General features: G+C 62.4%; 54 protein-coding genes and 1 pseudogene (1 of these 55 running past the window's edge). 13 read left to right on the forward strand and 42 right to left on the reverse strand.

The genetic code is table 11. From position 1 onward, the window contains the following. Window positions 1–135: 135 nt before the first annotated feature. Both aspS and hisS read right to left on the reverse strand, forming a co-directional pair. A complete protein-coding gene (aspS, locus tag SHEL_RS10125) occupies window positions 136–1917 on the reverse strand; it encodes an aspartate--tRNA ligase (protein WP_012799179.1) in 1782 nt (593 codons plus the stop codon). Between the two features lie 3 nt (window positions 1918–1920). Beyond that, a complete protein-coding gene (gene hisS / locus SHEL_RS10130) occupies window positions 1921–3315 on the reverse strand; it encodes a histidine--tRNA ligase (RefSeq protein ID WP_012799180.1) in 1395 nt (464 codons plus the stop codon). A 226-nt stretch (window positions 3316–3541) separates the two neighbouring features. Here hisS and SHEL_RS14515 point away from each other — a divergent pair, with 226 nt between their 5' ends. Next, window positions 3542–4201 (forward strand): hypothetical protein, encoded by a 660-nt coding sequence (locus SHEL_RS14515; protein WP_012799181.1) that lies wholly within the window; start codon window positions 3542–3544, stop codon window positions 4199–4201. A gap of 79 nt (window positions 4202–4280) precedes the next feature. Here the strand turns inward: SHEL_RS14515 and SHEL_RS10140 are convergent, their stop codons facing one another. Then, entirely contained in the window at window positions 4281–7199 is a 2919-nt protein-coding gene (locus tag SHEL_RS10140; protein WP_012799182.1) for an insulinase family protein, read from the reverse strand. Window positions 7200–7241: 42 nt separating this feature from the next. After that, the gene (locus SHEL_RS10145; protein WP_012797493.1) at window positions 7242–8240 is read right to left on the reverse strand and encodes an IS1595 family transposase; all 999 of its coding nucleotides are present in this window, start codon (window positions 8238–8240) and stop codon (window positions 7242–7244) included. 334 nt (window positions 8241–8574) lie between these two features. Here SHEL_RS10145 and SHEL_RS10150 point away from each other — a divergent pair, with 334 nt between their 5' ends. Then, a complete protein-coding gene (locus SHEL_RS10150; RefSeq protein ID WP_012799183.1) occupies window positions 8575–9405 on the forward strand; it encodes a hypothetical protein in 831 nt (276 codons plus the stop codon). Here SHEL_RS10150 and SHEL_RS10155 read toward each other — a convergent pair. Beyond that, window positions 9384–10094, reverse strand: coding sequence for an AAA family ATPase (locus SHEL_RS10155; RefSeq protein ID WP_012799184.1), 711 nt, complete (start codon window positions 10092–10094; stop codon window positions 9384–9386). The genes SHEL_RS10150 and SHEL_RS10155 overlap by 22 nt on opposite strands. A 207-nt stretch (window positions 10095–10301) precedes the next feature. On the opposite strand from SHEL_RS10155, the gene SHEL_RS10160 reads away from it, so the two are divergent. Next, window positions 10302–11783 carry a DUF1846 domain-containing protein gene (locus tag SHEL_RS10160; RefSeq protein WP_012799185.1) on the forward strand — a complete coding sequence of 494 codons (1482 nt, stop codon included), beginning with the start codon at window positions 10302–10304 and terminating at the stop codon, window positions 11781–11783. A 76-nt stretch (window positions 11784–11859) separates the two neighbouring features. On the opposite strand, the gene SHEL_RS10165 is transcribed toward SHEL_RS10160, so the two are convergent. The 10 genes from SHEL_RS10165 to SHEL_RS10210 form a co-directional block, all read right to left on the reverse strand. Then, a complete protein-coding gene (locus SHEL_RS10165; protein WP_050749573.1) occupies window positions 11860–12408 on the reverse strand; it encodes a flavin reductase family protein in 549 nt (182 codons plus the stop codon). A 33-nt stretch (window positions 12409–12441) separates the two neighbouring features. Continuing rightward, the gene (locus tag SHEL_RS10170; RefSeq protein ID WP_012799187.1) at window positions 12442–12945 is read right to left on the reverse strand and encodes a pyridoxamine 5'-phosphate oxidase family protein; all 504 of its coding nucleotides are present in this window, start codon (window positions 12943–12945) and stop codon (window positions 12442–12444) included. 95 nt (window positions 12946–13040) lie between these two features. After that, on the reverse strand, window positions 13041–14183 hold the full coding sequence (locus SHEL_RS10175; protein WP_012799188.1) for a cation diffusion facilitator family transporter: 1143 nt from the start codon (window positions 14181–14183) through the stop codon (window positions 13041–13043). A gap of 3 nt (window positions 14184–14186) precedes the next feature. Further along, window positions 14187–14645, reverse strand: coding sequence for a MarR family winged helix-turn-helix transcriptional regulator (locus SHEL_RS10180; protein WP_012799189.1), 459 nt, complete (start codon window positions 14643–14645; stop codon window positions 14187–14189). A gap of 35 nt (window positions 14646–14680) precedes the next feature. Next, window positions 14681–15223 carry a glutathione peroxidase gene (locus SHEL_RS10185; protein WP_012799190.1) on the reverse strand — a complete coding sequence of 181 codons (543 nt, stop codon included), beginning with the start codon at window positions 15221–15223 and terminating at the stop codon, window positions 14681–14683. A gap of 189 nt (window positions 15224–15412) precedes the next feature. Then, window positions 15413–16720, reverse strand: coding sequence for a GIDE domain-containing protein (locus SHEL_RS10190; protein ID WP_012799191.1), 1308 nt, complete (start codon window positions 16718–16720; stop codon window positions 15413–15415). A gap of 102 nt (window positions 16721–16822) precedes the next feature. Next, complete coding sequence (locus SHEL_RS10195; RefSeq protein ID WP_012799192.1) at window positions 16823–17488, reverse strand: PspA/IM30 family protein; 666 nt, start codon at window positions 17486–17488, stop codon at window positions 16823–16825. A gap of 169 nt (window positions 17489–17657) precedes the next feature. Next, entirely contained in the window at window positions 17658–18977 is a 1320-nt protein-coding gene (locus SHEL_RS10200; protein WP_126513811.1) for a cytidylate kinase family protein, read from the reverse strand. A gap of 119 nt (window positions 18978–19096) precedes the next feature. Next, window positions 19097–19939, reverse strand: coding sequence for a helix-turn-helix domain-containing protein (locus SHEL_RS15130; protein ID WP_126513812.1), 843 nt, complete (start codon window positions 19937–19939; stop codon window positions 19097–19099). Window positions 19940–20035: 96 nt separating this feature from the next. Next, window positions 20036–21610: a helix-turn-helix domain-containing protein gene (locus tag SHEL_RS10210; RefSeq protein ID WP_012799195.1), complete on the reverse strand. Its 1575-nt coding sequence runs from the start codon at window positions 21608–21610 to the stop codon at window positions 20036–20038. Window positions 21611–21829: 219 nt separating this feature from the next. Here SHEL_RS10210 and SHEL_RS10215 point away from each other — a divergent pair, with 219 nt between their 5' ends. The 5 genes from SHEL_RS10215 (at window position 21830) to SHEL_RS10235 (ending at window position 27468) form a co-directional block, all read left to right on the forward strand. After that, window positions 21830–22453: a hypothetical protein gene (locus SHEL_RS10215; protein ID WP_012799196.1), complete on the forward strand. Its 624-nt coding sequence runs from the start codon at window positions 21830–21832 to the stop codon at window positions 22451–22453. Between the two features lie 66 nt (window positions 22454–22519). Next, a complete protein-coding gene (locus tag SHEL_RS10220) occupies window positions 22520–25285 on the forward strand; it encodes a molybdopterin-containing oxidoreductase family protein (RefSeq protein ID WP_041422864.1) in 2766 nt (921 codons plus the stop codon). Beyond that, on the forward strand, window positions 25275–25889 hold the full coding sequence (locus SHEL_RS10225; protein WP_012799198.1) for a 4Fe-4S dicluster domain-containing protein: 615 nt from the start codon (window positions 25275–25277) through the stop codon (window positions 25887–25889). The genes SHEL_RS10220 and SHEL_RS10225 overlap by 11 nt, the downstream gene beginning before the upstream one ends. A gap of 150 nt (window positions 25890–26039) precedes the next feature. Next, window positions 26040–26735, forward strand: a complete 696-nt coding sequence (locus tag SHEL_RS10230) for a TorD/DmsD family molecular chaperone (protein WP_012799199.1) — start codon at window positions 26040–26042, stop codon at window positions 26733–26735. A gap of 16 nt (window positions 26736–26751) precedes the next feature. Next, entirely contained in the window at window positions 26752–27468 is a 717-nt protein-coding gene (locus tag SHEL_RS10235) for a ferric reductase-like transmembrane domain-containing protein (protein WP_012799200.1), read from the forward strand. 62 nt (window positions 27469–27530) lie between these two features. On the opposite strand, the gene SHEL_RS10240 is transcribed toward SHEL_RS10235, so the two are convergent. From SHEL_RS10240 to SHEL_RS10260, 5 genes are all read right to left on the reverse strand, one after another. Beyond that, window positions 27531–28181, reverse strand: a complete 651-nt coding sequence (locus tag SHEL_RS10240) for a vWA domain-containing protein (RefSeq protein WP_012799201.1) — start codon at window positions 28179–28181, stop codon at window positions 27531–27533. Between the two features lie 174 nt (window positions 28182–28355). Then, window positions 28356–29441: a DUF4190 domain-containing protein gene (locus SHEL_RS10245; protein WP_012799202.1), complete on the reverse strand. Its 1086-nt coding sequence runs from the start codon at window positions 29439–29441 to the stop codon at window positions 28356–28358. A 177-nt stretch (window positions 29442–29618) separates the two neighbouring features. After that, window positions 29619–30206, reverse strand: a complete 588-nt coding sequence (gene folE, locus SHEL_RS10250) for a GTP cyclohydrolase I FolE (protein ID WP_012799203.1) — start codon at window positions 30204–30206, stop codon at window positions 29619–29621. Window position 30207: 1 nt separating this feature from the next. Further along, window positions 30208–31062 carry a bifunctional 5,10-methylenetetrahydrofolate dehydrogenase/5,10-methenyltetrahydrofolate cyclohydrolase gene (locus tag SHEL_RS10255; RefSeq protein ID WP_012799204.1) on the reverse strand — a complete coding sequence of 285 codons (855 nt, stop codon included), beginning with the start codon at window positions 31060–31062 and terminating at the stop codon, window positions 30208–30210. Between the two features lie 3 nt (window positions 31063–31065). Further along, window positions 31066–31695 carry a cyclodeaminase/cyclohydrolase family protein gene (locus tag SHEL_RS10260; protein WP_012799205.1) on the reverse strand — a complete coding sequence of 210 codons (630 nt, stop codon included), beginning with the start codon at window positions 31693–31695 and terminating at the stop codon, window positions 31066–31068. A 187-nt stretch (window positions 31696–31882) separates the two neighbouring features. On the opposite strand from SHEL_RS10260, the gene SHEL_RS10265 reads away from it, so the two are divergent. Further along, complete coding sequence (locus tag SHEL_RS10265) at window positions 31883–32533, forward strand: HAD family hydrolase (protein ID WP_012799206.1); 651 nt, start codon at window positions 31883–31885, stop codon at window positions 32531–32533. Here the strand turns inward: SHEL_RS10265 and SHEL_RS10270 are convergent. The 4 genes from SHEL_RS10270 to SHEL_RS10285 all read right to left on the reverse strand — a co-directional run bounded on the left by SHEL_RS10270 (window position 32530) and on the right by SHEL_RS10285 (window position 36563). Further along, window positions 32530–33339 (reverse strand): alpha/beta fold hydrolase, encoded by an 810-nt coding sequence (locus SHEL_RS10270; RefSeq protein WP_012799207.1) that lies wholly within the window; start codon window positions 33337–33339, stop codon window positions 32530–32532. The genes SHEL_RS10265 and SHEL_RS10270 overlap by 4 nt on opposite strands. Before the next feature lie 26 nt (window positions 33340–33365). Then, entirely contained in the window at window positions 33366–33920 is a 555-nt protein-coding gene (locus SHEL_RS10275; RefSeq protein WP_012799208.1) for a methyltransferase family protein, read from the reverse strand. Between the two features lie 202 nt (window positions 33921–34122). Continuing rightward, on the reverse strand, window positions 34123–34596 hold the full coding sequence (locus SHEL_RS10280; RefSeq protein ID WP_012799209.1) for a YkvA family protein: 474 nt from the start codon (window positions 34594–34596) through the stop codon (window positions 34123–34125). Between the two features lie 296 nt (window positions 34597–34892). After that, entirely contained in the window at window positions 34893–36563 is a 1671-nt protein-coding gene (locus tag SHEL_RS10285) for a formate--tetrahydrofolate ligase (RefSeq protein ID WP_012799210.1), read from the reverse strand. Window positions 36564–36775: 212 nt separating this feature from the next. Between SHEL_RS10285 and SHEL_RS10290 the strand changes: the two genes are divergently transcribed. Beyond that, the gene (locus SHEL_RS10290) at window positions 36776–37759 is read left to right on the forward strand and encodes a LysO family transporter (protein WP_012799211.1); all 984 of its coding nucleotides are present in this window, start codon (window positions 36776–36778) and stop codon (window positions 37757–37759) included. A 104-nt stretch (window positions 37760–37863) separates the two neighbouring features. Here the strand turns inward: SHEL_RS10290 and SHEL_RS10295 are convergent, their stop codons facing one another. Further along, entirely contained in the window at window positions 37864–39006 is a 1143-nt protein-coding gene (locus tag SHEL_RS10295) for a DUF6273 domain-containing protein (protein ID WP_050749574.1), read from the reverse strand. A 347-nt stretch (window positions 39007–39353) separates the two neighbouring features. Between SHEL_RS10295 and SHEL_RS10300 the strand changes: the two genes are divergently transcribed. Further along, the gene (locus SHEL_RS10300; protein WP_012799213.1) at window positions 39354–39782 is read left to right on the forward strand and encodes a PaaI family thioesterase; all 429 of its coding nucleotides are present in this window, start codon (window positions 39354–39356) and stop codon (window positions 39780–39782) included. An 18-nt stretch (window positions 39783–39800) separates the two neighbouring features. Here SHEL_RS10300 and SHEL_RS10305 read toward each other — a convergent pair whose 3' ends face one another. Together SHEL_RS10305 and SHEL_RS15850 are read right to left on the reverse strand one after the other, a co-directional pair. Beyond that, window positions 39801–41351: an RHS repeat domain-containing protein gene (locus SHEL_RS10305; RefSeq protein WP_012799214.1), complete on the reverse strand. Its 1551-nt coding sequence runs from the start codon at window positions 41349–41351 to the stop codon at window positions 39801–39803. A 45-nt stretch (window positions 41352–41396) separates the two neighbouring features. Beyond that, window positions 41397–41462: pseudogene (locus SHEL_RS15850) on the reverse strand (zinc-ribbon domain-containing protein); the annotation flags it as partial. Window positions 41463–41670: 208 nt separating this feature from the next. Between SHEL_RS15850 and SHEL_RS10310 the strand changes: the two are divergent. Both SHEL_RS10310 and SHEL_RS10315 read left to right on the forward strand, forming a co-directional pair. Continuing rightward, window positions 41671–42462: a protein-ADP-ribose hydrolase gene (locus SHEL_RS10310; protein ID WP_012799215.1), complete on the forward strand. Its 792-nt coding sequence runs from the start codon at window positions 41671–41673 to the stop codon at window positions 42460–42462. Between the two features lie 22 nt (window positions 42463–42484). Then, window positions 42485–43420 (forward strand): SIR2 family NAD-dependent protein deacylase, encoded by a 936-nt coding sequence (locus SHEL_RS10315; protein ID WP_012799216.1) that lies wholly within the window; start codon window positions 42485–42487, stop codon window positions 43418–43420. A gap of 76 nt (window positions 43421–43496) precedes the next feature. Here SHEL_RS10315 and SHEL_RS10320 read toward each other — a convergent pair whose 3' ends face one another. The 15 genes from SHEL_RS10320 to cobK all read right to left on the reverse strand — a co-directional run. Continuing rightward, a complete protein-coding gene (locus SHEL_RS10320; RefSeq protein WP_012799217.1) occupies window positions 43497–44459 on the reverse strand; it encodes an FAD:protein FMN transferase in 963 nt (320 codons plus the stop codon). Between the two features lie 180 nt (window positions 44460–44639). Beyond that, entirely contained in the window at window positions 44640–44942 is a 303-nt protein-coding gene (locus SHEL_RS10325) for a GIY-YIG nuclease family protein (RefSeq protein WP_012799218.1), read from the reverse strand. Window positions 44943–44944: 2 nt separating this feature from the next. Then, window positions 44945–45538, reverse strand: a complete 594-nt coding sequence (locus SHEL_RS10330) for a histidine phosphatase family protein (RefSeq protein ID WP_012799219.1) — start codon at window positions 45536–45538, stop codon at window positions 44945–44947. Continuing rightward, window positions 45526–45879 carry a bifunctional adenosylcobinamide kinase/adenosylcobinamide-phosphate guanylyltransferase gene (locus tag SHEL_RS10335; protein ID WP_012799220.1) on the reverse strand — a complete coding sequence of 118 codons (354 nt, stop codon included), beginning with the start codon at window positions 45877–45879 and terminating at the stop codon, window positions 45526–45528. Before SHEL_RS10335 ends, SHEL_RS10330 begins: the two co-directional genes overlap by 13 nt. Further along, a complete protein-coding gene (locus SHEL_RS10340; protein WP_012799221.1) occupies window positions 45876–46649 on the reverse strand; it encodes an adenosylcobinamide-GDP ribazoletransferase in 774 nt (257 codons plus the stop codon). The genes SHEL_RS10335 and SHEL_RS10340 overlap by 4 nt, the downstream gene beginning before the upstream one ends. Next, on the reverse strand, window positions 46646–47179 hold the full coding sequence (locus tag SHEL_RS10345; protein WP_012799222.1) for a bifunctional adenosylcobinamide kinase/adenosylcobinamide-phosphate guanylyltransferase: 534 nt from the start codon (window positions 47177–47179) through the stop codon (window positions 46646–46648). Before SHEL_RS10345 ends, SHEL_RS10340 begins: the two co-directional genes overlap by 4 nt. Then, window positions 47179–48243 carry a nicotinate-nucleotide--dimethylbenzimidazole phosphoribosyltransferase gene (gene cobT, locus SHEL_RS10350; protein ID WP_012799223.1) on the reverse strand — a complete coding sequence of 355 codons (1065 nt, stop codon included), beginning with the start codon at window positions 48241–48243 and terminating at the stop codon, window positions 47179–47181. The genes SHEL_RS10345 and cobT overlap by 1 nt, the downstream gene beginning before the upstream one ends. 48 nt (window positions 48244–48291) lie before the next feature. Then, window positions 48292–48951 (reverse strand): precorrin-8X methylmutase, encoded by a 660-nt coding sequence (locus SHEL_RS10355; RefSeq protein ID WP_012799224.1) that lies wholly within the window; start codon window positions 48949–48951, stop codon window positions 48292–48294. Further along, on the reverse strand, window positions 48948–50474 hold the full coding sequence (locus SHEL_RS10360) for a cobyric acid synthase (RefSeq protein WP_012799225.1): 1527 nt from the start codon (window positions 50472–50474) through the stop codon (window positions 48948–48950). The genes SHEL_RS10355 and SHEL_RS10360 overlap by 4 nt, the downstream gene beginning before the upstream one ends. Then, a complete protein-coding gene (locus tag SHEL_RS10365) occupies window positions 50459–51511 on the reverse strand; it encodes a pyridoxal phosphate-dependent aminotransferase (RefSeq protein ID WP_012799226.1) in 1053 nt (350 codons plus the stop codon). Before SHEL_RS10365 ends, SHEL_RS10360 begins: the two co-directional genes overlap by 16 nt. A gap of 8 nt (window positions 51512–51519) precedes the next feature. After that, window positions 51520–52284, reverse strand: a complete 765-nt coding sequence (locus SHEL_RS10370) for a Rossmann-like domain-containing protein (RefSeq protein WP_012799227.1) — start codon at window positions 52282–52284, stop codon at window positions 51520–51522. A 99-nt stretch (window positions 52285–52383) separates the two neighbouring features. Beyond that, window positions 52384–53355 carry an adenosylcobinamide-phosphate synthase CbiB gene (gene cbiB, locus SHEL_RS10375; RefSeq protein ID WP_012799228.1) on the reverse strand — a complete coding sequence of 324 codons (972 nt, stop codon included), beginning with the start codon at window positions 53353–53355 and terminating at the stop codon, window positions 52384–52386. Next, a complete protein-coding gene (locus SHEL_RS10380) occupies window positions 53355–54755 on the reverse strand; it encodes a cobyrinic acid a,c-diamide synthase CobB (RefSeq protein ID WP_012799229.1) in 1401 nt (466 codons plus the stop codon). The genes cbiB and SHEL_RS10380 overlap by 1 nt, the downstream gene beginning before the upstream one ends. Further along, window positions 54752–56107, reverse strand: coding sequence for a precorrin-6Y C5,15-methyltransferase (decarboxylating) subunit CbiT (gene cbiT / locus SHEL_RS10385; RefSeq protein ID WP_012799230.1), 1356 nt, complete (start codon window positions 56105–56107; stop codon window positions 54752–54754). The genes SHEL_RS10380 and cbiT overlap by 4 nt, the downstream gene beginning before the upstream one ends. Then, window positions 56097–56852, reverse strand: the 3' portion of a protein-coding gene (gene cobK, locus SHEL_RS10390) for a precorrin-6A reductase (RefSeq protein WP_012799231.1). Its footprint extends 54 nt past the window's final position; 756 of the gene's 810 nt are visible here — the last part of the coding sequence; its start codon lies off the right edge, out of view; the stop codon is at window positions 56097–56099. Before cobK ends, cbiT begins: the two co-directional genes overlap by 11 nt.

Raw genomic sequence — 56852 nt, forward strand, 5'->3', positions numbered from 1 at the left:
CTACACTGTATAAAAATGAAGATGCGATTCGGAGCCTGGATTTTTTCCTGCAAAACGAATATTCGGACCCCGCATGCGCCATCGCACGAAAAAAGCCGCCCCGAAGGGCGGCTATCGACATGTAGGCTTGTATCGTTACATCAAACGCAAATTGACTTCCGTCAGCTGACGCTCGGTGACCTCGCTGGGGGCGTTGGTCATGGGGTCGGATGCCGACGTCGTCTTCGGGAATGCGATGACGTCGCGGATGGACTGCTTGCCAGCCAGCAGCATGACCAGACGGTCCAGGCCCAGGGCGATGCCGCCGTGGGGCGGAGCGCCCAGCTCGAGAGCGCGCAGCAGATGGCCGAACTTCTCGTCAATCTCCTCGTCGGTCAGGCCGCAACGGCGCAGCACGCGGCGCTGCAGGTCGGCGTTGTGCACGCGGATGGTGCCGCCGCCGGCCTCGAAGCCATCCATGACCAGGTCGTACGAATAGCTGCCGCAAGCCAGGGGATCGTCCTCGATAAGATGCTGCTGATCAGGCGGAACCATGGTAAAGGGATGGTGCTCGGCGCTGTACTTGCCCTCTTCGGGGTCGTATCCGAACATGGGGAAGTTCACCACCCAGAGCAGCGCATGGCCTTCGCGCGGAATATTCAGGGCATCCGCCATGTGCAAACGGATGGCGGACAGCACGGCATTGGCCACGGGCGCCTTGTCGGCTGCGAAGCACACCAGGTCGCCGGGCTCTGCGTCCACGGCCTCCTTGATGGCGGCGAAGGTCTCCTCGCCCAGGAACTTGATGAAGGAACCCTTCTCCTTGCCTTCGCTGGTGATGGCAAACCAGGCCATGCCCTTCGCGCCGTTGGGACGGGCCACGTTTGCTTCCAGCTTCTCGATCTCGCCACGGCTCCAATCGCCTGCGCCCTTGCAGTTAACGGCCTTGACCACGCCGCCGGATTCCACGGTCTTGGCGAACACGCCGAATCCGCAGTCGCGGACGATTTCGCTCAGGTTGACGAGTTTCATGTCAAAACGGATGTCGGGGCGGTCGCACCCGTAGTACTCCATGGCGTCGGCGTACTGCATGCGCTGCAGCGGGAACTCGTGCTCGACGTTGACGGCTTCGAGCACCTCCTGCATGACGCTTTCCATCATGTCCATGACGTCCTCGCCCTCGACGAAGGACATCTCGACGTCCACCTGGGTGAATTCGGGCTGGCGGTCAGCGCGCAGGTCCTCATCGCGGAAGCAGCGGGCGATTTGGTAATAGCGCTCGATGCCGCCGCACATGAGCATCTGTTTGAACTGCTGGGGGCTCTGCGGCAGAGCATAGAACTTGCCCGGGTTCGGACGGCTGGGCACGAGGAAGTCACGGGCGCCTTCGGGCGTGGAGTTGGCCAGGATGGGCGTCTCCACCTCGATGAACCCGCGCTTGTTCAGGGCGCCGCGCATGGCTTGCGCCACCGTATGGCGCAGCTTGATGGTCTGGAACATCTCGGGACGGCGCAGATCCATGTAGCGCCACTTCATGCGCATGATCTCGTCGGTTTCGCTACCGTCTTCGATATGGAACGGAGGGGTGACGGAGGTGTTCAGAATCTCGATGGCCGAGGCGAGCACCTCGATTTCACCGGTGGCCATGTCGTGGTTGAAGGCGGCCTCGCCGCGGGAGCGGACCTTGCCGACCACCTTGATCACGTATTCGCGACCCAGGCTCTCGGCCTTTTTGAAGTCCTCGGCGCTCACGCAGTCGGGGTCGACGATGACCTGGGTGTATCCCTCGCGGTCACGCAGGTCGATAAAGATGAGCGCTCCAAGGTCGCGGGTGCGCCACACCCAACCGGTCAGGACCACTTCGGTGTCGACGTCCTTAAGACGCAGCTCACCGCAGGTGTGGTCGTGCATGCAGTATTCGTTCAGATAATCCGTCATTGTTTAAAGCTCCTTATCGCCATCTGCAGCGGACGCCATTCCGCTGAGATTTGAAAACGTGTCGTCGTCGACCTCAAGCCCGTTGAACTGGAGGAGAATCTTCTTCACGGAGTCCAGGTCGACCAGGGATTCAGCATGCGTGCCCATGTCGCGAACACGGGCCTTGCCCTCGGCGAGCTCGTCTGGACCAAGGATGACCACCGTGCTGGCACCCAGACGGTCAGCAATCTTGAACTGGGCTTTCAAGCTCTTGCCCTGATGGTCCATGTCGACCGTGAGCCCTGCGTCGCGCGCGGCGCACAGAAGCTCGAAGGCGGCTCCGCGAACGCTGTCGTTCACGCAGGCGATGTAGCCGTCGATGCGCCTGCCCGTGTTCCCCAACGCTCCGGCGGCCTCCAGGGCCAGAACCATGCGTTCGAAGCCCAAGGCGAAGCCCAGGCCCGGCGTGGGGCGACCGCCCACGGTCTCGGCCAGCTTGTCATAACGCCCGCCGCCGCCGATGGCGCTCTGAGCTGCATCGATGGCAGTAGATTGAATTTCGAACACAGTTCGCGTGTAGTAATCCAAGCCGCGGACCAGCGTGGGGTCCTCGATGTATTCGATGCCCGCCGCATCCAGATGCTTCTTTACGGCCTCGTAATGGCTACGGCAATCGTCGCACAGGTGGTCGGTGATGATAGGCGCGCTTTCCATAACGTGCTTGCAGGCGTCCTTCTTGCAGTCGAACGCGCGCAGCGGGTTGGTTTCCGCGCGGCGCTGGCAGTCTTCGCACATCTCGTCGGCATGATCCAGGATGTGCCGGCGCACCATTTCGCGGTATGCCGGGCGGCATTCGTCGTCGCCCATGGAGTTGATGAGCAAACGCATATCGGAACGGGGCACGCCCATCTTCTCGTAGAAACGCATAAGCATGATGATCATCTCGGCGTCGGCCGACGGCTCGGTGGAACCCAGGCACTCGGCACCGATCTGGTGGAACTCGCGCAAACGGCCCTTCTGGGGACGCTCGGCGCGGAACATGGGGCCGTAGTAGAACAGCTTCGCCGGAGCGGAACCCTGTTCGACCAGGTTGTGCTGCACCACAGCACGCACCGTTCCTGCGGTGCCTTCGGGACGAAGGGCCAGGCGCTGCTTCGATTTGAGGCCGTCGTCGTTTCCGGCGGCCAAGGCGCGCTTGTAGTTTTCGCCGCTGCGGACGACGAACATCTCCTTGTTGACCACGTCAGTCGCCTCGCCGATGCCGCGAGTAAACACCTCGGTCAGCTCGAACAACGGCGTTTCAATGGGCTCGTACCCATAAGAGGAGAACAGTTTGGTAGCCGTGCTGACAGCACGCTGCCAAAGGCGTGCGGAGGCAGGCAGCAAATCGGCGGTACCTTCTGGACAGTTGTAAGGCATGCGAATCCTTCTTCATGTGGCTTTTTACGTAACGCTGTATTCTAGCACCTCGGCTCGTACAGGCGTCGCCGCACGTGAAAAGCATCAAAACATGACACTTGCGGGGGACTGCGGGGCACGCCGTCCGCATGCGGAAAACACGGGCGGCAAATCCGGCCCCGTGATGCGCATCCGGCCAAACAGGGATAGAATTGGTTCATGCACAGGCACGTGGAAGAGGTTCATCATGGCTGAAACAGACGTTCAAAGGCAACGGCGAAGCTCCAAATCCGTCGCGTGGAGCGTACGAATCATCGCGACCATCACGTTCTTCGTGATTTTGTATTTCGCCATCGTGTTCATTTCGGAGCCGGCGGGGCACCTCAAGATGTTCCAGTTGAGCGGAGTTCCAGGCCAGGCAGCGGTCCGCGCCCTGGGCGTAGCCATGGTCGTTTGGCTATGCACCTATCCTCTGGTCATCTTCAATCCACGGACCAACATAAAGATGTTCTTCATCGTCCTGCTCCAGCAGGTCGTAACGCTTGCCGGCGCCCTCATCATTCGTATGGGCATGCCCGCAGGCTACGCAACGCTGGCAGGCACACTCAACATATTCATCTTGGCGGATGCTATCTGCACCGCGCTTCTGCTTGTCACCTTCATCTGGATGATCGTCCTCATGATGCTGGAACGCCACGACGACAAGAAGCGTGCGAAGGCCGAGGCCAGGGCGGCCGAAGCGGCCGAACGCAACGCGGAGGAAGCCGCAGATGCCGAACCGCTTGAAGGCGAATACGAGACGGCTCCCGTCGGCGAGCTGCCCGCAGGCGACGATTCGGCGTCAGCTCCGCCCGAAACCAAACGGAAGCCCGAGACAGATCCACTGGACCCCTTCCGCCTTCCATAAGATCCCGATTCCGAACCCCAAAGAAAAACGCCCGCCCGGGATTGCTCCCCCGCGGGCGTTTCCGTATGCAGCCTCGAACCTATTCGTTCAGCAGGTCAATCACATTCAACGGCGTGGTCGCCGAACGAATCATGTTTTCGTTTCCGAACACGCACCACGCACCCTCATCGGCGATCTTCCGCAGCACCGCCGAGCAGTCGCGAATGGACTGCGGCGTGGCAGAGAGCTCCTCTTCGCGGCGACGCTCGCGCAGGTCCATCGGGTCGTCCCTGAAATAGGCCGTATCCTGCCGGCGGGCGATATGCTTGGGCTTGACCGGCGAGTCATGGGTGGCCACGGTGCTCACGATGTAGCCCTCCATCTCGTCTTGCGTAGGCTCAAAGGCGGCCAGCCATGCGGCAGCCTCGTCGAAGCGGCGCAGGCTCTCGTCGATGTTCGGGTCCCTATAGGTGTGGAATCGTGCGAAACCGGCGGTCGTGCGGCGGAATCCGACACCGTAGGCGCCGCCCTTCACACGGACTTCGCTCCACAGGTAGTTGTAAGAAAGAGCAGCCGATGCCACCGGCCACAAGCCCGAATAGGAACCCACTGAAGATGCAATCGTTCCCTTGGATACATAGCACACGTCCGTCGGCACGATGAACGCCTCGTTTTTCACCACGGGCTCGGGGATGACCAGGCGCCGGACCTTCTCCTCCCCTTCAGGAAGATCCAGATCCCCTGCGGCCCGCCAGTACGCGTCAAGCTCCTCGCGCGAACCCACGAAGCTGGTGACCAGACCGTTCCTGGTGAAGATGCGGCTCTGCAGCTCGGTGAGCTTCGCTTTCAGGCCCTCGAAACGCTCGTCGAAATGGTCCAGCAGGTCTTTCAGGAACCTGTAGTAGTCCACACCGTTGCTCTGCTCGGCCAGAACGGCGGCCGGCATGAGATAGGACGCCACGCGCGACGATGCGCACATATGGCCGTTGTTGGCAAAGGCCTGCTCCAGTCCGACACGACGCTGGATAAGGATGTCCCGCATCCTTCCGGCATCGTCGAACTGCATGGACGTGCACACCTCCATGGGGATGGAAGCCAGGCTTTCGATTTCTTCGGCAACGGCCGATGCGGCCACCACCAGGCGATACGAGATTTTCGAAGGATCGTCTTCAGCAACCAGTGGCTCTGCGGCCACATGAAGGCTGCCCAGATGCTGGCGCGTCCATACGTCCACCTCAGCCGCCGAACGGGTTGCGGTGGCCAGCCTGCCCGTGAACACGGACAGCAACGTCAGGTACGGGACGTCCTCCCAATCCAGATCCATGATGTCGAAATAGTGGTACACGTAGTCGATGTGCCTCGTCGGCAGCTCATGGAACAGGCAGGTCAACGGCGTGTCCTCGAGGACTTCGAACGCTGGGTCGGGCTTGGCAGGTCCAATGTCGGACACGTGCAGCATGGGCAGCTTCGCCACGTCTTCCGGTGCGTCGGGCGTCTCCTGGTGCTTGCGCAGCAGCGCAACGTCGTCGCGGACGGCCTGCTTGTCGGCTTCGGTCATCGACGCGAGCTTCTCGGCCAGCTCTGCGGCTTCTTCACCTTCTCCTTCGGGCTCGGTGGGAAGGACCTCCACCAGCGCCTTATGGTTGCTCTTGACGATGAGCTCGTCCAGCAGGCGCTCGAAGTACCCGTTCTCGAGACCTTCGCGCATGTGGGCCAGCGGCTCCTCGTAGCGAAGGTACGTGGTGGGCATGTCCTCGTCGTACAGCCAGCCGGCCATGGCGTTCATCGCCAGCGGCACGCCGTCGGCAATGCCGCGGTCGCGCTCGCGCAGCATGAAGGCGATCTGCGAAAGCGACGCGTTCAGCACGTCGCGGGGGATGCCTTCCTGCACCAGCTTGGCGGCCTGCTCCTCAACCACTTCGCGCAGGCGGGTGCGGATGCCGGGCTTGGCGTTGCGGACGCCGATCATGGCCACAGGCTGCGCCTGGGAATCCATCAGGTACGAGAACACGTTGCCGCCCAGCTCCTCGTCAAGCAGTGCACGCTTGATGGGCGACTCGTTTCCGCCCAACAGCGCATCGAGCAGCACGTCGGTGGCCAGCACACGTTCGAAATCGCGTGCAGTGCCGACCACGTATCCCAAGGCCACGCAGGCGTTTTCGGGAGCCGTGCCCATGGGCACTACCACATCCATGTTGACCAGCGGCTCCTGGATGCCAATGGGATTGGGGCCTTCTTCCACACGCGGCTCGATGACCGACAGGTACTCTTCGTCCAGATGGCCCAGCATGCGGTCGGCGTCGATGTCGCCGTACAGGATGATGTAGGAGTTGTCCAGCCGGTAATGGCGCGCGTGGGTGTCCAGGTAATCCTCGTAGGTGAGCGTCGGAATCTTACGCGGATGCCCGCCCGACTCGAACGCATAGCAGGTGTTCGGGAACAGTGCTTTGTTGAGCTCGTAGTTGAGCACGTCCTCGGGGTCGGAAAGCGCGCCCTTCATCTCGTTGAACACCACACCGTTGTAGCGCAGGCGCTCGGGAGACCCGGCGCCCTCATCGGCCTCGTCCAGCTCGTAGTGCCAGCCTTCCTGCTCGAACAGCTGACGCTTCAGATAGATGTTAGGACGAAGCACGGCGTCCATGTAGACGTCCGTCAGGTTCATGAGGTCCTGCATGTTTGTGCTGGCCACGGGGTACATCGTCTTGTCCGGGAAGGTCATCGCGTTCAAAAACGTCTGCATGGACGTCTTGAGCAGATTGACGAACGGCTCCTTGACCGGGAACTTCTCGGACCCGCAGAGCACCGAATGCTCTAGGATGTGGAACACGCCCGTGCTGTCTTTCGGAGGCGTTTTGAACGAGATGGAAAACGCCTTGTTTTCATCCTCGTTCTTCAGGAACAGCAGACGCGCACCGCTGCGCTCGTGACGCATGACGATGGCTTCGCCGTCGATTTCGGAAAGAGGCTCGACCGAGCTGACGCGAAACCCGTGCAGGGTCTCGCCGATTTCAAATGCCATACAGTATCCCTTTCGTCGGTTGTTTTTGGGAATTCCCTACAGTCAACCAACGTAGGCGTGACCGCGCTTGCGCGAGCTGCGGAAAGTGGCGTCGGCCATGAACAAATGGCGGAGCACCCTTTCCACTTTGGGCCATTTCTCCTCGGCCCGCTTGACCCTGAACAGGTACGCGTACCAGTTCAGATATGACTGCAGGTTCTTGACGTCCATGCCGACGTAGCCGTGCAGGTAGCGCCTGATCCAGGAGCACAGGTTGTTCACCATCGCCATCTTCTCGAGGTACTCCGGGTCCTTCGTGTCGGCCTTGTAGGGCCGGTCGACGCCCTTCACGGCCTTCACCAGCGACTTGTGGGACTTCTCCATGTCGTGGAAGATCTCGGAGCCCTCGGCGATGCTGGCCTGCAGCGCGTCCTTGATGCGCCTGGCCGAGGGCTTGCCGTGGCCGCAGCGCACGGCGACCACGTTCTTGTGGACGTCGATCGCGACCGCTATGCAGACCTTGTCCTTGCTCAGGCCCCTCTTCGGCCTCCAGCCCGGGCCTCCCTTCAGGTCGGAGTCCGTGACGTACATCTCGTCTATCCAGACCTTGTCCCGCAGGACGATGCGGTCCTGGTAGCCGTCTATCGTGCTCATGACCCGGTGGCGCCACTCCCAGGCCGTCTGGTGCGACATCCCGCAGAGCTCCGCCGCAGCGTCGAGCTGCACGTTGTAGCACATGAGGCGGATGAAGAGGACCCATGCGGACAGGGGCTTCTTCGAGGATTCGAATATCGTGCCGGCCAACGACGTGTACTTGCGACCGCAGTCGCGGCATTCCCAGAACCTGCGGCCGGCACCCGTGCGGCCTCGGCCGACGGTCTCGCCGGAACCGCATCTCGGGCACGGGGGCCGGGGCCTCCACTCGTCGGCAGCCTCGTCGTAATCTCCGACGCCGACGGACTCGCGGCACCTTCTCGTCTCGACGGCCTCTTGCAAGAGCGCGAAATCGCCCTCATCGAGGGCGTTGACCCGCTTCGCGAACGGGTTCGTACGGGTGGACATGGCGGTATCCCATCCGCCCAGGCGCCCATCCGATCGGGATCGTCGCCAAACAATGGACCGGATGGGCACCTGGGCTGATCATTGTTTGGCTCCGCCATTATAGCCTTTTGCACAGCACGGCGGCCGACTGCTCGGGAGTGCCTAGCATGCCTACGTTGGTTGACTGTAGGATTGGGAATATATCACAATCGGCCGCAACTCCACGGCGGGGCAGCCATACGTTGACGCCCCGATGCCTTCCGTTGCAGAAGGTCCGTCAACCTCCGGTTGCCCGGCCGCCATACGCTCTGCGCACGCAAACCGTATAATGGCCAAAACTACTACGGAGGTTCGCATGCAGATCGATTGGACATTCGACGACGAAAACACCTACGGCGTGGTGTACGCCATGGTGGAACTGGACGCACATGAGACCGATGAGCTGGTACAACGCGCGTATGAACGGTTCGGCCGCCTGATCAAGGCCGACCCTGGAACCGAACGTGAACGAGCCGCCGAGCTTCTGACCGATCGGGAGCTTGAGCGGTTTGTGGCTGAAAGCGTCATGGCCGTCGCCGCCGACGACGCTATGGCCCGCCTGGACCGCAACGTGATGTTCGTGCCCCAATGCGAACGGCGCGAGCCTCTTCGCGAGCACGAGCCCTTCGCGTTCGCTGTCAAAACCTGCACCGTGCCCGACATGAACCTTGACCTGGACACGCCTATCCAGGTCCCCGAGGGGGAAGACGCCGCCCGTCGCGTGGTAAACGCCCTGCGCAACCGCCTGAACGGCACCGTTCCGGACGCGCACCTCAAACGGCAGCGAGCCATCGTCGACAACGACTTCCGTCAGGAGCTGCGCGACGCCGACATGAGCGAACGCGACTACCGCATCGAGCACCGCCTGAAGCCCGATGCCCTCGAAGCACGGCTGCGACAGCGGGCGATGGACGAGTTGACCAAAAACATCGCCCTTGAACTGGTGTTCCTTCGCAAAGGATTAGAAGCAGGCACCCAGGAGGAGGACGCCATGCTTTCCGCCTTCGCCCCCGGAAACGAAGAGGCTCTGAGGCAGGACATGGCCGACTCGGGTCGCCTGTGCCTGCTGTACGAAGAGGCCCGCCGCCATGCTGCCTTGGATTGGGCGGTAGAGAACCTGACAGATCAGCCCTCGTCGAACAGGTGATGCAGAAACCCTTCGCGGTCGTCCATGAACATCTTCGTGATCTGGTACGGATCGGTTTCTTCGTATTCGCATTCCGAAATCGCGTCATCGAATCGCAGGATCTGTGCCCCCGGCAATCCCAAAAGAATCGGCGAATGGGTCGCGATGATGAACTGCGAACCTGTCTGCGCCCTTTGATGCAGATACAGCAGCAACGTGAGCTGGCGTTGGGGGGATAGCGCCGCTTCCGGCTCGTCCATGAGGAACAGTCCTTCGCGCTTCACGCTTTGCATGAACGCCAGAAAACCTTCGCCATGGGACATCTCCGCGTAGTTGAACCGAGGGTCGAGGTATTCGATCGTCGCCATGCGCGCCACGTTCAGAAACGTCTCCGCCTTGAAATAGTATCCCGCCTGCGGACGGCGTCCTCCGCGTTGCGTGCGCAGGGCTTCCCCCAGCTCAGTAGTGTGTTCGTAGGTGCTGAACGCGAAATTGCGGGTGCCTCCCTCCAGGTTGAACCCGAAGGCCATGGCTATGGCTTCAAGCAGCGTCGACTTGCCCGAGCCGTTCTCGCCGACGAAAAACGTCACGTTGCCGGCGAAATTCACCGTGCCCATCGACGCGATGGCGGGAATCCCGCGCACGTACGACTGGGCCGGCAGGGCATCCCAATCCACCCAACACGACAGCAGGTATCTCATGTCGTACATGCGAGCCTCCTTTAGTTCCGCAGACCCCTACTCTACCAGAACCCGGCGACGCATGCGCCGGACACGACAGACGGCCGTCGATTCGTAGAAGTTCGAACGGAATCCGAAAGCCACGGCCGCGAAGCCCCTCTCCTGTCATATAATCGAGTGCGAATTTTTTCGCCCGCGCGCGCGGCGCGCCTTCCGCACGATGAAAGGACGTATCGCATGAAAATCGGTTTCGACAACGAAATGTACATCGAACGGCAGGCGGCACGCATCCGCGAACGCGTCGAAGAGTTCGGCGGCAAGCTGTACCTGGAGTTCGGAGGCAAGCTGTTCGACGATTACCATGCGGCCCGCGTCCTCCCCGGCTTCGAGCCCGACGTCAAGCTCCGCATGCTCAAGAGCATGGTCGACGAGGTCGAGATCGTCCAGGTCATCAACGCCGGCCACATCGAGAAGAACAAGCTGCGCGGCGATTTGGGCATCACCTACGACGAGGACCTGCTGCGGCTGCGCAACATCTTCATCGACCTTGGCTTCTACTGCGGCGGCGTAGTGCTGACGCAATACGAGGGCCAGCCCAACGCAACCGCCTTCATTCACCGTCTGGAGAACATGGGCATCCCGTGCTACCGTCACAAGACCATCTCCGGCTACCCCTACGACATCGAGCACATCGTCAGCGACGACGGGTACGGTCAGAACGAATACGTCAAGACCACACGCCCCATCGTCGTCGTCACGGCCCCTGGCCCCGGCTCGGGCAAAATGGCCACCTGCCTCTCGCAGCTGTACGCCGAGAACATGCGCGGCGTGAAGGCGGGCTATGCCAAGTACGAGACCTTCCCGGTGTGGAACCTGCCGCTTGACCACCCGGTCAACATCGCCTACGAATCCGCCACGGTGGACCTGGACGACGTGAACGCCATCGACCCCTTCCATCTGGAGGCCTACGGCATATCGTCGGTCAACTACAACCGCGACATCGAAATCTTCCCCGTGTTGAAGGCCATGCTGGAGAAGATGTTGGGCGAAAGCCCCTACAAGTCCCCCACCGACATGGGTGTGAACAACATCGCCGCCGCCATCGTGGATGAGGAAGCCGTCTGCGACGCCGCTAAAAACGAGATCGTCCGCCGCTATTTCCAGTGCGCCGTGAAGGCCCTTCGCACCGGCATGGGCGAAAACGAAGCCAAAAAGGCCTTGTTCCTCATGAACAAGGCGGGTGTCAACGTGAACCTGTCCCCCGCCCACAGCGCCGCCCTGCTGCGCGCCGAAACCTCCGGCGGCCAGGCGGGCGCCATGGTCCTGCCCGACGGCCGCATCATCACGGGCAAGACTTCCACGCTGCTCAATGCGTCTTCATCGGTGCTGCTCAACGCCCTGAAGGCCCAGGCCGGCATCGACGACGCCACCTACGTCATCAGCGACGCAGCCCTCGAGCCCATCTGCGACCTGCGCACCCAGCAGCTGGGGCATCGCAACCCGCACCTGCACCCCAGCGAGATGCTCATCGCGCTTTCCACCAGTTCGCTCACCAGCCCCTTGGCGAAGGAGACCATCGCACACGCCTCTGAACTGCGCGGCTGCGACGCATACTTCTCATCGATCATCCCCACCGAGGACGAGCGCCTGTTCCGCACGCTCGGCATCAACGTCTGCTGCGAGCCCAGGTTCGACGTGGCGCACTCCTTGATGTACTAAGCGCACCTCCGATATGAGAAAGGGGCGAAGGATTCGGTTCCTTCGCCCCTTCTTCTATATATTGCCTTTTGCCCGGCTATTCGTCGTCCTCGACGATGTAGGCGGCGACGATTTCGGCGATGTAAGCGATGTGGGCGTCCTTGTTGGAGCCGCAAACTTCGCTGCCCTTGTCCTGCGGATACCAGCGCTGTTGGATGTCCTCGGGCATGAGGGCCAGCTCCTGAGGCTGACGGTACAGCACGCGGCACTCAAGCGTCAGCGGGAAATCGCGGTAGGCGGGCGTAGACACCTGAAGCGGAGCCTCCTCCGCCAGGTTCAACTCGCGATACTTGTTCTGTTGACGGCCGGAACGGCTGCCGGCAATGCCCAGGACCTGGCGGTCGAAGGGACGCTCGTAGGGAACGCTCACCGTGAACTCGCCGTTCTTGTCCAGCAGCTCGCGGCTGAAGCGTCCCTCGCGCACCAGCGCCGTGAACACGGGGGTGCCCCACTCCACGCCGATACTGCCCCAGCCGATGGTCATGACGTTGGTGCGGTCCTCGGCCTTGGTGGTCAGGAGCACGCCCATGCGCAGGGCCTTCAGAATGTCGCCCGCATAGTCGAAAACGTTGATTTCCTTCTTCATGAATTCCTCCACATCTCAATCCCGTCCGGACGGTTAATCGCGTTTCATGGCAGACTGGGCCCGGTCGGTGTATTTGCCCACTTTGCCTGTCAGGTGCTCGATGGTGAATTTGAACACGGTGACGCCGCGCACGTCTTTGGCGACGACCTCCTCGGTGTGCTCGGGGTTCTCGGGAACGAACTTCAGCGTGAACGCCAGCAGGCGCGCCAGCTTCTCGTCCGGGTCGTCGATCACTTCGACCTTTCCGAAAGCGATGATGCTGCAGTAATTGTTGGCATACTCTTCGGCATAGGTTTCGCTGTGGTCGATGACAGTAAGCGAGGCCTTGGGGTTCGCCGCGATGGAATCGGCCTTGTGGCCCCGGCGCCCACCATGGAAGTACAAGGCGCCGTCGTCGTAGTAATAGCTGATGGGAACGCCGTAAGGGTATCCTTCGTCACCGTTGAGGGACAGCACCCCAACGCCGTGGCGATTGAGAATCTCGATGGATTCCTCCTCAGTCAATGCCTGACGGGGCCGGCGCTGTTTTCGGAACATGTGGTTTGCCTTTCGTGAGAATCGTTTCGAACCATCTTAGCACGACCTCCCGAAAACGATAAAAAGAGCCGTGGTGCAAACCACGGCTCCACAGCTTATTCGCTTACGTCCTCATCTAAAAGAACCACAGTTTTATACTGCGGATACAGCTCCTGCACTTCCCTGCGAATCTCGTCTGCGACGGCCTGCCGGTCTTTCGAGTCGAAGCTGACGACAACGTCGAAACTCAACCGGTCAAGCTCCTCATCCAGGTAGAAGCCGTGGGTCTCGAGCACCTCGGGATGGGCCTTCGCCACCTCGTATGCCCGTTCACGAATCTGACCGGCCAGACCAGTGTTGTTGGTGGCGTACACGCCCACCGTGTTGATGATTACGCCGTACTTCGCGAACACCGCCTGTTGGATGCGTCGGGTGATGATGTCGATATCGCGAGCCGTAGCATCGTCGTCGACCTCCACATGCACGCTGCCGGTAAGACGGTCCGGGCCGTAGTCGTTCAGCACTAGGTCGTAGGCACCGTAGACGCCTTCCGTCTCCGCGACGGTCTGTTTGATGGCGCGGCTCAGATCGCCATCCACACGCTGGCCCAGAATCTTGTCCAGGGCCTCCTTCAGGATGTCGAAGCCGGCCTTCATGATGACCACGGAGATGACGGCGCCCAGCCAGCCTTCCAAGCTGACACCCCAGATGATATAGATGAACGCAGCGACCAGCGTGGATGCTGAGATGATCGAATCCATGGTGGCGTCAGTGCCCGAGGCTACAAGTGAGTCGGACCCCACACGTTCGCCGACAGCCTTGACGTATCGGCCGAGCACCACCTTGGCCACCACGGCGACGGCGACAATCACCAGCGTCACGGTCTCGTACGACGCGACCTCGTGGTTGATGATGCTCGACACCGACTCCTTCAGCGACGTGAAGCCGGCCGCCAGGACAATGGCTCCGATGATGATGGTGGTGATGTATTCGATTCGGCCGTAGCCGTAGGGATGTTTGCGGTCCGGCGTGCGGCCGGCAAGCTTCGTCCCCACGATGGTGATGACCGATGACAGGGCGTCGGACAGGTTGTTCACCGCGTCCAGCACGATGGCGATTGAGTTCGAAAGCAGGCCCACCGCCGCCTTGAACGCCGCCAGCAGCATATTTGCCGCAATACCCACAATGCTCGTGCGCACGATTTGGGCATCGCGGGACAGCTGCTGACCTTCTTGGCTCCCCGTCGTGTCGATGGCCATGATCTACCTCTCCTCCTGCCTAACGTTGTCGATAAGCTTGTTCAGAAGGCGGCGCAGCTCCGCGGCGTCTTCCGCGGACAGGTCCACGCACTTGCCCATCTGCCGGGGGATGCCGAGCGCACGGCTTCGCAACGCCTCCCCCTTCTCGGTGATGACCACGTTGAGCTTGCGTTCGTCCTCATGGGAACGTTCGCGAATGACCAGACCCTTCGCCTCCAGCTTTTTCAGCAGCGGCGTCAGGGTGCCGGAATCAAGCAGCAGCTTCTCGCCCAGCTCGCGGACGGAAAGCGATTTGCATTCCCACATGACCATCATGGTGATGTACTGCGTGTACGTGAGGTCGATCTCGTTGAGGAACGGCGTGTAGCGACGCACGACCTCCTTCGCGCAGGCGTACAAGGGGAAACAGAGCTGATTGTCTAGCTTCAACGGGTCGAAGTCCGCTGTATTCGTGTTTTCCATTACCGTCCCCCTATCGTAAACGCACTTTAGTTCTGTTAGAGCTGCTGCGCCACGGCGGCCTTGACGTCGTCCATGTCGGCCGTGGGCTCGAAGCGGGCGACAAGCTCGCCTTCGCGGTTGATCAGGAACTTCGTGAAGTTCCACTTGATGTAGGCCTTATCGCCGAACTCCTTGTCGACGGCCTTGGCAACCTTGCTCATAGCCATGGACTTCAAGCCTTTGCCGAACCCCTCGAAAGGCTTTTGGGTTGCCAGGTCGGCGAACAACGGGATGGCGTTCTCGCCGTTGACTTCGATCTTTTTGAACTGCGGGAACTCGGTGCCGAACTTCAGCGTGCAGAACTGGTGAATCTCCTCGTCGGATTCCGGCGCCTGGTTGGCGAACTGGTTGCAGGGGAAGTCCAGAATCTCGAAGCCCTGGTCCTTGTATTCGGCGTACATGGCCTCGAGCTCTTCGTACTGCGGGGTGAAGCCGCAACCGGTGGCGGTGTTGACGATGAGCAGGACCTTGCCCTCGTAATCCTTGAGGGAAACGGTGCTTCCGTCGCGGGCTTCAACGTTGTAGTCGTGCACGGTCATGGGAGTCTCCAATCAGTTGCAGTAACATTTAAATTGTACACAATTGAATTGTACGCGATTATCCCCTCACGTCAAGTCCTTTGCCGTAACGAACGGATGACAGAGCACAACATTACACCGGTCCCGACACGCAAAAGCGGCGAGGCCGACGCCCCGCCGCTGCAATCGTTTCATCCTGCGATGACGGCGCTAGCCCTGCAAATGCGCCACGAGCTCGGCCTCGATCTTCGTCGCAAAGTAATACGAATTGTCGGTCGAGATGCACTTGCCCATGTAGGCGTTGCCACCGTGGCGATACAGCTCGCCCAAACAGTACACCGGGTAGTTGCACGGCACGATGTCTTCGACGATGCGGTAACCCAAGAACGAGTTGCTCTGCGTCGTGGTGACCGGCCTGGTCTGCGCTGGAGCGCTTGACGTGGATGTGGCCATGCTGCTCAGCAGCATGCCAAGGCCGATGTTCAGCACGGTCTTGCCGATGTCGCCGAAATCGTCGAAGTCTTTGCTGCCGTAGTAGTAGCCGCCCTGAGGACCGCCTACGCCGCGCTTGTCATGCAGGCCGCGCTGGCCGGCGCCGCCCAGATCGAGGAAGGAATCCAAGCCGGAGGGAATCTGGCCACCGTAGTAATACACGCCGGAGCTGGATCGCCTTCCGCCGTTGGAGGGACGGTTGCCGCCGTAGCCGTAGGGGCCGCCCGGACGAGGACGTCCGTCTTTGGACAGCAGCACGTTGCGGCGTTCCACACGCTTGCCCGGCTGACAGCTGGGCTCCACGTATCCGCCGGCGTAGGCAGGGGCCATGGCAGGCAGGGTGAAGGTGGTGGTCAGCGCGCGGGCGCCTTCGGAAACGCGCCACCGCATGCCTTCGAGCACATTGGCACCCTTGGACAGGGCGTTCGCCACGGCGTAGCGGGCGCTCGACGAACGGGACGTGGACGAATTGGCCATGACGGCCTTCGAGAAGTCGGACGTGGGGCCTTCGACGCGGTTGGCGGAATTGACCAGGATGCAGTTGTCGCCGAAGGGCGCCAGGTTCACATACACCTTGGTATCGCAAGACGTGTCCGTGAAGTAGAACGGCTCGACGGAGGTCTCGTGGGCCACCAAGGTTTCAACGTTTCGGCCGTTCACGCGGTCGATGCGGAAGCAGCGCACGTCATAGTACGCAACCTCGCGCTTGCTGTACGGTGCCGTAACGGAGCTGGTGGCCTGGGTGGTGCCCACCAGTTCGCAGTATTGGCGGAAGTTCTGGGACGTCTGCGACAGCTCGTCGACGATGGAGATCGCATCCACGACGCGACTTGTCGGCGTGGACTTGATATCCTCGATGATCTCGGCCTTTTCCGACGTTGTCTTGGTGGCACCCACCGCACCGGCGGTATTCGATCCGGTCGATTCGCCCGACGTGGACTTCTTCAGCATCTGCAGCAACGCCCGCACGATGATGACGAAAAGGACGACGGTGATGATCGCAAAGATCAGGTCTTCAATATACATGCATACCCGACTTTCATATCTCGGAAACGGGTGGTAACCATGCGTCGGCTGCACGCGAAGCCGCATGCAGCCGACGCTTGAAAAACAGAGTTCTAACAGGCGTTACAGACCGAGTTCAGCCTTGAGGGCGGCGAGCTGGTCGTTCACCGCAGCTTCATGCTGCAGGGTTTCGAACTGGTCGTTGACGTCGACGTCTGCGCCGCCGATTTCGGTAAAGGCCTCGGCAACGGCTTCCTTCTCGGTGATCTTGCGCTCCATGGCGTCGAGCTTCGCGAATGCGGAATCGAAGCTGGCGGTGTTGATGGAGGTGGCGACGTTCTGCTGGGCCTCGGCCATCTTAGCGCGGGCGATCAGGACGTTCTGGCGTGCACGGGCCTCGTCCAGCTTGATCTTCAGGGTCTGGACCTGGTCGCGCAGCTTGTCGACCTGTGCGGTGATCTGGTCGTAGGAGGCCTGGAGCTGGGTGACCTGCTCATCGACGCCGACCTTGGCGTCCAGGGCCTTCTTGGCCAGGTCTTCCTTGCCGGCGCGCAGGGCCACCTTGGCCTTGTCGTTCCAGTCGGCGGAAACGGCCTGGGCATCGGCGAGCTCCTTGGCGGCTACCTTCTGGGAGCCCATGGCCTGACCGAGAGCCTGGGTTGCTTCGTCAACCTGCTCTTCCATCTCGATGATGAGTTGCTTGACCATCTTCTCGGGATCTTCGGCCTTGTCGATCATGTCGTTGATGTTGGCCTTCAGGATGTCTGCGAGACGTGCGAAAATTGCCATAATGCTCACCTTTCTGTATGGACCCGAACGGGCCGGCCTTCGTACGATGCCCGACTTCGGCATCGCGCCTTACTATGTAAAGAATTTTACTCCGTTTTACTGAAAGATGGCTGAAAAGTATGCCTGGGTTTGAAATAGTATCGCCCGAACGGTTCGGGAGCGCGCTCCGTCAGCGTCGGGAAGGGCCGTTCGCGCCTTCGCGGGCACTTCGGGCCATGGCGGCGAGCATCTCCCCCGTCCGGACAACGCCGTATCGGCTCGTGTTCATGGTCACGTCGTAATTGCCGGACATCCCCCATGCCGTATGGGCGAACCGCAGGCAGTGGTCTGCCCGCTCGCGGTTCACGCGATCGATCTTCGCCTCCGCCTCGCTTCGGGACAGGCCTTCCCGGTCCATCACGCGGGCTACGGCGTCCTCCTTGTCGGCGCGCAGGAAAATCCGCAGCACGTTGGCGTGGTCCCGCAGCACGTATTCCGCAAGACGGCCCACGATGACGCAGGACTCCTGGGCCGCCAGCCTGCGGATGACCTGCTCTTCGGCCTTGAACAGACGCTCCGCCTTCGGCATGTCCTGCTCGGCGACGGCGCCTGCATACAAGGTGTAGAAAGCAGCCAGGGCACCGGAGCCGTCGGCCCCTTCGCCGGCGACGTAGTCTTCAGGCAGCCCGGATTGCGCCGCCATCATATGAATGAGACGGGAATCGTAGCATTGCACGCCCAAGGCGTCGGCTATGGCGTGCCCCACCTCGCGGCCACCCGAACCGTATTCCCGGGAAACCGTGACGATGAAGTTTCCTTCGGGGACGGCGATGTTTGAAGCCTTACCGCCGTTGCGGTTCTCGGGCAGGACGGCATATTCGAACGCCGTCAGATGCCTGCTGAAAAACGTGACAACCAAGCCTGTGAGCAGGGCTGCGACGATGGTGCCTTCGCGGACCGTCACCAACGAACGGAAATACAGCAGGTTCATGACCACCGCGATGAGCACCATGGTGGAATCCGCCGCCACACGCATGGTGCCGAATTCCTTGCCCGTCACCTTCACCAAGGCGCGGGCCAGCCCATCGCCGGCCATCATGCCCACCCTGCCGATGACCTCCAGATACGCCCCGAAGGCCAGGCACACAACACCGAGCAGCATGGTGCATGCGCACAGCGGGTAGGATTGCGGGTCATACCAGGTCAGAAGCCACATAGAGAAGTCGACCACCGAGCCGAACACGGCGGCGAACACCACCTGCTGGCAGATGTCGAACACCTGGCAGTCACGGCGCAGCAGGATGATCTGCAGCAGCACCAGCAACGCGTTGAACAACGCCACATGCATGCCGTAGGTGAGCTGAGGCACCAAAAACGACATGGTGTAGGGAATGGCCGAGATGGCGGAGTTGCCGATGGCGGATTTGGTGATGAGCGCCACGCCGAAGGATATGGCGAAAATGCCGAACAGCAGCACGGCGTACCGGCGTATCCTTTCAGCCCATCCCAAAGCGCTTCCACCTTCCTATTCCGACATTGAACCGCATAAGTATAGGGGTGGCAGTAGCCTGCAGCGCATCGGCGAAGCACGCAAATCGGCAATTCTTCGCATTCTGGAACAAAGCCCGCTTATGCCCCCAACATGGATTCGCCGTACCGGTACAGCGCCTCGTTTATTTCGAAGCGGTCGAACCGCCCGTTGAGAATGAAGAACTTCACGATGAGGTCGAAACGGGAAGCGTCGCTGAGCGCAAGGCCTGCGCTGCCCAGCAAATCGCAGGTCTCGTCGATGTCCATCTCCAACGCGACGGCCAGGGCCAACGCCGTGTTCTTGCTGGGTCTGTAGTCCAGGTTCGAGCGAATTTTCGAGAACAGCCGACGATCGACGCCGGCACGCTTATACACCGTCGCGTCGTCCAGACCTCGGGCGTCGATGGCGTCCAAAAGCCGCTCGCCGAACCCTTTCTGCACGCCGGCAAGCCATTCGTCCATCCCCGTTGGAACAGGAGAAATCTCACCCGTCGCACCAAGACCGCCGGACGCTGCGGGAGCCGCGGGAACCACCTGCTGAGAATCGTAGTCCGGAGGCCTGCGCGCCTTGGTGGCACTTTCCGCCAGGTTCGCACTCCCACTCGCGGAACCATCTCGTTTGTCGCGCCTGAAGCGGCCTGCGAGGCCCCCGAGCCTCCTGCGGCGGCCGGACGGAGGCGCAGCAGGCAGCATCTGAGGCATCGCATCGGGTGCGGACGGAGCCCCTGACGGCATGTGCCCTTGGACATCCGCAGGAGCCGAGCCTGTCAGGCCAACGGATGGGCTGCCGATACTTCGGGATGCGAACTTGCCCGTATGCGACCCGCCAAGTCTTTCTCCCGTCAAACGGTCGAACGCGGGCATACGCGACGTGGTGGACCCTGGTCGGAAATGTTCATCCAGGTAGCTTCGCAGGTCGCCCATCGTTTCATGTTCCAGCATGCCGTCTCCCCTCGCCGTTTCGCACCCGACCATTGTACCGAAGATGCGCGGTTTCGAGCATCCGCGCTTCGTGCACAACCGCGCGGAAAACGACACCTAATCTATCTCGTAGGCGTCGATAAGCTCGTCCAGCTCGCGGCGGCTGTGCACGTCCAGCTTGCCGTAGACGTGGCGCACGTGGGTGCGGGCCGTGTTGAAGGACACGAACAGCTCGTCGGCAATGGCCTTGACCGGCATATGTTTGGCCAGAAGCACCAACACGTCCGCTTCGCGGGGCGAAAGCCCGAACTCGTCGGAGATGAGCTTACATTTGAGCAGGAAGCGCCCCGCCTTCCGCGTGCCGTCGGGCTGTTCCGCTGCGGCATCTCCATCGTCCGCTGCGATCCCATCAGCCTGCGCATCAGCAACCTCCGCCGAACGGACGGCCTGAGGCGTCCCTTCTTCCTGCGTCGATTGGGCTTCGTCGGATTCTCCCCCTTCCGCAGAGGCCATCATGGCCGCCGTCGGCTCCAGAAGATCGCCCAGGTCGCGCACGGACAAAAGAAGCACGGCCGCGACGATGCACACGACCAAGAACACCGTCTGGAGCCCGGGCGCGTCGAACCGAATGAACGTCAGTCCCATGTTGTCGCCGAACATGTACCCCACGAACGCCGCAACCATCGCCACGCCGAAACCGAACCCGAAGACGCGAACCGCCGACATGCCGGTCTTGTACGACCACAGGCTCAGAAAGCACCAGCCGGAAACCAGCAGGATCGCCTTCGAAAACGTAGCCAGGCTGCCTACAAGCCCAGATGAAATGCCAAGAAAAGCCACCGGCAACATGATGGCCACGGACACGAGCAGCATGCCGTACAGTTGCCTGACGAAGGGGTCGGAGGGCTTTCGCCGCGTCGCATCGATCAAAAACGCAGTGGCGAAGACCACGATCAGAAGGGCCGCATCGCCTCGGGACGATGCGAACTGCTCAGGCTCCAAAAACTGGGGATAGAACCCGCGCACCGTGCTCAGGGCGAAAGCGATAATCGCCACGAATGCGATCACGCGCCAGAACGAAGAGGACAACGTCAGGCTTGCATCGTCATGCAAGGGGACGCACTCGTCGCCTTCGGTGCGAACGAAGCTGACCGCCACGCCGCCCAGCAGGAGAGGCGCTGTCATCGCTTGGACCCAGATGGGCGAATGATAGTGGGCGATCATCGTGCTGAACGCATACAGCATGACGCCCGCAAGCGTCGCCATACATATATAGAGGGCGGCCGTCCTGGGGCTGACTTCGGCATACAGTACGGCACACCGCAGCGCGAACACACCGAGGCACACCCCGGCGACGAACGAGCACACGCCGTAGAGGATATCGGGAAGAACCCCTTGGAACCCCACCGCCAGGGTACAGACCAGACTTGCCCCGGCCACGCCCACCATGGTGTTGAAATCGGTCACCACGTTCCAGCCCCGCTCAGGCAGACAGGCGCATGCGACCATGGCAATGCCGATGCCCAGCGTCGACAGAGAGCGCAGCGTGGTGGTGGCCTCGTAGGCCGAGACGTGGGACACGACAATGCAATCGCCGCTATAGGCGATGGTTATCCAGGCAATCCAGAACGCCAACGCGAGCAGCGGCGCTGCAAACGGCAGCGCCGGCACCTTTTCGGGCAGGCCCGTCACCGCTCCCCCTTTCAAGTCTCGGTTGAAATTATACCGTCATCTGCGGTCGGTAGGCGCTTTCGCGGCTTTCACCCATCACTCATTATGGGTGATTTCCTCGCTTCACGCATTGTTTTCATTCATGATGAACGATTTCAAACGCCCTTATGGACATGTAGAATCTGTGTATCGAAGTGCCCGTCCGCCTTTTTTCGGCGGGCACCTAAGAGGGGGAACAATATGGAATACAGCGAAGCTTTAGCAAATCTCAACGTCCTGTTGAGCCGCGACCCTGCGGGCGAACGCCTTTACATCGATGCGCTCGAGCGGTGCCGTGAACGCATCGACGAGCAGGCGGCCGCCGATTTCGTAGACGGGAAACGCACCGCCATCCAGCAGATCCAATCCGGCTCCACCATCATCGCCACGCTCATCCGCCGCGGCGGACTGGAGCGCACCATCCTGGTTGACGGCGAACCTTATGAAGGCGACCTGGTCCAACTTCAGACCGATGACAACGTGCCCGACGAGGCCGTCATCGAGACCTACGTGCAGACAACGCCCGCCGGCATCGACCTGGCGGCCGGCTTCCGCGAAACCACCACGGCCTCAGCCCTGTTCGCGGAGTTCCCGCAATTCGAAGCCGGGTTCAAAAAGGTGCTGGACGAATGCACCGCGCCCGAGGGCAAAAGCACCCAGGAGCTGCAAGACGCCCTGATCGAGGCGGGCATCATCGGCCCCGGCAACACCCAATCCCAGATCATTCACGCAAGCTATTTCACGGGCAAGCTCGAAAAATACGAACTGCTCGTTTGGAGTGGAAAGAAATGGCACACGACGTCCGAGGGGAAGGAGGCGTTGTAGCAGATGCGCCCGATCGGCGCATTCCTAATTGAAGGCAACGAGAAAAAGGGAGAAGAGGAGGAAGATATGGCAAAATCGACAGTAACCCGACGCGGATTCATGAAGGCGGCCACCGCCTTCTCGGCAGCATTTGCCGGCGCCGTCGCCGTGGGCTGCACCCAGACCGAAGAGCAGCCCGCCGAGACGACCGCTGAATCCACCGGCGAGGTCGAACCCATTCCCGATGTAGAGGCGAACGACGAAATCATCTGTTCGTCGTGCCGCGCCTGCATCAGCAACTGCGGCGTGCTCGTCCATGTGCGCGACGGCCGCGTCGTGAAGATCGAAGGTGACGAACGCGACCCCATGAGCAAGGGCGCCGTCTGCGCCAAGGGCCTCGCGGCCGTCCAGGCGCTGTACAACCCCATGCGCATGAAGTACCCCATGAAGCGCGCCGGCGAACGCGGCGAGAACAAGTGGGAGCGCATTTCCTGGCAAGAGGCTGTGGACACCATCGTCGACAAGCTGATGGAAGTCTACGAGAAGGACCCGATGCAGCTGGTCATCTCTACCGGCGGCGGCGGCAACCCGCAGTTCTTCGGCCTGCACCGCTTCCTGCAGGCCTTCGACGGCGGCAACTTCTTCGAGCCTGGCTGCGCCCAGTGCTACCTGCCCCGCATGTGCACCCAGCCTCTGCTGAACGGCTGCAACGACACGTCCATCTCCGACTCCACGGTCGGCGAGATCTACTGGACCGAAGCCGAGCCCACCTGCACCGTGCTGTGGGGCGCCGATCCCAGCCAGAGCCACGTGACCTCCGGCGGCCGCGCCATGGTCGAACTGCGCGAGCGCGGCACCAAGACCGTGGTCATCGACCCGCGCTTCACGCCTGACGCCGCCAAAGCCGACGTGTGGCTGCCCATCCGCCCCGGCACCGACGTGGCCATGGGCCTGGGCTGGGTCAACTACATCATGTCCAACAACCTCTACAACGAGGAATGGTGCAAGCAGTGGACCAACCTGCCCTTCCTGATCAACGAAGAGACCAAGCTGCTCTATCACGCCGATGAACTGGGTCTGGGCGAAGCCACCGATTACGTGGTATGGGACCAGGATGCCAACGCGCCTGTGGCCATGCCCTACCCCACCGACATGTCCATCAACTTCGCTCTGGACGGCGAATTCGACGTGGACGGCAAGAAGAGCCGCACGGCATACCGCGCCATCTGGGACGTCGCCGAAGAGTGGACGCTTGAGAAGACTGCCGAAATCACCTGGTGCGAGGCCGAATCCATCGAAGCCGCCGTCAAGATGTACGTCGAAGGCGCTCCGCATTCCGGCATCGGCATCGGCGTGGCTACCGACCAGTACGAGCAGTCCGCACAGGCACCCGAGGTCGTCACCATCATCGAGAGTCTCATGGGCAACGCTTGCCACCAGGGCAACACCATCCAGAGCCGTAAGAACCAGTCTCTGGGCACCTACTTCCTGTTCCCGTTCAACCTGTTCGGCCCCAACGAGCTCGGTCCGAACGAGGACACCGTCAATCGCCGTCTGGGCGTCATCGAGCACAAGGGCCTGAACTACTGGATGGCTTCCCACATCCCCACCGTCATGAACGCAGCTGCCACGGGCGAGCCCTATCAGCCGCAGGTGTGGATCGACCGTTCCGGCAACAAGCTGGCCATGGTCGGCGACGCCACCACGTTCCGCGAGAGCATGATGAACATCCCGTTCATCGTCCACATGGGCTTGAACATCTCCACCACCTCCGTCGAGCTGGCAGACATCATCCTGCCCACGGCCGAGTGGCTTGAGACCGCCTACGGCGCGGACCGCTGCAACGTGTGGTTCATCCGCCGCGACATCGTGCATCTGTTCGAGCACATCGACGAGACCTTCATCTGGGCCATGTTCGTCGCAGCCCTGGCCGACCGCGGCCACGAGAAGTGCCAGAAGACCTACGACCCCGAGCTGTGCGGCCCGGCCGGCCCCTACTGGCGCACCTACGACGACTACAAGGCATATCTGGCCGGCTTCATGTCCAACAGCTTCGGCGAGCAGTGGACCTGGGAAGAGGCCTGCGAGAAGCTGCCTGCCGAGTTCACCACCCTGGAAGACTGGATCACCAGCTCGTATGAGTCCTATGAGAAGGAAGGCGAGGACGGCTTGCCCGCCGGCTTCGCGACCAACTCCCGCCGCATGGAGCCCTACGCCGAGGCCATGACCATCGCCGGCCGTACCGGCGGCCCCAAGGGCGGCGACTGGTGGGACGGCTACGTGCTGCCGCCGGCAAGCGTCGACTACGAGCCCGTTCCCCATTACGTCGAGCCAGCCGAGAGCCCGCTTGATGACGAAGAGTACCCGTTCGTGCTCACCGAGGGCCGCGTGCCCATGTACCATCACGGCACGCTGCGCAACGTCCCGTGGCTGCGCGAGATGTACCCCGTGCCGCGCACTTGGATCAACCCCGCCACCGCCGCCGAAATCGGCGTTGCAGACGGCGACTGGGTGAACGTTGAAAGCCGCCGCGGCAAGATCTACGGCCAGGCCCTGCTTACCGAAGGCGTGGCGCCGAAGGTCATCTACCAGGAACGCTTCTGGAACCCCGAGCTGCTGGACTCCGACGACCCCAGCCAGGCTTGGAAGCTTATGAACGTGAACATCCTGACCAAGAACGACGCTCCGTACAATCCGGAGTTCGGCACGTACACGCTGCGCGGCTTCACCGTCAACGTGACCAAGGCCGACAGCGCGCCCGAAGGCATCTGGATGAACCCGAAGGACTTCGAGCCGTGGCTGCCTGAGTACACTGAGGAAACGGGAGGAGGTTATGCCGTCTATGACGCGTAACGCTATGGTAGTCGACCTCAACCGCTGCATCGGATGCTACGGTTGCGAGGTTGCTTGCAAACAAGAACATGATGTCGCTCTGGGCGAGTATTGGTGCAAGGTCTACACCGACGGCCCCCAGGGCACCCATCCGCACATCACGCAGTATTGGCTGCCCACCCTGTGCCAGCAGTGCGAGAACGCACCCTGCATCGAGGTGTGCCCCACCGGCGCCAGCCAGCGCGATCCTGTCACCGGCGTGGTCATCATCGACCGCGAGACCTGCATCGGCTGCAAGAGCTGCCTGACGGCATGCCCCTACGGCGTCCGCAGCTACAACGCCTCCACCAACACGGTGGGCAAGTGCACGCTGTGCAACGACCGCCTGCGCAACGACAAGCTTCCCGCTTGCGTGCTGGCATGCTCGGGCCAGGCGCGCTTCTTCGGCGACCTCGACGATCCCGAAAGCGCCGCCTCGAAGGCCCTGGCGGCCCACGACGAGGCTGACATCCACCAATTCGCCGATTCCGGCAACGCCCCGCTGACCCGCTACATTCTCTCCGAGAAGTACGCCGAGTGGATCAGCGACGATTGGTACGGCCTTGACATGTACACGCTAGAATAGCGCGGTTCGTCCTTCCGGGGTTGCCCCGCAGCCCCGGAAGGCTTTGCGAATGTGCATTCGCGCCTCCCTCCCATTCAAGCGCGAATGCACTTCCGCAAGGTCGAAACGACACCTGACGCATCAACAACACGCAAGACGAGGAGAAAACGCATGGACAACGCAATCGGCACCACGGATGCGGTCGAAGAGTACACGACCGCCGAATACCTGGCAGAAGCCGGCGATTTCCTCCGCACGTTGGCAAGCACTCTGTACAAGGAGCTTTCGCAGGACCAGATCGACGCGCTTGCCCAGATCGATTTCATGGGGATGAGCGAAACCACTGAAAACGCCGAGCTCAGCGAAGGGTTCCACACCCTGGGACGCTACCTGCGCCGCCGCGGCGTGAACGCCCGCCAGGACCTGGCCGTGGAGTACGCCCGCATCTTTTTGGCCGCCGGCGTGACGGATGAGAACTGCGCCACGCCCTACGAAAGCGTGTTCACGAGCCCCGAGGGGCTGCTCATGCAGGACGCCCGCGACCAGGTGGTGAAGGTCTACCGCAGCCAGGGTTTTAAAGTGGACCCGAGCCTGAACGACCCGGAAGACCACTTGGCCTTCGAACTGCAGTTCCTTGCCGGCATGTGCGACAAGACCCGCGATGCGCTTGAGGAAGGACTCCCGACGGACGAACTGGTGGCGGTGCAGGTCGATTTCATCGACGCGCACATCCTCAACTGGATCGACAGGCTTACTGCACGCGTGGACACGTGCGCAACGCTTGCGTTCTACACATCCGTCATGCGCATCATCAAAGGATACATCGTCGAGCACCGTGCCATTCTGTCGAACCTGATCGCCGAATAACCAAGGAGGCGCTGCCATGACTTTCCTGTTCACGCTTATCGCAGTCGTCATTGCGGCGATCGCCCTGCGCAAACCCATCGTCAAGGCCCCGTGGGTCTTCTACGCCCTGGCTGTTCTGCTCGACGTGGTGCTTCTCATGTCGCAGACCCAGGTTCTGCCCCTGCAGGCACGACTTGCCATCGCCTACCTCATGCAGCGCGGCGGCCTGGGCGTGGCCACGTTCATCCTGGTCATGTATATCGGCGTACTGCCCCGCGCAAGCTGGGCGTCCCGTTGGCTTCGCCCTATCCGCGCCGAACTCTCGATCATCGCCTGCATCCTCATCGCGGGGCACATGTGCGTTTTCCTGCCCGTCTACGCCATGCCGTTCTTCACGGGCAACCTGTCCCAGATAAACGTCATCGGCGCCTTCGCCATGGCCTTGTGCCTGCTGGTGCTTGTGCTGGTGCTGGGCATCACGTCCTTCAGGTTCGTCAAGCGCCGCATGAAGGCCCGCACCTGGCGCAAGATCCAGCGCTTCGCCTACCTGTTCTACGCGCTCGTGTTCGCCCATGTGACCCTCATGCTTGCGCCTGCAGCTGCGGCCGGAAATACCGGAACGGCCGCCACCATGGGCGTGTACTGCGTCGTGTTCGTGGTCTACACCGCGCTGCGCATCCACCGCGCCCAGGTGGACCGCCGCGAGAAAATCGACCTGGAACAGACCATCATCGAGCAAGGCTTCGTGGAATAGCCCGGCCTTCCCCCTCCCACGAAAGCGCCGCGGACGAGCGCTCGTCCGCGGCGCTTTCGTGTTTACCCCCGACGATTGTGGTCGGCTTCCACATCGCGCTTCCAGAAGCTGCGGGAACGCGGCGCCGCCGACGGCATCCTCATGGCGCAGACCGCCGCATCGATCGCGCCGTAGGCCTTGGCCGTGCCTTGGGAGTCGGGACAGTAATTGGTGGCTCGGTCGCCGGAGATGCCGAAGGACGCCGCCGTTTCGATGGCATCGATGTTCGCACCTAGGAACAAAAACTCCCAACCCGCCTTCTGACGGGCCTCGACCAGGCTCTTCACCTTGGCAAGGCCGAATTCGCGGCTTGCGTTCTCGTACCCGTCGGTGGTGATGACGAACATCACGTGCTCGGGCCTCATCTCCTCGGCCGTGTGCCTGAGGGCGTTGTCCACCTTGAGGATGGTGCGCCCGACGGCATCCAGCAGCGCCGTGCAGCCCCGCACGTAGTAGTCCTTGTCCGTGATGGGCGCCACACCTTTGATGTCGATGCGGTCATGCAGCAGCTCGTATTTGTCGTCGAACAGCACCGTGGTCACGGTGACGTCGCCGGGCAAGGCGCGCTGCCTGGCGAGCAGCCCGTTGTAGCCGCCGATGGTATCCGTTTCCAATCCGGACATCGATCCGCTGCGATCAAGGATGAATACGAGTTCTGTCAGGCCTTTCTTCATGTTGCTCCCCTTTCGGTCGCGCGTTGTGATCCCTTGCAGAGCCTACTTTAGGGAACGAAGGCGCGCGTGTGGTCGCCTGCGAAGCGACAAGCGGCCGGGCGGAACCGACGAAAAAAGGCCCCGGCGATTCGCCAGGGCCCATGCGTTGCATATGTCAGGATTCGTTCGGTTGCGCTATCCTTGGGCGTTTCCGAACCGGAAGGTGTCGATGATGGCTGGAACGTTGGCGGCATCGGCCTCAAGGTACTCGATGCAGATGTAGGCGCAACGGGTCTCATCGTTCGACTCGATGAAATACTCCTTGACCACCTTCTTGTCCGCCTCGAAATAAGACGTGAGCATGTAGCCGTCCAGCGTGCCGATGTCGTACTCCTCCATCGTGGCGTTGATGTAATCGCCGCTGGAATTGTTGTAATCGAGCATCCGGCGGGCGTTGTCTTCGGCGTCGCCCGTCAAACCCGTCATGGTGACGATGGTCCCGTACTCCTGACCACCGTAATACTGCGAATCGTAGCTGCTGTTGGGGTCGGAATATGCGATGATGCCCGAATTCTCTTCAAGGGTCACGTCTTGGAACATCACCCAGTTTTCGGGAATCTCGACATATCCGGACTCGTAGCTGCCGATGATCATATTGCCGGCGGCGGGCTCGAGCACGTCGCCTTCAGGCACGTTCGAACCGTTGCCTGGGTCGGATTCGGGGACTTCCAGCTGGGGAGTCTGCTCGTTATAGCCGTTGGACGCATCCTGGCCGAAGTAGGGATCGCCGATGTACCCGTCGTTGTTCAGGTCCTGGCCCACTTCCTCTTCCAGCTCGTAGACCGCATAGTCGGCATCACCGTTTTCGATCTCGGTCATCGCAGCGAAGACGCCCAAAGCAATCGCGCCCACCTGCACGATGATCACGATGGTGGCCAGCACGACGCCGACGATGCCCAAAGCCTTCGTCGACTTGGCACGGTCACCGCCAAGGCCCTTCTTGACCTGGCCACCGTTCTTCACCAACGCGATAATGCTCAAAATGAGACCCGGTACGGCAAGGGCGATGATGGTAAGCACAAGGCCGACGATGCTCAGCACGAACGGTGCGTTGGACGGCCCGTTCTGGACGGGCGTATACTGTGGATTGCCCTGGGGCGGTATGGGCTGCTGGCCGTAGGGCGGCATGGGCTGCTGGCCCTGGGGAGGCATGGGCTGCTGCGGAGCCTGCTGCCACTGCTGGCCCTGGTTCCCGTCGTTCGGATACGTCTGGTTGCTCATGTAAGCTCCTTTCGGAAAAGACGGCTCGCGGCCGCCGTAAGACTGCATGGCCCCATTCTACAGCTGCAGACTATTTCGCCACAAAACGTTGGCAAACCGTGGCGAATCGGTCGCATTCCAATCAAAAACGCCGCAGGGAAACCTGCGGCGGTAAATGGAACACATGCGACACTGACGCTACAGCCCCAACAGACGCAGCGCCTCCTCGCGGGTGGGAAGGTCGGCGAAGCAGCCGCGGACCGCCGACGTGACGGTGACGCTGCCGGGCTTGCGCACACCGCGCATGGTCATGCAGCTGTGCTCGGCCTCGGCCACCACCAGCACGCCGCGGGGCTCCAAGGTGGACATCATGGCATCGGCGACCTGCGAGGTCAAACGCTCCTGCAGCTGCGGCCGACGGGCGTAGCCCTCCACGCAGCGGGCGATTTTCGACAGGCCTGTGATGCGTCCCTTGCGAGGTATGTAGGCCACATGGACCTTTCCTGTGAAGGGCAGGAGGTGATGTTCGCACATGGACGCGAAGGGGATGTCCTTCACGATGACCATCTCTTCGTGGTGCTCCTCCTGGAACTGCTTGCGCAACGGCTCGCAGGGGTCGCTTTGCAGCCCGCCGAAGATTTCGGCGCAGGCGCGGGCCACACGGTTGGGCGTTTCACGGATGCCTTCGCGGTCGGGGTCCTCGCCGATGGCGATAAGGAATTCCCGGATGGCCGCCTCGGCACGGGCCTGGTCAAGCTCGCCGTAGGGTTTGATGGGGTCGGTCATGCTAGCACAACGTCCTTTCTGCTGCGTCAATCACGTGTTTGGCCAGAACGGCAGTGGTAACGGAACCCACACCGCCTGGCACGGGCGAGATGGCGGCGACGATCGGCTCGACGGAGGCGAAGTCCACGTCCCCCGCAAGCTTGCCGGCATCCTCGTCCCAGTTGATGCCAACGTCAATGATAGTCTGGCCGGCGCGGACATGTTCGGAGCGAAGCGTGCCGATGCGGCCAGCGGCCACCACGACAATGTCAGCGTTTCGGCATTCGGAGGCCAGGTCTTTCGTGCGGGTGTGGCACATGGTGACGGTGGCGTTGCGGGCCTGCAGCATGACCGACACCGGTTTGCCGATGACCAGCGATCGGCCGATTACCGTGACCTTCGCACCCGTCAGATCGTATCCGTAGTGGTCGAGCATTTCCAGAACCGCCTGGGCCGTGCAGGGCGGATACCCCTGGCCGTTGTTGACGAACACGCCCATGAGCGACCCGTCGGTCATGCAGTCCACGTCTTTGGCCGGATCCAGAGCCTGGCAGGCGGCATGCTCGTCGAAGCCGCCAGGAAGCGGACGCATCATGATGCATCCGTGGATGGATTCGTCGTCGTTGATGGCGTGGATAGCGGCCAGAAGCTCGTCCTGGGAACAGTCCTCGGGAAGGACCTCGACCCGCAGATCGACGCCTACCGATTCGCAGCGCTTGCGGGCGCCACGTTCGTAGGAAAGGTCGTCAGGCTTGTTGCCCACACGCAGGATGACCAGCGTTGGCGCCGCACCTGCAGCTCTGCACGCCTGGGCGCGCAAGGCCAGCTCCTCGGTCATTGCCGCAACGACCGGTGCGGCTTTCAGGATTTCAGCCATTGATCAGTCCCTTCGTATGGCGGCTTCGACCTGGGCGGCCACGTCGTTGGCCAGCGGGACGTATGATGCCAGCATGCTGTCCACTTCGCAGTCGAGCCGCTGCGCCGTCTCGCGGTTCGCAAGCGTTGCGGTGTTGACGAATATGTTCAGGCTTGCAGCCTGCAGCGCAGCCGCGCACAGATAGGCGCCGCAGCCCACATCGGACAGAAGCATGCGGCTGCCTTTGCGGCCCATTTCCTCAAGCAGGTCTATGGCCTCGCAGATGGCGCGCATCATCTCCAACGGCGCTTGGCAGGCGGCCAAGGTGGCTTCTTCCAGCACCTGGGCTCGCATCGGGTCCTCTTTGGGGATGCCGTAGGCGCGAGACAGGGGCTCGAAGGCTTCGGCGTCCTTCTGCACCAGGTCGAGAAGGCGGATGCGGATGCCTTCCGCACTGGCGCACATACGCTCGATGTCGTCCTGCACATCGGCGTACTTCTTCTTGCCTATGGTGAAGTTGCCTACCATAGATCCCAGGGCCGCACCCAAGGCGCCAGCCAGCGCAGCAGCGCCGCCGCCTCCGGGGACAGATTCTTTCGCTGCCAGCTTCGATGCGAAATCATCGCAGCTCAACTGGGTTAAACGTTCTTGCATGCATGCCTTCCCATCATACGGATGCGCAGGGGCGCCTAACACGGACGAACACATTATAAGCCTTTGCCCCGCACCGATTCGGACCATACGGAACAACGTAAACAGGCTGTGCGAATTTACGGAAATCGCCGGCCGCCCCGATGCCTTGTGCCATAATCGTACCAGCAAAACCGAGCGAAGGAGCCCTATGCCGAAGCGCACCATCGATGCGTTCGTCTTCGACCTGGACGGAACGCTGCTGCACACCCTGCCCGATCTGATCGCCGTCACCAACGAGTCGCTGCGGCATTTCGGGATGCCCGAACACGACGACGCGGCCATCCAATCCTTCGCCGCGAACGGGGCCGTCGCCCTCATGCTGCAGGCAGTTCCCAATAATTGCAGCCCTGAACTGGCACAAGAGGCGCTTGCCTACTGGAAGGCAACAGCGTTGGACCACGGCGCGTTGCTGTCTCGCCCCTTCCCCGGTGTGGTCGAAACGCTTGGGCGGCTACACGAGGCAGGCAAGCAGCTTGGCGTGCTGTCGAACAAGTTCCAGGCGGGTGTGGACGACCAGCTGGCGCACAACCTTCCCGACCTGTTCGACGTGGCGTTGGGAGACGGCAGCGTGCCCCGCAAGCCCGATCCCACCGGCATGTTGGAGACGGCGCGGCGCCTGGGCGTGGCTCCCGAGCGCATGGCATACGTGGGCGACTCCGTCGGCGACATGCAGGCGGCCGTCAGAGCAGGAGCGCTAGCCGTAGGCGTGACCTGGGGATACCACCCTGTCGAGCAGATCAAGGCAGCCGGTGCCGACATGCTGCTCGACACGCCGGAGCAGCTTCTCACACTGATCTAGAGTTCCCCTTGGAGAAACGCCAGCAGCCGGTCCTGGAAATCGCTGGCCTCTTCGTAGGCACCGTGGCCGTATTCATCATATATATGTAGAAGCGCGTTCGGAATGCGGGACACCAGCTCCAACGACGCCTCGCCCGTGACCGTTTCATCCTTCGCGCCGCCGATGACCAACGTGGGCGCCGTGATGCCTGCCAACTCGTCGTAGGCGTCATGGGTCAGGCATGCATCCGCCTGCACGAGGAAGCGGCTATAGCTTTTCGGCTTGGTTACCGCTCCGACCAGCCCGTACATGGCTTTCGACTTCGCGAAGTATTCCGGCGTGTACATGTATCTGGCCGTATCGAGCATAAGCTCGCGCCGGTCGCCCCGAAGAGCAAGCTCCTTCCAGTGCTCGATGCGCCGCTCAATCGTGGCGTTTCGGCGGGCGGCCGTCACCACAAGCACCAGTTTGTCCACCCTTTCGGGATGGCGGATGGCAATCTCCTGGGCGATCATGCCGCCCAACGACACGCCAACCACGCAAGCCCGCTGCAGTCCGAGCCGATCCATGCACGTCACGACGTCATCGGCCATATCCCTGGTGGAGAAAGCATCGGGCAGCACGTTTCGCCTGCTGAAAGAGTACACACGGAACCGCTTCGCAATCTTGCGGTACATGAGGGAAAAGGGCGCGGCCATGCCCCTGACGGTTTTCAGCCCATCTCCCAACCCCGGAATCAGGATAAGGGCTTCGCTGCCCGACCCGAATCCGATGTAATCCATGTCTGAACCGCCGACGGGCATGCGCCCGCCTTCAAGGTTGAACATGCCTCCCCCTTCTGCCTTTCACGGCACTACCAGATGAACGGAACCAGGCGGTACCGCACGCGGCCTTCGTATTCCCTATATCCGGATAGTCCCTGTTCAAGCACCGATTCTTCGTTTCGGATGCGCTTGACTATAATGGGAATGTACGCGCACATGACCACCAGCGACGGCAGCGAGCCCAGCACCACCGGCATCGCCAAAAACAGCAATGTGGTCACGGCGTACATGGGATGCCGCACGATGCCATAGAGCCCGGTGTCCACCACACGCTGCCCCTCTTGTACTTCCACCGTGCGTGAAAGGTAGGCGTTTTCGCGAAGCACCTCGGCATACAGCACGTACGAGATCAGGAACACCGCGACACCCGCGATGCTTGCGCCCCAAGGCAGCACGCACCATCCGAATCGGAAGTTAAGCCCCGCCAGCACGAAAGCGACCACGAACATGAGGCCGCTCAACGCCACCACGGCGCGCTGCTCGCTCTCGTTCTCCCGCATGTTCAGCCGCTTCCGCAGCAGGTCCGGGGCCTTCGCAACCATAACCAGCCCCGCTATGAACATGGGGATGAAAAGCACGCCCATGAGCAGTCACCCTTGCGGCCATCGCAGGGTGCCTGCAGGAACGAACAGCAAGACCGCCATGACGATCAGCCCTGCGCCGTATTTTGCCAGCGCGCCACCCAGCAGCCTCACATCCATGTCTACCCGCCTTTCCCACCCCGTTTCAGGGTGCACGCAAGACACCCTTCAGTAGGGTTGCCGCAACGCTTATGGAAACCGAATGCTATGCCTCGGCAATCGGCACATCGATGATCTCAACGGGTTCGACGCTCTGCACGTCCTCGGCCGCAGCAGCCGCGCGGGCGTCGCGCCATTCGGAGAACGCACGAAGCTCGGGCTCGTTGATGGCCATGACGAACGTGGCGATGACAAGGTCATCTGCAAAACCAACGACCGGGATGTCATCGGGGATGATGTCCTTCTGTTTCACCAGGTAGAGGAAGGCACCCACCAGCGACACGATGACCTTCGGCGATACATCGGTGTATTCCCTGGTGATGTAGCTTTTCACCATGGCAGCCATCACCGGCACGTTCGTGAACGCCGCCGAAACGGTGTCGGGCAGGCCGTTCATCTTCTCCTGGAGCTTCGCCAAAAGCTCTTCGACCTGGGCCGGATCCTCGACGATGCTCTGCGCCTTCGCCATGCCCTTGTTCAGGATGTCGCGCGCCCATTCCATAGAAAACTGCTGTGCCATAGGAGCCTCCTTGCCTCGGTTCGAACCGCATGTCATCAGAAACATTGTACCCCGAACCTGAAGCGCAGGCCACGGCGCCGTCGGCTTGGACGACGAGCTGCATCCTGCCTCGGTCGAGACGAGGGCTGTGCAAAACAGGTTCGTCCGGAGTTTCGTCCGATCTTGGGCTTTCCAGACGGCAACCGAACTCGAAAACCAGCCATCAGCGAGGAGGCTCGCCCGAAACTCCCCGAACAAGAAGAGGCGGCAGGGGACAACCCTTGCCGCCTCGAACGGAGCAGAAAACGATGTGCCGCTTAGAACAGGCCGACGATCTTGCCCTCGGGAGTCACGTCGATGCGCTCGGCTGCGGGACGCTTGGGCAGACCGGGCATGGTCATGATCTCGCCGGTGAGCGCCACGATGAAGCCGGCGCCGGCAGAGATCTTCAGGTTGCGCACCGTGATGCGGAAGTCGCGCGGTGCACCCAGTTTGGTCTGGTCGTCCGTGAAGGAGTACTGGGTCTTGGCGACGCAGATGGGCAGCTTGTCCAGGCCCAAAGCCACCAGCTGGTCGAGCTGCTTTTTGGCCTTCGGGGTGAAGTCCACGCCGTCGGCATGGTAGACCTTGGTGGCGATGGCGTTGAGCTTCTCCTCGATGGAGTCCTCGACGTCGTAGCTGAAACGGAAGTCAGCGGGCTGTTCGCAGGCGCGAACGACCTCGTCCGCCAGGGCGATGGCGCCTTCGCCGCCCTTGGCCCAATGCTCGGCCAGAACGGCGTTCACGCCGAGCTCCTTGCACTTGGCTTGGACGAGTTCCAACTCGGCCTGGGTGTCCGTCGGGAACGCGTTGATGGCCACCACGGCGGGCAGGCCGTAGACGTTCTGGATGTTGCCGACGTGCTGCAGCAGGTTGGGCAGGCCGGCCTCCAGGGCCTCGAGGTTCTCGTTGTTCAGATCGGCCTTGGCCACGCCGCCGTTGTACTTCAGGGCGCGGACGGTGGCCACAATCACGACGCAGGACGGAACGAGCCCCGCCATGCGGCATTTGATGTCCAAGAACTTCTCGGCTCCCAGGTCAGCGCCGAAGCCGGCCTCGGTGACCACGTAGTCGGCCATCTTGAGGGCCGTGGTGGTAGCCTGAACGGTGTTGCAGCCGTGGGCGATGTTGGCGAAGGGGCCGCCGTGCACGAAGGCGGGATTGCCTTCGAGGGTCTGCACCAGGTTCGGCTTGATGGCATCCTTGAGCAGGGCCGTCATGGCGCCCTGGGCGTTCAGGTCGGCGGCGGTCACGGGTTTGCCCGAGCGGCTGTAGGCCACGATGATGCGGCCCAGGCGCTCCTTGAGGTCGGCCAGGTCGGTGGCCAGGCAGAACACGGCCATGATCTCGGAGGCTACGGTGATGTCGAAGCCGTCCTCGCGGGCCACGCCGTCTGCGGCCGAACCCAAACCGTCCACCACGTTGCGCAGCTGGCGGTCGTTCATGTCGACGCAGCGGCGCCAGATGACGTTGTTCAAATCGATGTCAAGCTCGTTGCCCTGCTTGATGTGGTTGTCCAGCATGGCCGCGAGCAGGTTGTTGGCGGCTCCGATGGCATGGAAGTCGCCGGTGAAGTGCAGGTTGATGTCCTCCATGGGAACGACCTGGGCGTATCCGCCGCCTGCAGCGCCGCCCTTGACGCCGAACACAGGGCCCAGCGAAGGCTCGCGCAGCGCCAGCATGGAGCTTCGGCCCGTCTTGCACAGCGCGTCGTGCAGGCCGACGCTCGTGGTGGTCTTGCCCTCGCCTGCCGGCGTAGGGTTGATCGCCGTGACCAGGATGAGCTTGCCCTTCATGGGCGCATCCTTGTAAGAATGGATGTCCACCTTGGCCTTGTAGTGGCCGTAAGGTTCGCAGGTGCCCCAATCGATGCCGGCTTTTTTCGCCACCTCTTCGATGGGCAGCATCTCGCATTCCTGCGCGATCTCGATGTCGGATTTGTACTCCACGTTCGCCTCCTGTTTCTCAGGTTTCGTCCCACACGCTGATTGCCTTCCCCCAGCGCTAAGAGCCATCAGATATTTAATTCTACTACCATGGGTATGCGGTGTTCACCATGTATCGGCGATGTGGCCTTTAATTCCACCGAGCTGCCCAGCGAACGGTTCGGACGTGGTATAGTCAGCTGCCAAGCCCGCCGACCCGACCTTTAAGGACCCACGTGAACGACCTTATCCTCTATCTTGGCATGACGATTGCCGGCTATGCGCTGGGCGCACGCATGCGGCGCAGCGGCATGCGTGCGTCGTGGGTGAGCGGCATGCTGGGGGCCGTGATCATGCTGGTGGTCTTCGCCATGGGCCTGCGCATCGGCGCCAACCAGGACGTGGTGAGCAACCTCAACCTCATCGGGCTGTATGCGCTCATCACGGTGCTGTCGGCCCTTTTGTTCACCATCGTCGGCCTTGCTCTGCTGCGGCGCGCGCTCAAGCTGGATCGGCACGGCATACTCGCCGACTCCGAAAGCCTTGAGAGCACCCTGCGGCAACCGCAGGCGATTCCTGCTGACGACGGCTCCGCCGCAGGCATCGATCCCGCCACCATCCGCATCGTATGCTCCGTTGCGGCCGGCGTCGCCATCGGTTGGGCCTGCTCGACCTTCGCCCACGTTCCCTTCGAGACGCTCAACGGCTACGCAGGCGTCGCCATCCGCGTCGGACTGTGCGTGCTGCTGGTGCTTATCGGCCTTGACCTGGGATTGGAGGGCACCGTCATACGCAACATCCGCAATGCCGGCCTGCGGGTCCTGGCCGTTCCCTTCGTCACCGTTGCTGCGACACTGGCTGCCCTTGCCGTGTGCAGCATCTTTCTGCCGCTGTCGCTGCGGGAATGCCTGGCCATCGGCGCCGGATTCGGGTGGTACAGTCTGGCTCCCGGCATCATAATGGACCAGGGGTACATCACGGCAGGCGCCGTGTCGTTCATGCACAACATCCTGCGCGAGCTGCTGTCCATCATCACGATTCCCCTGGTGGCGCGCCATGTCGGTTACATCGAGAGCACAGGTCTTGCAGGCGCAGCGGCAATGGACGTGTGCCTGCCCGTGGTCGAGCAGTCCACCAACGGCATCACCACGGTCTACGCCTTCGTAAGCGGCGTGGTCCTGTCGGTGCTGGTGCCAGTGCTGGTCCCCTTGTTTATCTAGCCGCGCGCCCGTCGCCATCTGTATTCGGTTTCGATTTCATCACAATGCAAAACGCCGCCGGGCTTTAACCGGCGGCGTCGTGACCTTGTATTTTCCCGCGTGCGCTACAAGCAGAAGCAGGGCAGCACGCCCACCGGGTCGTCAGCGGCCTCGCCGTAGTCGGGATAGCCGTCGGTGCCCACACGGAAGAAGTCGGAATCGGCCTTGGGGCGAGCGGTCCTCTCCCACCAGGCGGTTTCGTATCCGTCGTACTTCCTCACCATATACGACAAGGCATCGTAGTTACTCTCGTAGAAAGGCGACATGGTTACGTTCTCGAAGAACTGGTACTGACTGCCCTCGGCGTTGTAGATGTCGCGCATCTCATACTCCTCGCCGCACTCGCCCACGATCTCGGTCAACGCCAGCAGCCACAGCTTGTCTTCGGTGCTGGTCACGACCGAGGCTTCCGAGGCCATACCCGTGTTGTTCGTCGACTTGATAACCGTCTTGATTTCGGACTGAAGGTCCTCGGGCAGCATCGCCAGGCCGTCGGAGTTCAGCCAGCCGCGCAAATCACTGCTCTTCCACCCGCCGTTGTTCTCGCCGGATGAGTTCATGCCCCGCTTGTCGATGGACTCGCTGAACATGAAGGTGATGCCCGCCCGGCCGGAATCGGCCAGGTTGTCATGGTAGAAACCAATGATCTGCACGTCCACCGTCGAGCCGTTGGACAGCTTCACCGATTTCGTCTGGGTGCCGTCCAAAGTGCCGTCGGAATTGGTCAGGTTGTAGCCGATGGCGATGTCCATGGCATCGCTTGCGGAAGTTGCCGCAGATATCTCGTCGGCAATGGTCGAAAGCTCCTCCCAGGTGTATTCCTCGACCGAGTTCTTTACCTCGACCTCGCCGGTCTGCTCCTCTTCTTCGACCGGTTCCTCGGCGGGAGCCTCCACCGCAGCCTCCTGCTCAGCCTCGGGTTCCGCCTGGGTCTCAGGAACCGTGGCTTCTTCCTCGGTATCCGAGCCGGCGTGGATGGTTATCCATCCGACACCGAGGGCACCGATACCCAAAGCCAAAACGAAAACGGCCATGATCAGGCCGGAAACCTGCTTGCGTCGCTTGAGCTCATGGTAGCGGGCCGGCGCGATGCCCGCCGGTTGAGGTGCGATTCCGTTCAAATAGTCGCCGGAGACGGGTTCTCCGCAATTAGGGCAGAACGACGATCCGTCCCTCATTGATGCGCCGCATTTTGCGCAACGAGCCATAATGGGGCCTCCTGTCATAATTGGAAACAGGATACCACGAGGTGACTGAATCGGTCGAATTCGGGACCGACGAATTGCCCGAAAACGTGGGCTGTACAGGCGCGAACGGAAGAAAAAACGCCTGCAAACACCCCGGAAGGCCAGTCCGTAGCGGGCCTTGGCAGGCTTGCAACTGCGCGATGCGACGCCCGTCAAGGGTCACGCGACACCGACCGGACAGCCGAAGACCCGTCAATCCAGCGAATGCACACCGCCGCAGCCAGCCCCTCAAAAACGGAGGACTGGTTATGGCACGGGCATTCCGGCAGCCGTACAATGAACCGACCCGACCTAACAAGGAGACCGCCATGCTTGACCAGCGCATTCTGGATACCATGATGATCAACGTCCCCGCTGCCTCGATGTGGCGCGACAACATCCGCATCACCGAGGCGCAGGAGCCCGGCTTCATCACCTTCGAAACGGATGTGCCTGCCGAACTGGGGAATTACCGCAACGGCATCCACGGCGGCACCGCCTACACCATCGGCGAGATCGGCTGCGGGTTCGCCATGTACTCCTTCAACACGAACAACGTGTGCCAGAGCGCGAACATCAACTTCCTGAAGGCCGTGCCGTGCTGCACCGTGGTGACGAAGACCGAGCCCATCCACAAGGGCCGCTCCACGGCGGTCATCCGCGTGTCAACCTATCAGAAGGAAACCGGCAAGCTGCTGTTCCAATCCACCCATAACATGTTCCTGTTCGGGCCCGTGTTCGAAGATGTGGAGCAGTAGCCGAAAGCGAACGGGCGCCTAGCGTGCCATACTCGCAGAAATGACGCCCTCGGTGCGGACGCATCGTTCGGGGTTCATCCAGGTCAGACCCTCCGACGTCCACCACAGCGGATTGGCGAAGCTGCCCAGCGTCGCCTGCACGCATTCGCCCTGACCCAGGAAGAACCGCTCGTACTCCACGGCGAAGGTGTACTCGGTGTTCCAGTTCTCGTAGGTAAATCCGCTGATCTGACCTGCGGCGTTGTATTCGAATTGAACGCCGTCCACATTGCCGAGCTGTTTGAAGTCGCCCGTGGTCTCCATCGTCATGTTCGTCAGGCGGCCGTCCTCATCGCGAACGAACCGGTAGGTTTCGCTTCCAACGGCACCTTCGATCAGGATGGACGAGCACGCGCCGTTATCGTCGTAGTCCACGGTATATTCCATCGGCCGGTCAGACGAATCGCTCACGCCTGTCACCCTGCCCTCCGCGTCGTAGGCGTAGGTGTATTCAACCGCCCGTCCGCCGAAACTGCTGGTGTAGGACGCAAGCCGGCCCGCTTCGTCGTAGGCGAGGGTGAGGACGGTGCCTGTCGAGACGAAGGATTCCAACCGCCCCTGATCGTCGTAGGTGTAGGAATATTCCGTGGGCACACCCGTGCGGCGAATGACGTTGCCCGCATCGTCGTAGACGAACTCCACGTCCATAGATTCGGCTTCGACATCCCAAATGCCTATGATGTTGCCGGATTCATCGTAGTTGAACTCGTAAACTGCCTGTTCAGAAGTGTCGTCCACGCCCACGGTGCTTTCCGCATACCCCGTGGCGACCCCAGCCTCGTCCAAACTCAACGAGTACTCGTATGTAGAGGTTCCACCAGAAGACGACACGACCTTCGTCACGTGGACAGGCACCCACTGCTCGTGAATCGGCGTGGCCTCAAGCCCTACCACCGCTACGTCGTCGTCAACTTCGATTGCGGAAAGCCCCGCGGCCCCGCTCACATCGACTTCGGTCAAAGCCGTGTCCATCGCCCGCAGCGTCTCCAAAGCGCTGTTGGCGGAAAGGTTCAGCTCCGCAAGATTCTCGCACCCGGTCACATCCAGATACGCCGCCGCCTGAAGCACGGCAGCGTCCAGTTCTGCAAGTTTCGTGCCCGACACGTCCACATATGCCAGCTGACCGGTCTTTCCCCAGGTCACTTCCGTAAGCGCCGGACAATCCAGCGTCAGGCGCTCAAGGTTGTTCGCGCCGCTCAGATTCAAGAACTCGATGTTGGTGCCCGACACGGCAAGCGTGGTCACATTGGGAAGCAGAGCAAGAAACGCCAGGTCCTCCGTCCCTTCGACGGACACCTCGGTCACGGCGGCGGCCTCTTCACGCGAAAGCCCGCCGTCACCGTCGGTGTCGAAAGACTCCATGACGGCCAGCACCCGGTTATCGGGAAACTCCTCGCTGGTCAGGGCGTAGTCGGAACCCGAAGCCTCCCATCCCGCCAAGACGACGGCGACCACCGCCGCCACGGCCGAAAGTGCCAGAGCGGCGGCGAGGGCCGTACGCAACTTCGACCGGAGACCAGTACTGGGCACACCCGATACGCCTCCTATCAGGGACGTCGGCGCCGAAGGCACCGCCATGCCGCACCCGCTGCAAAAGCGGGCGTTGCGAGCAAGTCTGGTTCCGCAATTCGAACAGCGCACGCGCTCCCCCAACCTTCGAGGTTTCGGACGATGTCACGCACAGTGTAGGGTAAACGGCGCCCGCTTAGGTAACGAAACGGCAATCGGGAGGAATCCGATCGGCATCCGCCGATTGCCAATACGCTACGCTCATACATAGGATGTCGGCCGCTTTCCATCGGCTGCCCGCAGCCTTACAATGGCACCAAACATCTGGAAGGAGACCGCCATGCAACGCCACGCCGAAGAGCTCAAGCAGCTGATACGCTACCTGTCCGAAGAGAGCGGCGAGCGCATTCCCGCAGATCTTGATGCGCTCGACTCTCAGCAGCTATGGAACACCTTCCGCGGCCTGGTCAACGTCCGCATGCCCAGACGCGCCTCGAGCGGATTCTACGCCATGCAGGACGCACTGCTCCAAGCGATCATCCAAGAGGACGGCGTAACCGACGCCGCGACGCTTCCCCGCACCGCGCTTGACCAGCGGCTTTCTGTGTGGCAGGGGGACATCACCCGCCTGCGCGCCGACGCCATCGTCAACGCGGCCAACAGCCAGATGCTGGGCTGCTGGGCCAAGTGCCACAGCTGCATCGACAACGTCATTCACACCTACGCAGGCGTGCAGCTGCGGGAGGAATGCGACCGCATCATGCGGGCCCAAGGGGAAAACGAACCCACCGGGCACGCCAAGGTGACCGGCGCCTACAATCTGCCGTCGAAGCATGTCATCCACACGGTGGGGCCCATCGCCCAGGGACATCCGACGGCGCGCCACCGCCTTCAGCTGGCCCAATGCTACACGTCCTGTCTGGATGCGGCCGCCGCGACGGGATGTGAATCCATCGCCTTCTGCGGCATCTCGACCGGCGTGTACGGGTTCCCCGCAGAGCAGGCGGCGCCTATCGCCGTAGACACCGTGCGCGATTGGCTCGACCGGCACCCCGATGTGCCCATGCACGTTGTGTTCAATGTGTTCGGCAACAGGCAACTCTCCATTTACCAGGATATCCTCTGCATGTAACACACCTTCGAAAGGACCTCCCATGAGAAACCTCCGCGGATTCGCAGTTGCAGACGACTCGCCCGAAAGCGTCGCCGGCGCAATCGAGCGACTCGCTTGCGCGCTTGAAGAAGCCGACGCCGTTGCCATCGGCGCCGGAGCCGGCCTGTCCACCTCCGCCGGCATGGTCTACGACGGAGACCGGTTCCACACGTACTTCGACGACTTCGAGACGAAATACGGCTTTACCGACATGTACAGCGGCGGGTTCACCCGGTTCGAAACGCCCGAGGAGCAATGGGCGTTCTGGAGCCGCATGATTGCCATGAACCGCCTGGTCAAAGCGCCGGGCACCGCCTACACCGACCTGTTTGAGCTCGTAAAGGACAAAGACTACTTCGTCATCACCACCAATGTCGACCACCAGTTCCAGCTGTCGGGCTTCGACAAGCAGCGTCTCTTCTACACCCAAGGCGACTACGGCCTGTTGCAGTGCCCGCTGCCCTGCCATCGCAGCACCTACGAAAACGAGGATGCGGTCCGCGCAATGCTCGCCGCTCAGGGCTACACCTTCGCCGAAGACGGCACGCTGACTCCTCCCGACGACCGCGAGCCGGCCATGGCCGTGCCGACGGACCTGCTTCCCACCTGTCCCAAATGCGGGCGCCCCATGGCTATGAACCTGCGCATCGACGACACCTTCGTCGAGGACGAAGGTTGGCGCGCCGCCAGCAAGCGGTATGCCGACTACCTGTTCGCGCATCGAAGCGGCAAGGTTGTGTACCTGGAGCTGGGCGTAGGCATGAACACGCCGGGCATCATCAAATACCCGTTCTGGCGCTACGCCGGAGCCAACAAGCACGCCACGTTCGCCTGCATCAACCTGGGCATGGCCGCAGCTCCCGAGGAAATCGCCGACCAGTGCATCCTTATCGATGCCGACATCCAGCAGACGCTGGCAAAGCTGCTGGAGCGTTGATGTGCAGAAAGCCCCTCGGAACCGCGCCGCATCCGGCCGCCGAGGGGCTTACCTATATTTTAGAGCGAAGGCGGCGCTACCGCGACCAGGAGCGCACGTTGTTTTCGGCGTCGATGTACACCACGCCGGTGATTTCGGGAAGGGTCTTCGCGTACGCCAGACCGTCTTCGATGCCCAGCGCGCACAACGTGGTGGAGAACCCGTCGCAATCGGCGCTTCGTGCCGCAATAAGCGTGACGCTTTCGGCATCGGTGCTGATGGGAAGCCCGTCTTTGGGGCTCAGTATGTGGCAATACCGCTTGCCGTCCAGCTCGAAGGCCCGCTCGTACAGGCCGCTCGTGACCACCGAGCCGTCTGCGATGCGCACCGTGCACAACATGGACGCCGGATCCTTCGGGTTGCGGACACCTACCACATACGGCTCGCCGCCAGGCTTGCCGCCCCGTACCGCCACGTTGCCGCCCAGGTTCACTAATATGTGCCTGATACCCGCCGCATCAAGCAGGTCGACCAGGGCATCCGCGATGAACCCCTTCGCCGTGCCGCCCAGATCGATGGCGGCCAGTGGGTCGTCCAGCCAGGCCTCGAACCCGTCGCCGCACGTTCGCACATGGACGCCTCGCCAATCGACATGGGACAGGGCCCCCATCCGTTCCTCTTCCGTCGGAATGACGCCCTGGACGAAGTTCCACAGACGAGTGACGCTTCCCATGGTGATGTCGAACACGCCCAGGGAACGCTCGCAATACCCCAGGCTCGCCTCCAAAAGCCGAGCCGTGTCCTCCGCGATGCTGACGGGTTTTCCACCTGCTGTGTTTATCCTGGTCACATCGCTGTGCGAAAGCGTACGTGAAAACAGGTGCTCGAACCGCCGGCACGCCGCAAGCGCGTCGGCGAATCCGGCGCGGACCGTTTCCTCGTCGCCGAAGGCCGAAAGGACGATCTCGGTATTGAAAGCGTAGAACTGCGCCGTATGGGGTTTGGACGGGTCGCCGGCCGGCGTGAAAAGGTACTCGTCCTCCAACGGGATGACATCCATCACAACAAATCACCTCTCTGATGCACCCGATGCAGTGTAGCAGATGCGAAACCCCCGCCCGCCGTCGGGAAAGCCGCCCGCATACGACGCGCAGAATGTTTGCCGACAACGCCGTGGCATGCGGCTGTGCGACGGAGCGAAGCGTTCGCGCCAGCAGAAACAAGGCCGCAAAGGCGGGCATCAGGACAAACCGAACGCGTCCGCCAGCACCTCCGCGAAGGGCCGCTTCGACGCCTGGTCCAGCAGGCGTTCTTTTTCCGAACGGGTCAGGCGCTTGAACCGGTACTCGGCGCTTAAGGCCTCGTGCTTTGTGGGGAACTCCGCTGCGGCCACCAGCTCCACCGGCAGACGCGACCGGGTATACTTCGCCCCCTTGCCGGCGTTGTGCGTGGCCACCCTTTGCTCCACATCGACGGCGTACCCCGCATACAGGGTGCCGTCGGCGCAGGTCACCACATACATCGAGTAGGTTTTATCCCCCACGGCTACAGCTCACGCTCCACAACCATGCGCCACGCGCCGCCGACGCGCTCGCAGGCGCAGACGTATCCGTGGCACCAGGAGGCGTGCCAATCGTAGTAATCCTTGGCAGGTTCGGCGTAGGAGCTCAAAAGCGCCATGATGGTTCCGCCATGGACCACCGCCGCCACCTGGGAAAGTCCGCGACGATGGGCGTCTTCGGCCAGCGCGTCGAAACCCTTGCAGACCCGGGCGACGAACCCGGCCCGGTCCTCGCCCTGCGGGCAGCGGCCGAGGCACCATCCGTCCACCCATTCCCTATACGCGGCATCATCCGCCATCTCGTCGGCGGTACGTCCCTCGAAGGTTCCGAAGTCCATTTCGTGCAGATCAGGTACGGCTACCTGTTCTGCCTGCGGAAAAAGGACCGAAGCCGTCTGGACCGTGCGCACCATGCCGCTGGTGTACACCACGTCCGCAGGTGGGATGTCAAGACACGTTTCCGCAACCCGCTTCTGCCCTTCCGGACACAAAGGCTCATCGGTCACGCCGATGTAGCGACGCTCCAGGTTCCCCGCGGTGGGCGCATGCCTCACCAGATACACCGTCAGCGGACCCATGGGTCGCCTTTCAGCACAACGGGAATGCCGCATACCATGCGAACGACCGTATCGGCATGTTCCGCCAACCGTATGGACAGATGCCCCGCCCGGTCGCGCCAGGCGCGGTCCTCATGCGTGGCAGGCACCACGCCTGATCCGACTTCTTCAGCTATGACCAGGTCCTTTTCCATCAGTTGAGGGAACACGTCCTCCACTTCGGCATGGCGCACCAGCTCCTGCGCGTTGCGCAGCGCAGGTCGGTCGTCGATCACGGCGTCAGCCATGTCCCGGGCCGGGTAGCCCAATTCGGCCGCGAATGTCCTTTTGCCCGAAGCGATGCCTCCAACGATGAGGATCATAGGCCCACCAGCTTCAAGGTAAGCACCAGGACAAGCAGCATGGCCAGCTCGAGCACCTGCAAAAACGCCCCCGCCAAATCGCCGCTTATGCCGCCGAACTGCTCGCGGGCGAACCGCCAGAACGCAGCGAAACCGATGAGCCCCGTTGCGACCACCGCGAATCCGCAGGGGGCCGACGCCGCAAGAGCTGCGGCCATACAGACAAACGCCCACCCCAGAAGGACGGCCACGGTGATGCGGGTTTTCGCGGAGAACGAGAACGACGAGAGCATGCCGTCGTCGGTGCTTTTGGGGAGCACGAGGGTGGCGATGCCCGACATCACGCGACTGTACACCGGAATCAGAGCCAGCAGCGCCACGCTCCGCATGCCTAGCGGAAGCTCGGTCGCCACGCCCAAATACGAAATCAAATATATGCCGACGGAGAACACGGCGAAGGCGCCCGATCGGGAGTCGCTCAAGATCTCACGCTTGCGTTCAAACGTGGCGTTGCTGCCTTGGGCGTCGGCCACGTCGCAGAATCCGTCCATATGGATGCCGCCAGAAAGCAGGATGGGCAGCACCGTGATGCCCGCGGCCGTGAACACCGGCCCCACCCCCAGCTTGAAGCACGCCCAGCACCACAGGGCAAGACAGGCACCGATTACGATGCCTACCAGGGGAAACGCCGCCATCATGTAGCGCTGGTTCTGAGGCTTCCACTCGATTGTGGGCATGGGGATAGACGAGAACATGGAGAACGCCATGATAATGGAGCGCCATGCGTTCATGCTTCACCGTCCTTGATGCATTGGGAAACACCTGCCGCAACCTCGTACACCGCATCGGCCTGGGCGGCCAATGCGCAGTTCACGCGTCCCAGCAGGCGCACATACCTGTCCGTCTCAGCCGAATAGGATACCCCATCGGACCCGACCTCGTTGGCGACCACGACCAAAGAGGCGCAACGGCTCCGTAGGTGGCCGACGCCCGCCATGATGCGATCGAAGGCCTCGTCGGCATCGAGAACGGAGCCGTCCTGCGCGAACAGGACGTTGGCGGCCACGTTGCCGGTGCATTCCAGAAGCACCGATTCCGTATCGGGAGGCAACTCCACCGATGTCAGATCACCATAGCATTCCACCGTGGAGAACCCCTTGCCGAAACGCTGGGCGCGATGTTTCGCCACCCGGGCCCGTCCCTCTTCCCCGAAGGGCTGCATGGTGGCTATGTAGATGCGGGGCGATCCCGCGCGCACGGCCATTTCCTCGGCCCATGCGCTCTTTCCGCTGGATGCAGCCCCTGTGACCAGGACGAACATCAGGAAAGCTCCTCATAGGCATCCATGCCCAAATCGTCGAAGGACGCTGCGTCGTACACGGCCAGGGCCATGTCCAGCAGCGGCAGCAGGGCCACAGCCCCGCTTCCCTCCCCCAGGCGCATGCCCGCGTTTATGGGCGGATGCAGGCCCAATGCCTCCAGAATGGCGACGGTTGCAGGCTCCGTCGAAATATGGGACGCCAGCATCGCATGCGTACATGCGGGACACAGCCGACTTGCCGCCAGCGCGGCGACGGCGCTCACCAGCCCGTCCACCACCACGGGCATGCCGCACAGCGCACCTCCTATATAGAGACCGGCCATGGCGCAGATGTCGAACCCGCCAACCTTGCACAGCACATCGAAGGCGTCCGCCGGATCGGGTGCGTTCACCTGGATGGCGCGGCGGACCGCAGCTTCCTTGCGGGCAAGGCCTTCGTCGTCAAGCCCCGCGCCCCGGCCGACGCTCACGGTAGGGTCGAGCCCCAGGAGCACGCTGGCGATGGCCGACGACGTGGTGGTGTTGCCGATGCCCATCTCGCCGGCGCACAGGATGTCGAAACCCCGGGACCGCATCGAGTGGGCGGCGTCGATGCCCACGTCGATGGCCGCAGCGGCCTGCTCGGGAGTCATGGCCGGACCTTCGGTCATGTCCGCCGTTCCCGGCGCCACCGAGCATCCCACCACGCGGGGGTTGGAAGGCGGCGTGGCCAGGCCCACATCCACCGACACCACCTGTGCGCGGACCGTCTTGGCCATAACGGCCACCGAAGACGTGCCCGCCGCCACCGAATCGGCAACCAGCGTGGAAACCTCCTGGCCGCACTGGGTGACGCCTTGGGCCACCACGCCGTTGTCGGCGCAGAACACCAGCACCGCTCGGTCGCGAATCTCCGGGTTCGGCGTGCCCATGATGCCCGCCAGCTGGACCACGGCGTCTTCCAAAACGCCCAGGCTGCCCAGAGGCTTGGCCACGGCAGCCCAGTGCTCGCGGGCCAAGTCGGCCGACTCCGTATCGAAAGGCGGGATGGCAGCGTTAAGTGCTGCAAAATCCAATGCCGTCATGTTGAGAGACCTTCTTTCAGAACTGCAAGGGGCCAAGCTCCGCCCCGGTTAATCGCGCGCTCCGTCGGATGCCAGGTACAGCAGGGCGTTCACGATGGACGCCGCCACGTTGCTGCCGCCCTTCCTGCCCACGGCAACGATGTAGGGGCATCCCAGCCCCATGATGAGCTCCTTGGATTCGACCACGTTGACGAACCCTACGGGCACGCCGATGACCAGCCGCGGCATGGGGGCCTTGCCGGCTTGAACCAGGTCGGCAAGCTGCACCAGGGCCGTGGGGGCGTTGCCGATCGCATAGATCGGCGGTTCTGGCAGCGCGGCCGCACGTTCCATGGCCACCGCCGAGCGGGTGATGCCCCGGGTTTTGGCCTCGGCGGCCACATCCGCATCGGCCACGAAGGTGTGCACCTGCCCGCCGAAGCGGCCAAGAACCCGCTTGTTGATGCCCGCCGCCACCATGGACGTGTCGGTCACCACATGGCACCCGTCGCGCAGCGCTAAGACGGACTGCGGAACCACGCCTTCGGAGAACCGCAGCGTTTCGGCGTATTCGAAATCGGCGGTCGTATGTATGACCCGCTTGACCACAGGTTCGGTCTCGGGGTCGACCTTGATTCCCCTAGCCGCCAGCTCGTCGCCAATGATTTGGAAGCTCCGGGTCTCGATTTCAGCCGGAGCCACGAACGTCAAGGTTTGCATCTGCGTCATACGCCTTCCTCCAGAATGCGATAGACCAAGTCCATATCCAAACTCTCCCGCACCGTATCGGCCAGGATATCGTATTGCTCTTCGCGATAGGCCGCCATGTCCAGCGCCTGCAGCGCCCCAGCATCAAGCCCCTTGGCCGCCAGCAGGGACGACACCAGCGCCTGGGCGCTCTCCTGGGTGTCGAACAGCCCGTGCAGGTATGTTCCGTACACATTGTTGCAGCAGCATCCGTCCTCGTGAGGTGCCTCCTGCCCGGCCGCGTCGGCCAAGGTGACGAAGGCCGAGCCTTGGCCATGCGGCGCCGTATCGGTGCGGACCGTCGACCCCATGTGGATCTCGTAGCCTTCCACCGTTGCCCCCGACATGCCGGCAAGCACGCCTTCCACCTGCAGGATGGTTCCCTTGGAAAGCACCTGTCGCTTTTCAGGGGAAAACTCCGTAACCACCGGCAGAAGCCCTAAGCCCCGCAGCGTGCCGCCGCCCTCGACGCCGTCGGGGTCGCGCACCTCCACACCTAAGATCTGGTAACCGCCGCAGATGCCCAGCACAGGCGTTCCCGCCCCGGCGCGGCGCACCACGGCCGCCTCCATGCCGCTTTCCCGCATCCAGCGCAGATCGTCTATGGTGTTCTTCGTCCCCGGCACGATGACCAGGTCGGGTTCCCCCAGTTCACGGGCTCGAGTAACATAGCGCACGCCCACGCCCTCGATGGCGTCCAGCGCGATGAAATCCGTGAAGTTGGACACGTGGGGCAGCCGCACCACGGCGATGTCAAGCGTCTGACCCGCCGTGCGCACGTCCAGCCGATCTGACAGGCTGTCCTCGTCGTCGATGTCCACCCGCACGTAGGGAACCACGCCCGCCACAGGCACGCCGGTTTTCTCCTCGATGATGTCCAGGCCGGGTTTGAGGATGGACACGTCGCCGCGGAACTTGTTGACCACGGTGGCCTTCACCAGGTCGCGCTCGTCTTCATCCAACAGGTCGATGGTGCCGATAAGCTGGGCAAACACGCCTCCACGGTCGATGTCGCCCACCAGAAGCACCGGGGCGGACGCCATTTTCGCCATGCCCATGTTCACGATGTCGTCGGTTTTCAGATTCACCTCGGCGGGACTGCCCGCTCCCTCGATGACGATGACGTCGAAGCGCTCGTCCAGGCTGCGGTAGGCCTTCATGATCTGAGGCACCAGCGATTTCTTGAACGCGAAGTAATCCTTGGCCGACATGGTCGTCAGGGGCTTGCCTTCGACGATGACCTGCGAGCCCACGTCGCTCGTAGGCTTCAGCAGGATGGGGTTCATGGCCGCTTCGGGGCGGATGCCCGCCGCCTGGGCCTGCATGACCTGGGCGCGGCCCATTTCCAAACCATCGTCGGTGATGCAGGAGTTCAGCGCCATGTTCTGGGATTTGAACGGCGCCGCACGCAGGCCGTCCTGCGCGAAGATTCGGCACAATGCGGCTACGATCAGGCTTTTTCCTGCTCCTGACATGGTGCCTTGCACCATTATGGCCTTTGCCATGCGCAGCTCACCTCCTGTATTTCATGCAATAGGCGAACGTTTTCCCGGTGCGTGCGCACGGCGACCCGGAACCACGTCGGTCCCAGGTTGCGGCAGTCCGCAAACGACCGGATGAGAATACCGCGTTCCAACAACGCAGCCTTCAGATCGAAGGCGACAGGCACTTGGAACAAAAGATAGTTGGCCTCGCTGGGAACAACCCGCAGGCCCGACTCTGCAAGACCCGAGGCGAGGTAGGCCCGCTCGGCTGCCACATAGGCGCGGGTCCGTTCCAGATAGCCGGCCTCCGAAAGCGCCGCCAACGCTGCAGCCTGGGCAGGCGACGACACCGCCCATTCCGCCCCGCAGCCGTAGACGCGATCGAGCAGAGCCCCATCGGAGCAGACGCACCAGCCGACCCGCAGGCCCGCCATGGCATAGGACTTTGTGAAAGCCTTCACCACAATGAGCTGCGGATACGCTGCGCACAACCGCACTGCAGAAGGCTGGTCGGCAAAATCCAGGAAGCACTCGTCGACCACCGCGACCGTGTCCTGGGCCGCCGCCCGGGCCACAATCCTCTCGAGCAGACCGGCTTCGACGGTGCATCCCGTGGGGTTGTTGGGTGTGCAGAGGAACGCCAGGTCGACATCGGGCGTCAAGTCGGCCAGCACACGGTCGGTCAGCGCGAAACCGTCGCATTCCCGCAGGTCATGAGTTCGAATTTCAGCATCGACCTGGCGCAGCGAATGCCCGTAGCCGGAAAAGCCCGGCGACACCACCAACGCGGTGCGCGGGCGCAGGGCCAGGCACACCCGCAGAAACGCATCGCTCGCCCCCGCCGTGCAGAGCACCCAGGATTCGGGCACGCCTTCCGCCTGCGCCACTGCAGACGTCAGCTGCAGGCAGCGCGGGTCGGGGTACGCCTCGAAATCCGTCGGGCAGGCGCACAGGGCCGCAAGCGCCGCATCGGGCATGCCCATCGGATTGATGTTGGAAGAGAAGTCCAGTTCAACGGGGTGCGAATAGACATCCCCGCCATGGTCGTACGGTCGCATCGGCATCCTCACCCGCGAACCGGTTCCCACACGAACTTTTTGATGCCGGCACGCCATTGCTGCTTGGAGCCGCCGCGAACCGCATACTTGGCAGCCTGGGCATCGGTCACCACACTGCCGGCGACAATATCGGCTCCCGCCTCGACGACGGGCCAGGCAGGAAGCGAGCTGGGGCCCGCCACCACGGTGCAGGCGCTGCGGGAAAGCTCCAGCAGGCGCGGCATGGTCTTGTTCGTGAGCGTGGTGCCCGTCAAGAACACGAAGTCCTGATCAGGCAGGATGTATTCGCAGGCCGAATCGGGCACGTCGTTGTCGTTTCGGCAGTTGCGCTCGAGCACCGTCAGATGCCCCACCCGGTCCATGGTCGCCATGCCCGGGAAGTGGCCGATGACGGCGATCTTTTTGCCGGTGTAGCGCTCCTCCATGGAGTCGAAGGGGTTCTGGTTCCGACCCGCGTAGGATTCGCCGCCGTCCACATCGGCCCCTAAGGCCGCCAGCTTGTCAGGCTGGGTGTACCAGGCGTTCATGGCTGCGACGCCCAAGGACGCTTCGCTGAACCGCCAGGACTTCGCCAAAGCGGCCAGGCTTTTCAGGTCCAAATTCAGGTAGTTGCCGGTGTAGAGCTGCGCACGGGCACCGTCCTGCACGGTCTTGGCAATGCCGAGTCCGCATTCCGCTTCAACATACGACCAGCTCACGCCTTTGCAGAAGTCTTTGACGGCAATGCCTTCGGGAATGCCGTCGATCAGCGCGTCATACAGCTCCCAACCCACGGATCCTCACTTTCCAAAACGCCGACGCACGCGTGCGAATGCCTTTTCATCAAACATGTTCGTCCATTGTCCCACTAAACAAACGAAGGTGCCATAGCATCACAGGATGCCGACCCAAAGAACGGCTGCGAGTGACATTGCGGCCAGCACGCTGAGCGTCGACGTGGCGTACAGCAGCCGGTTCGCACGGACGATGTCGTCGGACTCGATGTCCCGAACGGGATCGCCCAAGGTGGGTTTTGGTTTGTACACGCCGCCGTAGGTGCCGCCGCCGGCAAGCTGGATGCCCAGCGCTCCGGCACAGGCGGCTTCCGTGTGGGCGGAATTGGGAGACGGGTGCTTCAGGCGGTCGCGACGGAACATGCGCCATGCGCCTTTCGGGTCCTGCCCGACAAGGCCCGCCGCCGCGCACATGAGTGCGCCTCCGATGCGGGCGGGCAGGAAGTTCAGCACGTCGTCCAGCTTGGCCGCTGCGGTCCCGAAATGCCGGTAACGGTCGTTGACGTAGCCCACCATGGAATCCATCGTGTTGACGGACTTGTAGGCTACCGCGCCCACCGGCCCGAAAAGCGCCATATAGAGGAGGGGTGCCACAACGCCGTCGCTGGCGTTCTCGGCGATGGTCTCCACCGTCGCCTTGGTGATGCCTTGGGCGTCCAGATTCCGCGTGTCGCGTCCCACGATCATGCTCACGGCATGGCGCGCGTCTTCCAAAGAGCCGCCGACCAAGGCGTCATATACCTTCATGCTCTCGACCTTGAGGGATTTGCAAGCCAGCATCTGGTAGCAGACGAGGCATTCCACCCCGAAGGCGAGCCATCCGCTGATGAGCCCGCAGGCCCAGATGAGTCCGGCGGCGCAGGCAGTGGATATGCCGGCGACCAACACTGTCAGGCACACGCCCGCCCAGAACTCCCCTTTGTCGGTTTTGGGAAACGCCCGCCTAAGCGGGTTCTCCAGCGCAGCGATGAGCCTTCCGATCCAGCGCACTGGATGCGGCAGGCTGTACGGGTCGCCGAACAGCAGGTCGGCCACGAACCCCACCGCGATGCAGGCCACATGGTGAAGCATCAGGCATCGCCGTCCTCGGTGGGACAAAAGGGACTGTCCCCTTTGTCCCATTCGGCACAGGCGCGGACGAATCGGGCGGCGGCTGAAGGCGCGCCGGGAAGATACAGGTGCGGAAAGCCCGCATGGAGGGTCGGCGTGCACATGCAACAGTCCCAATGGCGGGCGGACTGGGGCTTGCGCGCGGCGAAGGCGTCCCCGCATGCGTCGCAATCCCAGTAATGGAACTCATGTGCCGGAAGCGTATCGCCCTCGCAGGCCAGAAGCCCGTCCCGTCGGGCCGAAAGCGTCACGTATCCAAACCGCTGCAGGCGCCCCGTTTTGAACCCGCGCCCGTCGAGCGCGCCGACCATCGGCCAGGCTTCGCCTTCGGCATCCTCCAGCTGCTGCTGCAGGTACAGAAAGCCTCCGCACTCGGCCACCGTAGGCATGCCCGCTGCCACGGCCCGCCGGATCGACTCGAGCATCCCCGTGTTTTCGGAAAGGATCTTGGCATGCAGCTCCGGATAGCCGCCGCCCAGATACAGGCCGTCGCAGGCCGGAAGCTGCGCATCGCGCAGCGGCGAGAACCTCACCAGGCGCGCGCCCAGTTTCTCCAGCAGGCGCAGGGCGTCTTCGTAATAGAAGCAGAAGGCCTCGTCATAGGCCACGGCGATGGTCGGGTTGCCATCCGCCTTAGCAGGAAGCCCCATCGGTTCGAAGGCAAGCGGCTGCGCCGACGCGGCCAGCCTCAGCACCGCATCCAAATCGATGCAGGCCTCAACCGCATCCGCCAGGCCGTCCAGCTTGCGCTGCAAATCGGACACCTCGTCTGCCAGCACCAATCCTAGATGCCGGCTCTCAAGCGACGCGTTCTCCACGTCGGGAAGGTACCCGAAAACGGCAACGCCGCATTCCTCCTCGATGACCTGCTTCAACCGAACATACATCGCCTCCGACGTGCGGTTCAAGATGATGCCGGCCACCATGCTGGGGGTGCGGAAATTCACGAAGCCCTGCACCTCCGCCGCGATGGACCGGGCTCGGCTGCGTCCGTCCACCACCAGCAGGGCCGGAGCCTCAAGCGTGCACGCCACGTCCCACGCCGAAGCGTCGCTGCTCAGGGCAACGCCGTCGTAGTAGCCCATGACGCCTTCCACCACGGCGATGTCGGCACCTTCGTTCGCCTCTGCGAACAGGGCCTTCGCCGTGTTCTTGCCGGCCAGGAACAAATCCAGGTTGCGGGAGGGCGCCCCCACCACCCGGGTGTGGTACATGGGGTCGATGTAGTCGGGGCCGCATTTTCCGGCACGCACGTCCAAACCCCGGCGCACCAACGCCCGCATGAGCGCGCAGGCGACCGTGGTTTTGCCGGAGCCGCTGGACGCGGCGCCTATGACGATGCGCGGTATGGAGGCGATCATCGTGCACCCGGCCCGTCTGCACTCAGCATGAACACAGGGTTTTCCGCCTTCATCAGGTGATACTCGCCGACCTGATGGCTTCGGGCTACCGACAGCTGGATGATTTCCGCATGCTGAAGCCCACAGGCCGCAACCGTTTGGGCCAGCTGCGCCGTCGTTTCCAAAGTGACCGCCGTGGCCACGATGCGCACCTGGGGATTCGCCGACACGGCCGCCTGTATGACATCCGCCATGGAACCGGTCGTCCCACCGATGAACACGCAATCGGGAGCCGGGAGCCCCGCCAGCGCCTCGGGTGCGCGGCCTTGCGTCACCGTCACGTTGCCAAGTCCGAACTTAGATACGTTTCGCCTGGTCAGCTCGACAGCTTCGGGCCGCATTTCAACCGCATGCACCTGTCCGGCGCACGCCGCCCGGGCGCAGGCCACGGTAATCGAACCTGTGCCCGAGCCTACGTCCCACACCACGGAATCGGGCGCGATGCCCAGCTTGGACACCGCCACGGCCCGGATTTCCTCTTTGGTCATGGGAACCATGCGTCCCCCTTCCGACGAGCGCTCGAAGGCGTCATCGGGCAGGCAGGCCGTCGTCGGCGCAGCCGCAAGGGGGTTGAACACCAGCAGCACCGCCAGATCGTCGAAGGTCAGCCCCGCAAGCTCGTCCACGGTGCCGCAGACGAACCGCTCGCCGGGATACGACAGGCCCTCGCCCACCACGGCCCGCAAACCACCGAACCCGGCATCCTGCAGACGCGCGCACACGTCCTGGGCCTTGGCCTTGCCGCCTGTCAGGAAAAACGTCTTTGTATGGCGGCGCACCTCGCCCGCCACGTCGCAGTCGCGTCCGTGGGCCGAGGTGGCGAACACGTCCTGCCAGGGCAGGCGCAGCTTGTCGCAGAAATAGACGAGCGACGACACGCCCGAATGAATCTTCACGCTGCAGGCGAAGCCGCCTTCGGCAGGAGCGGATGCGGCCCGGGGCATGCCGTCGGCGTCGATGTCGAAGTAATCGGCCTGGATATGACCGTCTTCCACCATGAAGAACCCCGCCCGCCGCTCCGTCTCGTAAGGCGCCAGGGCACGGTGGATGCCCGCCGCACCGCTGTAGAATCCCACGTCGCCGGAAAGCAGGATGCTCGCCTGCGGCACGTCCGCATGGGCCTTGAGGGCATCCACTATGTCATCGGGTCGGTACAGCGGCAGCTGCGCGGCGCCTTCGGGTGCGAAGGGCCCCAGTTTGTCCAGCAGCCGCTGCGCGCCGATGACCAGTCCGCTTCCCTTCAGGGCCATATGGGCCGCCACGGTCATGGTGTTCAGCGTGCCCATGCCCGCGCCGATGATGTTAACCAGCATGATTCGCTCCTCGCTTCCGCAGCATGCCGATGACCTGCGCCACCGCTTTGTGGACGCTCAAGCCCTCTTCCTCAACGGGCCGCGCGATCACCACCAGCGTGCAGCCGGCCTCCTTCGCCGCATCGGATTTCTCCTGGAATCCGCCCTGCCTGCCCGACGCCTTCGTCACCATGACAGAAATGCCGAACTCCTCGATCAACGCCATGTTCAGCCTCATGGAGAACGGACCCTGCATGGCTATTATGTGCGACGGCGCAAGGCCGGCCGACAGCGCGAGGTCGAGGCTTTCCCGCGCAGGCAGGATACGCGCGTACACCCGCTCGGCAAACCCGTCGATGGCATTCGCGAAAACGGGAAGGTCCTTGGTGCCAGTGGTCAACAGGATGTTTCCCGCCAGGTCATTGGCGATGCGTGCAGCCTCTTCGACGGTCTGCGCCGTCAGCCACACGTCGTCGGCGTCTTCCGCCCGCGTCACCCGGATGAGGGACAGCCCCACCGCACCTGCCGCCTGCGCGATGTTCGCCGTCACATCCGTCGCGTAAGGATGGGTGGCATCCACCACGCACAGGAAGGACTCACGGCCCATGAGAAGTTCCATGTCGTCTGCCTGCTGGCGGCCGACCAGGCAGGCCAGGTCCTTATGGGGCGGCATGACGGCCGCGCCGTATTCGGTGGCGACGCACAGCACCACGCGGCACATGCCCGTGGCCAGCAGACCCTCGACCAGCGTGCGCGATTCCGTGGT

This window comes from Slackia heliotrinireducens DSM 20476, from assembly GCF_000023885.1.
Lineage (GTDB): Bacteria > Actinomycetota > Coriobacteriia > Coriobacteriales > Eggerthellaceae > Slackia > Slackia heliotrinireducens.

Coding starts and splice junctions, on each gene's coding strand:
- SHEL_RS10245 (WP_012799202.1), bottom strand. CDS start 29,441: ATGAGCAACCAGACGTATCCGAACGACGGGAACCAGGGCCAGCAGTGG.
- SHEL_RS10265 (WP_012799206.1), top strand. CDS start 31,883: ATGCCGAAGCGCACCATCGATGCGTTCGTCTTCGACCTGGACGGAACG.
- SHEL_RS10240 (WP_012799201.1), bottom strand. CDS start 28,181: ATGAAGAAAGGCCTGACAGAACTCGTATTCATCCTTGATCGCAGCGGA.
- cobT (WP_012799223.1), bottom strand. CDS start 48,243: ATGACGGCATTGGATTTTGCAGCACTTAACGCTGCCATCCCGCCTTTC.
- SHEL_RS10150 (WP_012799183.1), top strand. CDS start 8,575: ATGCAGATCGATTGGACATTCGACGACGAAAACACCTACGGCGTGGTG.
- SHEL_RS10275 (WP_012799208.1), bottom strand. CDS start 33,920: ATGGGCGTGCTTTTCATCCCCATGTTCATAGCGGGGCTGGTTATGGTT.
- SHEL_RS10320 (WP_012799217.1), bottom strand. CDS start 44,459: ATGGATGTCATCCCGTTGGAGGACGAGTACCTTTTCACGCCGGCCGGC.
- SHEL_RS10145 (WP_012797493.1), bottom strand. CDS start 8,240: ATGTCCACCCGTACGAACCCGTTCGCGAAGCGGGTCAACGCCCTCGAT.
- folE (WP_012799203.1), bottom strand. CDS start 30,206: ATGACCGACCCCATCAAACCCTACGGCGAGCTTGACCAGGCCCGTGCC.
- SHEL_RS10270 (WP_012799207.1), bottom strand. CDS start 33,339: ATGTTCAACCTTGAAGGCGGGCGCATGCCCGTCGGCGGTTCAGACATG.
- SHEL_RS10300 (WP_012799213.1), top strand. CDS start 39,354: ATGCTTGACCAGCGCATTCTGGATACCATGATGATCAACGTCCCCGCT.
- SHEL_RS14515 (WP_012799181.1), top strand. CDS start 3,542: ATGGCTGAAACAGACGTTCAAAGGCAACGGCGAAGCTCCAAATCCGTC.
- SHEL_RS10195 (WP_012799192.1), bottom strand. CDS start 17,488: ATGGCAATTTTCGCACGTCTCGCAGACATCCTGAAGGCCAACATCAAC.
- SHEL_RS10330 (WP_012799219.1), bottom strand. CDS start 45,538: ATGGGTCCGCTGACGGTGTATCTGGTGAGGCATGCGCCCACCGCGGGG.
- SHEL_RS10255 (WP_012799204.1), bottom strand. CDS start 31,062: ATGGCTGAAATCCTGAAAGCCGCACCGGTCGTTGCGGCAATGACCGAG.
- SHEL_RS10160 (WP_012799185.1), top strand. CDS start 10,302: ATGAAAATCGGTTTCGACAACGAAATGTACATCGAACGGCAGGCGGCA.
- SHEL_RS10225 (WP_012799198.1), top strand. CDS start 25,275: ATGACGCGTAACGCTATGGTAGTCGACCTCAACCGCTGCATCGGATGC.
- SHEL_RS10310 (WP_012799215.1), top strand. CDS start 41,671: ATGCAACGCCACGCCGAAGAGCTCAAGCAGCTGATACGCTACCTGTCC.
- SHEL_RS10175 (WP_012799188.1), bottom strand. CDS start 14,183: ATGGCCATCGACACGACGGGGAGCCAAGAAGGTCAGCAGCTGTCCCGC.
- SHEL_RS10180 (WP_012799189.1), bottom strand. CDS start 14,645: ATGGAAAACACGAATACAGCGGACTTCGACCCGTTGAAGCTAGACAAT.
- SHEL_RS10365 (WP_012799226.1), bottom strand. CDS start 51,511: ATGCGACCGTACGACCATGGCGGGGATGTCTATTCGCACCCCGTTGAA.
- SHEL_RS10155 (WP_012799184.1), bottom strand. CDS start 10,094: ATGTACGACATGAGATACCTGCTGTCGTGTTGGGTGGATTGGGATGCC.
- cbiB (WP_012799228.1), bottom strand. CDS start 53,355: ATGCTTCACCATGTGGCCTGCATCGCGGTGGGGTTCGTGGCCGACCTG.
- aspS (WP_012799179.1), bottom strand. CDS start 1,917: ATGACGGATTATCTGAACGAATACTGCATGCACGACCACACCTGCGGT.
- SHEL_RS10185 (WP_012799190.1), bottom strand. CDS start 15,223: ATGACCGTGCACGACTACAACGTTGAAGCCCGCGACGGAAGCACCGTT.
- SHEL_RS10230 (WP_012799199.1), top strand. CDS start 26,040: ATGGACAACGCAATCGGCACCACGGATGCGGTCGAAGAGTACACGACC.
- SHEL_RS10140 (WP_012799182.1), bottom strand. CDS start 7,199: ATGGCATTTGAAATCGGCGAGACCCTGCACGGGTTTCGCGTCAGCTCG.
- SHEL_RS10165 (WP_050749573.1), bottom strand. CDS start 12,408: ATGAAGAAGGAAATCAACGTTTTCGACTATGCGGGCGACATTCTGAAG.
- SHEL_RS10220 (WP_041422864.1), top strand. CDS start 22,520: ATGGCAAAATCGACAGTAACCCGACGCGGATTCATGAAGGCGGCCACC.
- SHEL_RS10355 (WP_012799224.1), bottom strand. CDS start 48,951: ATGACGCAGATGCAAACCTTGACGTTCGTGGCTCCGGCTGAAATCGAG.
- SHEL_RS10295 (WP_050749574.1), bottom strand. CDS start 39,006: ATGGCTCGTTGCGCAAAATGCGGCGCATCAATGAGGGACGGATCGTCG.
- SHEL_RS10280 (WP_012799209.1), bottom strand. CDS start 34,596: ATGGCACAGCAGTTTTCTATGGAATGGGCGCGCGACATCCTGAACAAG.
- SHEL_RS10190 (WP_012799191.1), bottom strand. CDS start 16,720: ATGTATATTGAAGACCTGATCTTTGCGATCATCACCGTCGTCCTTTTC.
- hisS (WP_012799180.1), bottom strand. CDS start 3,315: ATGCCTTACAACTGTCCAGAAGGTACCGCCGATTTGCTGCCTGCCTCC.
- SHEL_RS10315 (WP_012799216.1), top strand. CDS start 42,485: ATGAGAAACCTCCGCGGATTCGCAGTTGCAGACGACTCGCCCGAAAGC.
- SHEL_RS10235 (WP_012799200.1), top strand. CDS start 26,752: ATGACTTTCCTGTTCACGCTTATCGCAGTCGTCATTGCGGCGATCGCC.
- SHEL_RS10215 (WP_012799196.1), top strand. CDS start 21,830: ATGGAATACAGCGAAGCTTTAGCAAATCTCAACGTCCTGTTGAGCCGC.
- SHEL_RS10260 (WP_012799205.1), bottom strand. CDS start 31,695: ATGCAAGAACGTTTAACCCAGTTGAGCTGCGATGATTTCGCATCGAAG.
- cbiT (WP_012799230.1), bottom strand. CDS start 56,107: ATGCTGGTTAACATCATCGGCGCGGGCATGGGCACGCTGAACACCATG.
- SHEL_RS10345 (WP_012799222.1), bottom strand. CDS start 47,179: ATGTTCGTCCTGGTCACAGGGGCTGCATCCAGCGGAAAGAGCGCATGG.
- SHEL_RS10340 (WP_012799221.1), bottom strand. CDS start 46,649: ATGAACGCATGGCGCTCCATTATCATGGCGTTCTCCATGTTCTCGTCT.
- SHEL_RS10335 (WP_012799220.1), bottom strand. CDS start 45,879: ATGATCCTCATCGTTGGAGGCATCGCTTCGGGCAAAAGGACATTCGCG.
- SHEL_RS10360 (WP_012799225.1), bottom strand. CDS start 50,474: ATGGCAAAGGCCATAATGGTGCAAGGCACCATGTCAGGAGCAGGAAAA.
- SHEL_RS10380 (WP_012799229.1), bottom strand. CDS start 54,755: ATGATCGCCTCCATACCGCGCATCGTCATAGGCGCCGCGTCCAGCGGC.
- SHEL_RS15130 (WP_126513812.1), bottom strand. CDS start 19,939: ATGCTGGAACATGAAACGATGGGCGACCTGCGAAGCTACCTGGATGAA.
- SHEL_RS10170 (WP_012799187.1), bottom strand. CDS start 12,945: ATGTTCCGAAAACAGCGCCGGCCCCGTCAGGCATTGACTGAGGAGGAA.